The sequence below is a fragment of the Mesorhizobium sp. 8 genome (assembly GCF_006351905.1).
In the GTDB taxonomy this organism is placed as follows: Bacteria; Pseudomonadota; Alphaproteobacteria; order Rhizobiales; family Rhizobiaceae; genus Mesorhizobium; species Mesorhizobium composti.
The window spans coordinates 3,064,112-3,120,798 of sequence record NZ_CP040914.1; the positions used below are offsets into that span (position 1 = coordinate 3,064,112).

48 protein-coding genes and 2 pseudogenes (2 of these 50 running past the window's edge) are annotated in these 56,687 nt (G+C 64.6%); 24 read left to right on the top strand and 26 right to left on the bottom strand.

Annotation, left to right across the window (positions count from 1 at the left end; translation table 11 throughout):
- A protein-coding gene (locus FGU64_RS14950; RefSeq protein ID WP_139953918.1) for an indolepyruvate oxidoreductase subunit beta family protein crosses the window boundary here: on the top strand, nucleotides 1–231 show its 3' end. It extends 1,338 nt beyond the left edge of the window; the window shows 231 of its 1,569 coding nt (coding positions 1,339–1,569); the start codon falls outside the window, past its left edge; its stop codon occupies nucleotides 229–231.
- A gap of 73 nt (nucleotides 232–304) precedes the next feature.
- On the opposite strand, the gene FGU64_RS14955 is transcribed toward FGU64_RS14950, so the two are convergent.
- Together FGU64_RS14955 and deoC are read right to left on the bottom strand one after the other, a co-directional pair.
- Nucleotides 305–2,680, bottom strand: coding sequence for an aldehyde dehydrogenase family protein (locus FGU64_RS14955; protein WP_139953919.1), 2,376 nt, complete (start codon nucleotides 2,678–2,680; stop codon nucleotides 305–307).
- A gap of 73 nt (nucleotides 2,681–2,753) precedes the next feature.
- Nucleotides 2,754–3,707, bottom strand: a complete 954-nt coding sequence (gene deoC / locus FGU64_RS14960; protein WP_246671353.1) for a deoxyribose-phosphate aldolase — start codon at nucleotides 3,705–3,707, stop codon at nucleotides 2,754–2,756.
- Between the two features lie 105 nt (nucleotides 3,708–3,812).
- On the opposite strand from deoC, the pseudogene FGU64_RS14965 reads away from it, so the two are divergent.
- Nucleotides 3,813–4,280, top strand: a pseudogene (locus tag FGU64_RS14965) (UTRA domain-containing protein); the annotation flags it as partial.
- Nucleotides 4,281–4,477: 197 nt separating this feature from the next.
- Here FGU64_RS14965 and FGU64_RS14970 read toward each other — a convergent pair.
- Nucleotides 4,478–5,683, bottom strand: coding sequence for an NAD(P)/FAD-dependent oxidoreductase (locus FGU64_RS14970; RefSeq protein ID WP_139953922.1), 1,206 nt, complete (start codon nucleotides 5,681–5,683; stop codon nucleotides 4,478–4,480).
- A gap of 119 nt (nucleotides 5,684–5,802) precedes the next feature.
- Here FGU64_RS14970 and FGU64_RS14975 point away from each other — a divergent pair, with 119 nt between their 5' ends.
- Nucleotides 5,803–6,414 (top strand): TetR/AcrR family transcriptional regulator, encoded by a 612-nt coding sequence (locus FGU64_RS14975; protein WP_246671354.1) that lies wholly within the window; start codon nucleotides 5,803–5,805, stop codon nucleotides 6,412–6,414.
- An 85-nt stretch (nucleotides 6,415–6,499) separates the two neighbouring features.
- Here the strand turns inward: FGU64_RS14975 and FGU64_RS14980 are convergent, their stop codons facing one another.
- On the bottom strand, nucleotides 6,500–7,210 hold the full coding sequence (locus FGU64_RS14980) for a GntR family transcriptional regulator (protein ID WP_246671355.1): 711 nt from the start codon (nucleotides 7,208–7,210) through the stop codon (nucleotides 6,500–6,502).
- Nucleotides 7,211–7,519: 309 nt separating this feature from the next.
- Here FGU64_RS14980 and FGU64_RS14985 point away from each other — a divergent pair, with 309 nt between their 5' ends.
- From FGU64_RS14985 to FGU64_RS15015, 7 genes are all read left to right on the top strand, one after another.
- Nucleotides 7,520–8,251 (top strand): FadR/GntR family transcriptional regulator, encoded by a 732-nt coding sequence (locus FGU64_RS14985; RefSeq protein WP_136357320.1) that lies wholly within the window; start codon nucleotides 7,520–7,522, stop codon nucleotides 8,249–8,251.
- A gap of 55 nt (nucleotides 8,252–8,306) precedes the next feature.
- On the top strand, nucleotides 8,307–9,809 hold the full coding sequence (locus FGU64_RS14990; protein ID WP_136357318.1) for an ABC transporter substrate-binding protein: 1,503 nt from the start codon (nucleotides 8,307–8,309) through the stop codon (nucleotides 9,807–9,809).
- A 71-nt stretch (nucleotides 9,810–9,880) separates the two neighbouring features.
- Nucleotides 9,881–10,828, top strand: coding sequence for an ABC transporter permease (locus tag FGU64_RS14995; RefSeq protein WP_136357316.1), 948 nt, complete (start codon nucleotides 9,881–9,883; stop codon nucleotides 10,826–10,828).
- On the top strand, nucleotides 10,825–11,700 hold the full coding sequence (locus FGU64_RS15000) for an ABC transporter permease (protein ID WP_139953925.1): 876 nt from the start codon (nucleotides 10,825–10,827) through the stop codon (nucleotides 11,698–11,700). The genes FGU64_RS14995 and FGU64_RS15000 overlap by 4 nt, the downstream gene beginning before the upstream one ends.
- A 24-nt stretch (nucleotides 11,701–11,724) precedes the next feature.
- The gene (locus FGU64_RS15005) at nucleotides 11,725–13,509 is read left to right on the top strand and encodes a gamma-glutamyltransferase family protein (protein ID WP_139953926.1); all 1,785 of its coding nucleotides are present in this window, start codon (nucleotides 11,725–11,727) and stop codon (nucleotides 13,507–13,509) included.
- A gap of 2 nt (nucleotides 13,510–13,511) precedes the next feature.
- Nucleotides 13,512–14,267: a DUF1028 domain-containing protein gene (locus FGU64_RS15010; protein WP_139953927.1), complete on the top strand. Its 756-nt coding sequence runs from the start codon at nucleotides 13,512–13,514 to the stop codon at nucleotides 14,265–14,267.
- A gap of 37 nt (nucleotides 14,268–14,304) precedes the next feature.
- Nucleotides 14,305–16,170 (top strand): ABC transporter ATP-binding protein, encoded by a 1,866-nt coding sequence (locus tag FGU64_RS15015; protein WP_139953928.1) that lies wholly within the window; start codon nucleotides 14,305–14,307, stop codon nucleotides 16,168–16,170.
- A 23-nt stretch (nucleotides 16,171–16,193) separates the two neighbouring features.
- Here FGU64_RS15015 and FGU64_RS15020 read toward each other — a convergent pair whose 3' ends face one another.
- Together FGU64_RS15020 and FGU64_RS15025 are read right to left on the bottom strand one after the other, a co-directional pair.
- Complete coding sequence (locus FGU64_RS15020) at nucleotides 16,194–18,494, bottom strand: mannose-1-phosphate guanylyltransferase/mannose-6-phosphate isomerase (RefSeq protein ID WP_139953929.1); 2,301 nt, start codon at nucleotides 18,492–18,494, stop codon at nucleotides 16,194–16,196.
- A gap of 11 nt (nucleotides 18,495–18,505) precedes the next feature.
- On the bottom strand, nucleotides 18,506–20,026 hold the full coding sequence (locus tag FGU64_RS15025) for a phosphomannomutase/phosphoglucomutase (RefSeq protein WP_139953930.1): 1,521 nt from the start codon (nucleotides 20,024–20,026) through the stop codon (nucleotides 18,506–18,508).
- A 458-nt stretch (nucleotides 20,027–20,484) separates the two neighbouring features.
- Between FGU64_RS15025 and FGU64_RS15030 the strand changes: the two genes are divergently transcribed.
- Nucleotides 20,485–22,314: a GNVR domain-containing protein gene (locus FGU64_RS15030; RefSeq protein ID WP_136357303.1), complete on the top strand. Its 1,830-nt coding sequence runs from the start codon at nucleotides 20,485–20,487 to the stop codon at nucleotides 22,312–22,314.
- 99 nt (nucleotides 22,315–22,413) lie between these two features.
- Nucleotides 22,414–23,280 (top strand): sugar transferase, encoded by an 867-nt coding sequence (locus FGU64_RS15035; protein ID WP_281405278.1) that lies wholly within the window; start codon nucleotides 22,414–22,416, stop codon nucleotides 23,278–23,280.
- Between the two features lie 135 nt (nucleotides 23,281–23,415).
- Here the strand turns inward: FGU64_RS15035 and FGU64_RS15040 are convergent, their stop codons facing one another.
- The 3 genes from FGU64_RS15040 to FGU64_RS15050 all read right to left on the bottom strand — a co-directional run bounded on the left by FGU64_RS15040 (nucleotide 23,416) and on the right by FGU64_RS15050 (nucleotide 26,088).
- Nucleotides 23,416–23,646, bottom strand: a complete 231-nt coding sequence (locus FGU64_RS15040) for a hypothetical protein (protein WP_136357301.1) — start codon at nucleotides 23,644–23,646, stop codon at nucleotides 23,416–23,418.
- 249 nt (nucleotides 23,647–23,895) lie between these two features.
- Complete coding sequence (locus tag FGU64_RS15045) at nucleotides 23,896–25,203, bottom strand: polysaccharide biosynthesis/export family protein (protein WP_136357299.1); 1,308 nt, start codon at nucleotides 25,201–25,203, stop codon at nucleotides 23,896–23,898.
- Nucleotides 25,204–25,215: 12 nt separating this feature from the next.
- Nucleotides 25,216–26,088: a glycosyltransferase gene (locus FGU64_RS15050; protein WP_136357297.1), complete on the bottom strand. Its 873-nt coding sequence runs from the start codon at nucleotides 26,086–26,088 to the stop codon at nucleotides 25,216–25,218.
- Between the two features lie 294 nt (nucleotides 26,089–26,382).
- Here FGU64_RS15050 and FGU64_RS15055 point away from each other — a divergent pair, with 294 nt between their 5' ends.
- The gene (locus FGU64_RS15055; protein ID WP_246671357.1) at nucleotides 26,383–27,567 is read left to right on the top strand and encodes a glycosyltransferase; all 1,185 of its coding nucleotides are present in this window, start codon (nucleotides 26,383–26,385) and stop codon (nucleotides 27,565–27,567) included.
- On the opposite strand, the gene FGU64_RS15060 is transcribed toward FGU64_RS15055, so the two are convergent.
- Nucleotides 27,552–28,688, bottom strand: coding sequence for a glycosyltransferase family 1 protein (locus tag FGU64_RS15060; RefSeq protein ID WP_139953932.1), 1,137 nt, complete (start codon nucleotides 28,686–28,688; stop codon nucleotides 27,552–27,554). The genes FGU64_RS15055 and FGU64_RS15060 overlap by 16 nt on opposite strands.
- Before the next feature lie 193 nt (nucleotides 28,689–28,881).
- Between FGU64_RS15060 and FGU64_RS15065 the strand changes: the two genes are divergently transcribed.
- The gene (locus tag FGU64_RS15065; protein WP_246671126.1) at nucleotides 28,882–30,159 is read left to right on the top strand and encodes a glycosyltransferase family 1 protein; all 1,278 of its coding nucleotides are present in this window, start codon (nucleotides 28,882–28,884) and stop codon (nucleotides 30,157–30,159) included.
- A 37-nt stretch (nucleotides 30,160–30,196) separates the two neighbouring features.
- Nucleotides 30,197–31,645 (top strand): DUF4214 domain-containing protein, encoded by a 1,449-nt coding sequence (locus FGU64_RS15070; RefSeq protein WP_139953933.1) that lies wholly within the window; start codon nucleotides 30,197–30,199, stop codon nucleotides 31,643–31,645.
- On the opposite strand, the gene FGU64_RS15075 is transcribed toward FGU64_RS15070, so the two are convergent.
- From FGU64_RS15075 to FGU64_RS15085, 3 genes are all read right to left on the bottom strand, one after another.
- A complete protein-coding gene (locus FGU64_RS15075; RefSeq protein WP_139953934.1) occupies nucleotides 31,642–32,886 on the bottom strand; it encodes a glycosyltransferase family 4 protein in 1,245 nt (414 codons plus the stop codon). The genes FGU64_RS15070 and FGU64_RS15075 overlap by 4 nt on opposite strands.
- A gap of 66 nt (nucleotides 32,887–32,952) precedes the next feature.
- Nucleotides 32,953–34,446, bottom strand: a complete 1,494-nt coding sequence (locus FGU64_RS15080; protein ID WP_139953935.1) for a lipopolysaccharide biosynthesis protein — start codon at nucleotides 34,444–34,446, stop codon at nucleotides 32,953–32,955.
- Nucleotides 34,443–35,705 carry a hypothetical protein gene (locus tag FGU64_RS15085; RefSeq protein WP_180375537.1) on the bottom strand — a complete coding sequence of 421 codons (1,263 nt, stop codon included), beginning with the start codon at nucleotides 35,703–35,705 and terminating at the stop codon, nucleotides 34,443–34,445. The genes FGU64_RS15080 and FGU64_RS15085 overlap by 4 nt, the downstream gene beginning before the upstream one ends.
- A 57-nt stretch (nucleotides 35,706–35,762) precedes the next feature.
- Between FGU64_RS15085 and FGU64_RS15090 the strand changes: the two genes are divergently transcribed.
- Nucleotides 35,763–36,740, top strand: coding sequence for a glycosyltransferase family 2 protein (locus FGU64_RS15090; protein WP_180375538.1), 978 nt, complete (start codon nucleotides 35,763–35,765; stop codon nucleotides 36,738–36,740).
- Nucleotides 36,741–37,036: 296 nt separating this feature from the next.
- Here FGU64_RS15090 and FGU64_RS15095 read toward each other — a convergent pair whose 3' ends face one another.
- The 3 genes from FGU64_RS15095 to FGU64_RS15105 form a co-directional block, all read right to left on the bottom strand.
- On the bottom strand, nucleotides 37,037–39,130 hold the full coding sequence (locus FGU64_RS15095) for an ATP-binding cassette domain-containing protein (RefSeq protein ID WP_139953937.1): 2,094 nt from the start codon (nucleotides 39,128–39,130) through the stop codon (nucleotides 37,037–37,039).
- Between the two features lie 17 nt (nucleotides 39,131–39,147).
- Nucleotides 39,148–40,287, bottom strand: coding sequence for a substrate-binding domain-containing protein (locus tag FGU64_RS15100; RefSeq protein WP_246671358.1), 1,140 nt, complete (start codon nucleotides 40,285–40,287; stop codon nucleotides 39,148–39,150).
- A 260-nt stretch (nucleotides 40,288–40,547) separates the two neighbouring features.
- Nucleotides 40,548–40,895 (bottom strand): carboxymuconolactone decarboxylase family protein, encoded by a 348-nt coding sequence (locus tag FGU64_RS15105; RefSeq protein WP_139955398.1) that lies wholly within the window; start codon nucleotides 40,893–40,895, stop codon nucleotides 40,548–40,550.
- Between the two features lie 260 nt (nucleotides 40,896–41,155).
- On the opposite strand from FGU64_RS15105, the gene FGU64_RS15110 reads away from it, so the two are divergent.
- Nucleotides 41,156–41,605, top strand: coding sequence for a universal stress protein (locus FGU64_RS15110; protein ID WP_139953939.1), 450 nt, complete (start codon nucleotides 41,156–41,158; stop codon nucleotides 41,603–41,605).
- Nucleotides 41,606–41,902: 297 nt separating this feature from the next.
- Here the strand turns inward: FGU64_RS15110 and FGU64_RS15115 are convergent, their stop codons facing one another.
- Nucleotides 41,903–42,568: a GDSL-type esterase/lipase family protein gene (locus FGU64_RS15115; RefSeq protein ID WP_139953940.1), complete on the bottom strand. Its 666-nt coding sequence runs from the start codon at nucleotides 42,566–42,568 to the stop codon at nucleotides 41,903–41,905.
- Nucleotides 42,569–42,611: 43 nt separating this feature from the next.
- Nucleotides 42,612–43,355, bottom strand: a complete 744-nt coding sequence (locus FGU64_RS15120; RefSeq protein ID WP_139953941.1) for an IclR family transcriptional regulator — start codon at nucleotides 43,353–43,355, stop codon at nucleotides 42,612–42,614.
- A gap of 150 nt (nucleotides 43,356–43,505) precedes the next feature.
- Between FGU64_RS15120 and FGU64_RS15125 the strand changes: the two genes are divergently transcribed.
- From FGU64_RS15125 to FGU64_RS15140, 4 genes are all read left to right on the top strand, one after another.
- Complete coding sequence (locus FGU64_RS15125; RefSeq protein ID WP_139953942.1) at nucleotides 43,506–44,525, top strand: extracellular solute-binding protein; 1,020 nt, start codon at nucleotides 43,506–43,508, stop codon at nucleotides 44,523–44,525.
- A gap of 107 nt (nucleotides 44,526–44,632) precedes the next feature.
- Nucleotides 44,633–45,469, top strand: coding sequence for an ABC transporter permease (locus FGU64_RS15130; RefSeq protein WP_139953943.1), 837 nt, complete (start codon nucleotides 44,633–44,635; stop codon nucleotides 45,467–45,469).
- 23 nt (nucleotides 45,470–45,492) lie between these two features.
- Nucleotides 45,493–46,287 carry an ABC transporter permease gene (locus tag FGU64_RS15135; RefSeq protein WP_180375540.1) on the top strand — a complete coding sequence of 265 codons (795 nt, stop codon included), beginning with the start codon at nucleotides 45,493–45,495 and terminating at the stop codon, nucleotides 46,285–46,287.
- Between the two features lie 10 nt (nucleotides 46,288–46,297).
- Complete coding sequence (locus tag FGU64_RS15140) at nucleotides 46,298–47,398, top strand: ABC transporter ATP-binding protein (RefSeq protein WP_246671128.1); 1,101 nt, start codon at nucleotides 46,298–46,300, stop codon at nucleotides 47,396–47,398.
- Nucleotides 47,399–47,517: 119 nt separating this feature from the next.
- Here the strand turns inward: FGU64_RS15140 and FGU64_RS23430 are convergent, their stop codons facing one another.
- Nucleotides 47,518–47,706 (bottom strand): hypothetical protein, encoded by a 189-nt coding sequence (locus FGU64_RS23430; protein WP_139953946.1) that lies wholly within the window; start codon nucleotides 47,704–47,706, stop codon nucleotides 47,518–47,520.
- A 38-nt stretch (nucleotides 47,707–47,744) separates the two neighbouring features.
- Here FGU64_RS23430 and FGU64_RS23560 point away from each other — a divergent pair.
- A pseudogene (locus tag FGU64_RS23560) lies at nucleotides 47,745–47,855 on the top strand (ABC transporter ATP-binding protein); the annotation flags it as partial.
- 124 nt (nucleotides 47,856–47,979) lie between these two features.
- Here FGU64_RS23560 and FGU64_RS15155 read toward each other — a convergent pair.
- A complete protein-coding gene (locus FGU64_RS15155) occupies nucleotides 47,980–48,696 on the bottom strand; it encodes a type 1 glutamine amidotransferase domain-containing protein (protein WP_210239029.1) in 717 nt (238 codons plus the stop codon).
- A gap of 106 nt (nucleotides 48,697–48,802) precedes the next feature.
- Between FGU64_RS15155 and FGU64_RS15160 the strand changes: the two genes are divergently transcribed.
- A complete protein-coding gene (locus tag FGU64_RS15160) occupies nucleotides 48,803–49,726 on the top strand; it encodes a LysR family transcriptional regulator (protein ID WP_139953947.1) in 924 nt (307 codons plus the stop codon).
- Nucleotides 49,727–49,737: 11 nt separating this feature from the next.
- On the opposite strand, the gene FGU64_RS15165 is transcribed toward FGU64_RS15160, so the two are convergent.
- Both FGU64_RS15165 and FGU64_RS15170 read right to left on the bottom strand, forming a co-directional pair.
- The gene (locus FGU64_RS15165; RefSeq protein WP_139953948.1) at nucleotides 49,738–50,949 is read right to left on the bottom strand and encodes an MFS transporter; all 1,212 of its coding nucleotides are present in this window, start codon (nucleotides 50,947–50,949) and stop codon (nucleotides 49,738–49,740) included.
- Nucleotides 50,946–51,362 carry a carboxymuconolactone decarboxylase family protein gene (locus tag FGU64_RS15170; RefSeq protein WP_139953949.1) on the bottom strand — a complete coding sequence of 139 codons (417 nt, stop codon included), beginning with the start codon at nucleotides 51,360–51,362 and terminating at the stop codon, nucleotides 50,946–50,948. The genes FGU64_RS15165 and FGU64_RS15170 overlap by 4 nt, the downstream gene beginning before the upstream one ends.
- 83 nt (nucleotides 51,363–51,445) lie before the next feature.
- On the opposite strand from FGU64_RS15170, the gene FGU64_RS15175 reads away from it, so the two are divergent.
- Complete coding sequence (locus FGU64_RS15175) at nucleotides 51,446–52,108, top strand: TetR/AcrR family transcriptional regulator (RefSeq protein WP_246671129.1); 663 nt, start codon at nucleotides 51,446–51,448, stop codon at nucleotides 52,106–52,108.
- Between the two features lie 382 nt (nucleotides 52,109–52,490).
- Here FGU64_RS15175 and FGU64_RS15180 read toward each other — a convergent pair whose 3' ends face one another.
- The 4 genes from FGU64_RS15180 to FGU64_RS15195 form a co-directional block, all read right to left on the bottom strand.
- Entirely contained in the window at nucleotides 52,491–53,147 is a 657-nt protein-coding gene (locus FGU64_RS15180) for a methionine ABC transporter permease (protein WP_139953950.1), read from the bottom strand.
- Nucleotides 53,128–54,243 (bottom strand): methionine ABC transporter ATP-binding protein, encoded by a 1,116-nt coding sequence (locus FGU64_RS15185; RefSeq protein ID WP_139953951.1) that lies wholly within the window; start codon nucleotides 54,241–54,243, stop codon nucleotides 53,128–53,130. Before FGU64_RS15185 ends, FGU64_RS15180 begins: the two co-directional genes overlap by 20 nt.
- Before the next feature lie 121 nt (nucleotides 54,244–54,364).
- Nucleotides 54,365–55,213 (bottom strand): MetQ/NlpA family lipoprotein, encoded by an 849-nt coding sequence (locus tag FGU64_RS15190; protein ID WP_139953952.1) that lies wholly within the window; start codon nucleotides 55,211–55,213, stop codon nucleotides 54,365–54,367.
- 390 nt (nucleotides 55,214–55,603) lie between these two features.
- Nucleotides 55,604–56,687, bottom strand: the 3' portion of a protein-coding gene (locus tag FGU64_RS15195) for an efflux RND transporter periplasmic adaptor subunit (protein WP_139953953.1). It continues 77 nt past the right edge of the window; only the last 1,084 of its 1,161 coding nucleotides appear in the window; the start codon falls outside the window, past its right edge; its stop codon occupies nucleotides 55,604–55,606.

The following is a 56,687-nucleotide window of genomic DNA, read 5'->3' on the forward strand; positions in this document are numbered from 1 at the left end:
CTGAAGTGCCGCCGCCTCATCAAGGGTTATTCCGACACCCATGCGCGCGGCCAGTCGAAGTTCGATCATGTGCTGGCCTGCCTGCCGCTGCTCCGGGGCCGGCAGGATGCGGCCGACTGGCTGCGTCGGCTGCGGGAGGCCGCCCTTGCCGACGCCGAAGGCAAGATGCTCGACGGTGCTATCAAGACCGTCCATTCGTTTACCGACGGCCCGGCGCAGAACGCCGGCTGATCCGCCGGCACCGGGCAGGCGGCCAGTCCCCGATGTGTGGGGCCGCCCTTGCTCGGCCAGTCGTGCGGTTTGTTTATTCGCCGTAAGGCACCCAGATGTTTTTGACCTGGGTTGCTTTGGCGAGGAAGTCGGTGCCTTCGCCCTGGGCGGGCGAGAACCAGTCGCGCTGCACCGTTTCGGTCCAGACCTGCTTGAGGTTTCCGGCCGAAGCCTTTTCAAGGTTGCCGGCGGTGGCGGCGCTGCCGAACCACCACAGCCCGTCGACCTCCTCGTGTTTGGCCAGTTCCAGTGCCAGAGCGGCCCGGTCGCCGGTGACGATGTTGACGACGCCGGCCGGCACGTCGGAGGTCTCCAGCACCTGGTAGAAATCGGTGGCGGCCAGCGCCTGCGATGCGGACGGCACGACGACAACGCGGTTGCCCATGGCAATGGCCGGCGCGAAGGTGGAGACGAAGCCGAGCAGGCCGGGTTCCTCCGGGCAGGCGATGGCGAGGATGCCGAGCGGCTCGTTCATGGCCAGCGCCACGCCGCGCAGCGGCGGCTTGTGCACGGCGCCCTCGAACTTGTCGGCCCATGCACCATAGGAGAACAGGCGCGAGACGGAGGCCGCCACTTCCCTTGCGGTGTCGGCCTTGCGCCTGCCGGTCATGGCGGCCAGCCGCTCGGCGAACTCGGCCGCGCGTGCCTCCAGGTTCTCGGCGATGTAATAGAGGATCTGCGCGCGGTTGTGCTCGCTGGCCGTTGCCCAGCCGGCCGCCTTGCGCGCGGCTTCCACGGCGTTGCGGATATCCTTGCGGTTGCCCTCGCCGACCTCGCCGACCAGCGCGCCGGCGGGTGAAAGCACGGGCCGCGAATAGCCACCGTCCGGCCGCGCCTGCTTGCCGCCGATGTAGAGCTTCGCCGTGCGGTCGATGAAGGAGGTGGAGAGGATGTCGCCGCTCGCCTGCGTCGCCGGCTTGTCGGCGATGGGCTTGGCCTTGGCCAGCCATTTCGGCCTGGAATAGGCGGTCAGGCCTTCGCGCCCGCCCTCGCGGCCGAAGCCGGACTCCTTGTAGCCGCCGAAACCGACGCCGGCGTCGAACATATTGGTGCCGTTGACCCACACCACGCCGCATTTCAGCTTCGGCGCGATGTCTAGGGCTAGGCTCAGCGTCTCCGACCAGACGGAGGCGGCAAGGCCGTATTCGGTGTTGTTGGCAAGCTCGACCGCCTCGGCCGGCGTGCGGAAGGTGGTGGCGATCAGCACCGGCCCGAAGATCTCGACGCGCGAGACGGTCGAGGCCGGATGCACGTTGGTCAACAGCGTCGGCGGGTAAAAGCAGCCCTTGGCCGGCAGTCCGGCCTTGGGCTGATGCAGCTCGGCACCTTCCTTGACGCCGGCGTCGACCAACTCGCGGATGCGGGCAAGCTGCACCGGATGGACGATGGCGCCGATGTCGATGGCCTTGTCGAGCGGATCTCCGACGCGCAGCGTCTCCATGCGCGCCGTCAGCTTGGAGACGAAGCGGTTGTGGATGCTTTCCTGCACCAGGAGCCGCGAGCCGGCGCAGCACACCTGGCCCTGGTTGAACCAGATGGCGTCGACGACGCCTTCCACGGCCGCGTCCAAATCGGCGTCGTCGAAGACGATGAAGGGCGACTTGCCGCCGAGTTCCAGCGTCAGGCTCTTGCCGGTGCCGGCTGTTGCCTCGCGGATTTTGCGGCCCACGTCGGTCGAACCGGTGAAGGCGATCTTGGCGATGCCGGGATGGTTGACGATTTGCTCGCCGGTCGCGCCGTCGCCGGTGACGATGTTGACGACGCCCTCAGGAAGCCCCGCTTTCTGGCACATTTCGGCAAACAGCAGTGCTGTCAGCGAGGTGTATTCGGCCGGCTTCAGCACCACCGTGTTGCCGAGCGCAATCGCTGGCGCGATCTTCCACGACAGCATGAGCAGCGGGAAATTCCACGGGATGATCTGGCCGCAGACGCCGAGCGCCTCGCGCCCGGCGAGTTCGGTGTCCATCAGCTGCGCCCAGCCGGCGTGATGATAGAAGTGGCGGGCGACCAGCGGGATATCGATGTCGCGCGTCTCGCGGATCGGCTTGCCGTTGTCGAGCGCTTCCAGAACGGCGAACAGCCGGCTGTGGCGCTGGATGAGACGGGCCAGCGCGTAGAGATAGCGCGCCCGCTGGTGGCCGGAGAGCGCGGCCCAGCCCGGTTGCGCCTTTGCCGCCGCCTTGACCGCCGCGTCGACGTCGGCGGGACCGGCCTGCGCGATCCTCACCAACACTTCGCCGGTCGCCGGCGACGCCGTCTCGAAACTTTCGCCGGACTTCGCCTTTTTCCACTGGCCGCCGATGAACAGCTTCGTCTCGCCGCCGAGGGCGGCGATCCAGGCGCGCGCTTCCTTGTCGCTCTCGGGCGCCGGTCCGTATTCCATCGTATCCAGTATCTCAGCAATCGACATTTTTTCTCTCTATCTCAGCCGGCTCTCTGCTTTGGCATGATCTTGTCCGCAAACCAGTTCCCACTTTGCGGGATCATGCCATGGCATGATGGCTGAAGGCCGCGTAGCGGCCGGTGACGTGGTGCTCCAGCTGCCGCTCGATGTCGGCCAGCAGCGATGACGCGCCGAAGCGGAACAGGTTCGGCTGCAGCCAGTCGTTGCCCAGTTCCTCCTTGATCAGCGCCAGGTAGGCGAGCGCGTCCTTGGCCGTGGAGATGCCGCCGGCAGGCTTGTAGCCGACAACATGGCCGGTCATCTCCCGGTAGTCGCGGATGGCGCGGATCATCGTCAGCGTCACCGGCAGCGTCGCGTTGATGCCCTCCTTGCCGGTCGAGGTCTTGATGAAGTCGGAGCCGGCCATCATCGCCACCCACGAGGCGCGCGCGACGTTGCGCAGCGTCTGCAGGTCGCCGGTGGCGAGGATGGTCTTCATGTGCGCCGGCCCGCAGGCCGCCTTGCAGGTCTTCACCTCGTCGTAAAGGGCTTGCCAGTTGCCGGTCAGCACGTGCTCGCGGGTGATGACGATGTCGATCTCCCGCGCCCCGTCGGCAACCGAAGCCTCGATCTCCTTCAGCCGCGTCGAAAGCGGCGACAAGCCCGCCGGGAAGCCGGTGGAGACGGCGGCTACAGGGATGCCCGAGCCGTCCAGCGCCTCCACCGCCGTGGCGACGAAGCGGTGGTAGACGCAGACCGCACCGGTGGTGATGCTGCGTCCGCCTAAGCCCAGCGCCTCCTGCAGGTCCGGCCGCAAGGGTTGGCGCGCCTTGGCGCACAGCCGCCGCACGCGGCCGGCCGTATCGTCGCCGTTCAGGGTGGTGAGATCGATGCACTGGATGGCGCGCACCAGCCACGCCGCCTGCCAGTCCTTCTTCACGGTCCGTCGCCCGGCCAGCGCCGAAGTCCGCCGCTCCGCCGCAGACAGGTTCACACGGACCGAATCGACGGGATCAAGCGTGAGAGCAATGCCGGGATTCGACGGCTGGGGCAGGTTGGTCCCGATTCCGTGGCTGGACGCCGAGACACCCTCGATGACAGCTTCGCTCGCACCCACCTTGCCGCTCCCGATTTGATCTGAATCGCGCATTCCGATATCCGTAGCGTCGTGCGGCAGGCCCTGCAATCGTTTGCCCACGCCAGCCTGATCGAGACGGAGCGCGGCCGCCCGCCGGCACACGTCGCCAAGCAGATCGGCGAGCATGACGCGATCTTCCTCGAGCGGCTGTGCTACGCCGACGGCATCGTCTTCCCCTTGGTTCGCAACTACCTCCCCTATTCGCGCTTTCCCGATCTGTTGCAGTCGAACGAACTGGAGACTGTGTCACTCTACCAGTATCTTGCCAAGCGCTATGGCGCCGTGGCGACGACCGGCAAGCGACAGGTGGAGCTTGCCCGCATCGGCGACGAAGCCATAGCCTCCCAGCTGCAGGTCGAGATGAACAGCTACGTCCTGTTCAATCGAGAGGTGACCTACGACCAGAACAGGCAGGTGCTCGAATATTACGAGTCCTGGCATCGCCCCGACCGTACACGTCTGACCATCGACCTGCACCGGACCTATTGAGCGGACGGGACCGGCTCAGCCCTGCCTGTGGCCGCAATCAGAACGCCAACGCCTTCCTCGGCGGACTGAAACAGTTGAGGCCACCGCTGATCGGCGCAATGCTGCAGCCTCAACTGCCCTGTCCCATGAAGTGGAATGGCGCCGGGCCTCTTCCTTGAGTCCGGTTCATCCGTACGGGCGCACTGCCTGCCGTGGCGTCACGCCGAGATCGGCCGGTGGTCGAGAAGTTTGCGGATCGGTCCCAGCACCGTCGCTAGCGGCACCAGCCGCACGGCGAGGTCGCGGATAACCGCCAGCGCTCGGCTGTGGCGGAACATCAGCTTCGCCAGTTGGCGCGAATTGTCCTGCGCGGCCTCGGCCCGTGGCCGTTGTGCGTGCTCATAGGCTTGAAGCGCCTCGCCGACGTCTTCGGGGCCGGCGTCGAGCAGGTGGCGGGCGAGGACGGTCGCCGATTCCATCGCCATGCCTGCACCGATGCCGGCGGTCGGCAGGAAGCCGGCTGCGGCGTCGCCGACCAGCGCCACGCGACCCACAACCCATGTGTCTGCCCGGCAGTCGGTCAGCTTCCAGAAGTAGAGGTCTTTCCCGGCCTGGACCGTCGCCAGCGCCCGCTCGAACCACGGATCGACGGTGGTCAGCTGGCTGCGGATATGGGCGATGAAGGCGGCCGGTCCTTCACGCATGTCGGCGCGGTCGCCGCCGACGAACACGCCGGCCCGGCCCTTGACGGGATAGATGCCGACGAAGAAATCCGCCCCCCAGATTTCGTCGCCCTGATCGGCGTGGGCGGCATCGGTCTCGGTCCAGGCGACCCACCCGGCCCAATCCGTGTCATAGGTCGTCACCTGGCTGGCATCGAGAAGCATGGCTCGGCTTTCTGAATGCAGGCCATCGGCCAGCACGACGGCGTCGAAGGTTGCCTCGACGGTGCCGTTGCCATCCTGCAGCACCGTTTCCACGGCCTTGGCCGTCTGCTGAATTGACTTCAGCGTGGCGCCACGGCTGATCGGCGCGCCGTGCGTCGCCAGCACCTCCAGCAGTTCGCCGCGTGCGAGGCCCCGGTAGTCGCCATAGGCATCCAGCAGCGTGTCGATCTCGTACTCGCGCAGCAACGGTCCGTTGTGACCGTGCAGGCGATAGTGATGGAAGGGAACGCTTCCGGCGCGATACTCGTCCTTGACGCCGAGCGCCTGCATGGCCGGATCGACGAGCGGCATGAGCGCCAGCATGTAGCCTTCGTCTGCATTGTCCGAGGCGCGCTCGATCAGCACCGGGTTGAGCCCGCCCCGCCGCAGCAATTGCGCCAGCGTCAGCCCGGCAACGCCGGCGCCGACGACGAGCACGCGCAGCCGGTCGGCGCGCTGCTTCTCCACCTGTTCCTTCAACGAAACTTTCACGAACATGCCGCACTCCTATTCTTTGGACCGGTCAGTCCAAAACTCATAGTGCGTCTGGACCGGTCGGTCCAGTCTGCTATTCTACACAGATGAGTGAACGAACGACTGAGCGGGTTCCTGGCGTGATGGCGCCGCAGCGCTACCGGCGCCTGCTGGCGACGGCGGCCGGCGAATTCGCGGCCCACGGCTTCGAGCAGGCTTCGCTGAATGCGATCATCCGCGCCTGCGGGATGAGCAAGAGTTCCTTCTACCACTACTTCGGCTCCAAGGAGGCGCTGTTCGACCGCGTGGTCGAGGAAGCGTCCGCGGCGTTGGCGCGCGACCTGAACGCGCCCGACCCCGAAACGCTGGCCGGAGCGGATTTCTGGGCTCGCGTCGAGGCGTTCCTCGTGCAGGCGCTGGCGGCTTCGGCTAGGCAGGACTGGTATGCCGACCTGGGCAGGCTTTTCTACCTGCCCGACCTGTCGGCCGAACGAAGCGCCGCATTGCAACGGGTATTGGCAGGCGTTGCCGATTGGCTCGGCCGCGTGCTGGCCGTCGGCCGCGCCTGTGGGGCGGTGCGCGATGACCTGCCGGCCTCGCTGCAGGCCGAACTGGTGTTCGCCCTGCTGCAGGCGATGGATCGCTGGTCGCTGCGCCATATGAATGAATTCGACGAGGCCGCCATCGCTGGGCTGGCCCACCGTCAGTTCGTGGCGATGCAACGCCTGCTCGCCACCGATGCGGCCATGCCGTGAACAGGCCACTGGCTCCATCCGATGGGAAGCGCGATATCCGGCTTGAACGGTCTTTGCGAAGGCTCCGCCGCGGATCAGGCCGTTGTCAATCGGTTCGGGCCTGTTCGTCGCCGATGAGGCCGCGCAGCAGGTCGCGTGTCGCCTCGATGTCGGCGACGATGGCGGCACGCGCCGCCGCCACGTCCCTCCCCTTCAGCGCCGCGACGATCTCGCGGTGATGGATCGAATAGGCGCCGGCGCTGTCGGTCTTCAGCAGCGGCTCGATGTGATGCGTCAGCATGCGCATATAGGGGCCGAAGCGCAGCCACAGCGTCTCGATGAGCTGGATCAGCACCTCCGAGCGCGAGGCGCCGTAGAGATGGAAGTGGAACTCCTGGTTCTTGTCTAGCATGGCATAGACGCTGTCGGTCAGGCCGATCGTCTCGTGCTCGCGGATGGTGTCTTCCAGTTCGACGATGTCGCGGGCGGTGACGTTGGGCACGGCAAGCTCGGTCGCCAGGCTTTCGACGGCGATGCGCGCCCGGCACAGGTCGTCGAGCCTCGCCCGGCTGGTGGCGGGAATGCGGGCCGAGCCGTTTGCCGCCAGTTCGAGCGCGTTCTCTGCCACCAGCCGCCGCAGCGCCTCGCGCACCGGCATGTGGCTGGTGCCGAAGGATTCCGACAGCGATGCCATGGTCAGCGTCTGGCCAGGCTCGAAGCGGCCCGTCATCAGCGCATAGCGCAACTGGCGGTAGACGCCGTCCTGGATGGTGCTGCGCGACGCTATCGGGGCAAAGACGTCGACTGACACGGAGATATCCCTATCGTTCCAATGCGGCTGCATCCCGGTCAACCCGACCAGGCCAGCCGGCCGACTGGCCGACCTGTCCTAGTCATCTGTGCCCCGTCATACAAGGGGACGAGAAACGTCGGTTCCATCGAGGGCGGATTGACCGGAAGGCTATAGGTCTGGCCGAGAGAAGCAGGGGCGTGCCGCCTTCGCCCGCCCTTGTTGTCGTATGCCGATGCTGCCGAGAGCAAAATTTACGACAAATCCCTTGACGCTGGGTCAATTTCGGTTTGTGTTGAACCAATAGCGAATTGGTTCGAACCATTAAGCGCCTCGATGCCGTCTGACGAACCGACAGGGAATTCCAACTACGCGCTGGAGAGGCTGCGCAGCCTGCTGCGCTCGGGCACTCTGGAGGCCGACGGTCGGTTGCCGACCGAGCGTGAGCTTTCCACGACCCTCGGCGTCAGTCGCCGTGCCGTGCGCCGCGCGCTCGAGGTGCTGGAGGCGGAGGGTCGCGTCTGGCGTCGGCAAGGATCGGGAACCTATGCCGGTCCGCGCCCCGACATGTTGAGCGAGCATGTCGGCTCGCTTGTTGCCGGGACGAACCCGATGGAGGTCATGGAGGTGCGCCTGCGCATTGAGCCGCAGCTGGCGCAGCTGGCTGCCGTGCGGGCCGGGACCAAGGACGTCGAGCGCCTGTACGAGCTGGCCGGCAGGACGGAGCAGAGCACCGATGCCGACAGCCACGAGCTTTGGGACGGCGCCCTCCACCGCCAGATCGCGAGGTGCGCGGGCAACCAGTTCTTCCTCGCCATCTTCGACGTCATCAACCGGGTGCGACAGGATTCGACATGGCAGACGATCCGGCAGCGCGCCCGCACCGCTGCGGGGACCGCCCCACTCATCAACGCCCAGCACCTGGCCATCGTCGATGCGATCGCCGCCCACGACCCGGTGCGTGCCGGCGAGGCCATGCGCCGCCACCTGCTGACGCTGCAGGAAAGCCTCGTGCGCATCACTTCGCTGGATCGCCAGGAAGCCGACGCGGAAAAGGAACTAACCTGACGAAAACAAGGCGTCACGACAGGCGCCATTGCACAAACATAGGGAGGAGAAAGACATGAAGATCGCTAAATTCTTGCCTGCGTTGATGGCGGGGGCGCTGCTCGCGCTTCCGGCCACTGCCGCCGAACTGAAGATCGGCCTGCAGGACGACGCCGACATTCTCGATCCTGCACAGTCGCAGACCTTCGTCGGCCGCATCGTCTATACGGCGCTGTGCGACAAGCTGGTGGACCTGTCGCCGGACCTGAAGATCGTGCCGCAACTCGCCACCGAATGGGCGTGGTCGGACGACGGCAAGGTGCTGACCATGAAGCTGCGCGAAGGCGTCAAGTTCCACGACGGCACACCCTTCAATGCCGACGCCGTGGTTTATGACGTGACCCGCTCGATGACGCTGCCGGAATCCAAGCGCAAGAGCGAATTGAAGTCGGTCGAGAAGGTCGAGGCGAACGGCGAATACGAGGTCAAGTTCACGCTGAAAAGCCCGGACGTGACCCTGCTCGCCACGCTCTCCGACCGCGCCGGCATGATGATCTCGCCGACGGCGGCCAAGGCGGAGGGCACGAATTTCGGCAACAAGCCGGTCTGCTCCGGCCCGTTCAAGTTCGTCGAGCGCGTGCAGCAGGACCGCATCGTGCTGGAGAAGTTCCAGGACTACTGGAACAAGGACAACATCTTCATCGACAAGGTGACCTACCTGCCGATTCCCGACACCACCGTGCGGCTCGCCAACCTGCGCGCCGGCGATCTCGACATGATCGAGCGGCTGGCGGCGAGCGACGCGGCCGCCGTCAAGGCCGACGCCAATCTATCCTATCAGAGCGTCGTCAACCTCGGCTGGCTCGGCATCTATTTCAACGTCGGCGACAAGGCCACCACGCCGATCGGCAAGGACAAGCGCCTGCGCCAGGCCTTCTCGCTGGCGATCGACCGGGAGGCCGCCAACCAGATCGTCTATGAAGGCACCTCGGTCGCCGGCAACCAGCCCTTCAACCCGCAAAGCTCATGGTTCGACAAGGACTTCCCTGTTCCCGCCCGCGATATCGAGAAAGCCAAGGCGCTGGTCAAGGAGGCCGGCTTCGACCGGGTTCCGGTGGAGATGATCGTCACCAACAATCCCGTCGTCATGCAGATGATGCAGATCGTCCAGTCGATGGTGGCGGAGGCCGGCTTCGACGTCAGCCTCAAGGCGACGGAATTCACCACGCTGCTCGACGAGATGACCGCCGGTAACTATCAGGTCGGCCGCGCCGACTGGTCGGGCCGCGCCGATCCGGACGGCAACATCCACCAGTTCCTGACCTGCAAGGCGGCGCTGAACGATTCCAAATATTGCAATCCGGAGGTGGACAAGCTGCTGAACGCGGCGCGCGAGGCGCCCGACGAGGCCGTGCGCAAGCAGAAATACGATGCCGCCATGGCCATCATCCAGGACGACATGCCGATGACATGGATTGGTCATCAGTCGTGGATTTGGGCGATGAACAAGAAGGTCACCGGCTTCGTGCCCTATCCCGACGGCATGATCCGGCTCGCCGGCGTGAAGAAGGCCGACTGACCTTTCGTATCGGCGGCGCCGGGCATTTGCCGGCGCCGCTTCCCCGGAACCTCGCACTCGGGAAGACCATCATGTACAGCTACATCGGCAAGCGCGTGCTGGTCGCCATCCCGACGCTGCTGATCATCTCGATCTTCGTCTTCTCGTTGCAGAAGCTGCTTCCGGGCGACCCGGTGCTGGCGCTTGCCGGCGAGGATCGCGACCCGCAGACCATCGAATACCTGCGCGAAAAATACCACCTCAATGATCCGGTGCCGGTGCAGTACATCCGCTGGGTCGGTTCGGCGCTGCAGGGCGACCTCGGCATTTCGCTGAAGACCAACCAGCCGGTACTGAAGCTGATCGGCGACAAGCTGCCGGTCACCATCCAGCTTGCGGTGATGTCGATCATCTTCGCCTTCGTCATCGGCATCCCGATGGGGATTCTGGCGGCGGTGAAGAAGAACACCGCGCTCGACTACATCGCCAATGTGGTCGCGCTGTCCGGCCTGTCGATCCCCAACTTCTGGCTCGGCATCATGCTGATCCTGCTGGTTTCGGTGAAGCTCGGCTGGCTGCCCGCCTCCGGCTACCAGCCTTTCTTCGACGACCCGCTGCGCTCGATCCAGACGATGCTGATGCCGGCTTTCGTGCTCGGCAACGCGCTCGCCGCCACCTTGATGCGCCACACCCGCTCGGCCATGCTGTCGGTGCTGAGCGCCGACTATATCCGCACCGCCCGCGCCAAGGGCCTGTCGGAATGGGCGGTGGTGCTGGAACATTCTTTCCGCAACGCCGTGCTGCCGATCGTGACGCTGAGCGCGTTGCTCTTCGGCGAGTTACTCGCCGGCGCGGTGCTGACGGAACAGATCTTCACCATCCCCGGCTTCGGCAAGCTCATCGTCGATGCCGTCTTCACCCGCGATTATGCCGTGGTGCAGGGCGTGGTGCTGTGCACGGCGGTCGGCTTCATCGTCATGAACCTGATCGCCGACGTACTATACGTGCTGCTCAACCCGCGCATGAGGGCCGCCCTTTGACCGCGCTCGAACAGGTCGATCTGTCGGCCACCGGACAGCGTTCGCCGAGCCGCGCCTGGCGCAAGCTGAAGGCGAACAAGGGCGCGCTCGTCGGGCTTGTCATCATCGCCTTCTTCACGCTGCTCGCCGTTCTGGCGCCGCTGCTGCCGATCCCCGACCCGAATGCGACCAGCTGGTCGGCGATCCGCAAGGCACCGTCAGCGATGCACTGGCTGGGCACCGACGACATCGGCCGCGACATCCTCTCGCGCATGATCTGGGGCGCGCAGGCCTCGCTGCTGGCCGGCGTCGTCTCGGTCGGCATCGCGGTGGCCATCGGCGTTCCGTTCGGCCTGATCTCCGGCTATTTCGGCGGCTGGACCGACCAGATCATCTCGCGCGTCACCGAGGCGTTCCTGGCGATGCCCTTCCTGATCACGGCCATCGCGCTCGCCGCCTTTCTCGGCCCCAGCCTGATCAACGCCATGATCGCCATCGGCCTGTCGGCGATGCCCGTCTTCATCCGCCTCACCCGCGGGCAGGTGCTGTCGGTCAAGACAGAGGACTATGTCGAGGGCGCGCGCTCGATCGGCCTCAGGCATTCCTCGATCATCCTGCGCTACATCCTGCCCAACGTCTTCGCGCCGATCCTCGTGCAGGCGACGCTGACGATCGCCACTGCCATCATCGCCGAAGCGAGCCTTTCCTTCCTCGGTCTCGGCCAGCAGCCGCCGGCGCCAAGCTGGGGCTCGATGCTCAACGTTGCCAAGAACTACCTGTCGCAGGCGCCCTGGATGGCGATGTGGCCGGGGGTGGCGATCTTCCTCGTCGTCATCGGCTTCAACCTCCTTGGTGACGGCCTGCGCGACGCGCTCGATCCGCGCGAAGCGTGAATTTCTGAAAAGGACAATTTGAGAATGCCAGCCTTCACCACCCGCCCCGAAATCCTCGGAACCTTTGGCGTCGTCGCTTCCACCCACTGGATCGCCTCGGCGGTCGGCATGAGCATATTGGAGAAGGGCGGCAACGCGTTCGATGCGGCGGTGGCGACGGCTTTCGTCCTGCAGATCGTCGAGCCGCATCTGGTCGGGCCGGGCGGCGACATGCCGGCGCTGGTCTACTCGAAGAAGAAGGACAAGGTCGAGGTCATCTGCGCGCAGGGGCCGGCGCCCGCCGGCGCCACTATCGAGCACTATAAGGCGGAAGGCCTGTCGATGATCCCCGGCGACGGGCTGCTCGCCACCGTCATTCCCGGCTCCTTCGACGGCTGGATGCTGATGCTGCGCGACTACGGCACGATGAGCGTGCGCGATGTGCTGGAGCCGGCGATCTATTACGCCGAGCAAGGCCATCCGGTGCTGCCGCGCGTCGCCGCCACCATCGCCGGCATGGCCGAGTTCTTCCAAAAGGAATGGCCGACGTCCCACGCGACATGGCTGCCGGGCGGATCGGCGCCGGCGCCGCACTCCAACGTGAAGAACCCGGTTCTTGCAGAGACGTGGAAGCGCATCGTCGCCGAGGCGGAGGGGAAGAAGGGGAGGGAGGCCGGCATCAATGCGGCGCGCGACGCCTTCTATCGCGGCTTCGTCGCCGAGGCGATCCAGACCTATCTCGACAAGGCGGAAGTGATGGACGCCAGCGGCAGCCGTCACAAGGGCGTGTTGAGCGCCGAGGACATGGCGGGCTGGTCGGCGACGATCGAGGAGCCGCTGACCTACGATTACCACGACTGGACGGTGGCAAAGGTCGGGCCGTGGGGGCAGGCGCCGGTGCTTTTGCAATGCCTGTCACTGCTGAAAGGCTTCGACATCGGCGCGATGGACCCCGCCGGCGCCGACTTCGTCCACACTGTCACAGAGACGATGAAGCTCGCCTTCGCCGACCGCGACGTCTACTACGGCGACCCGAACTTTTGCGACGTCCCGATCAGCCACCTGCTCTCCGACGCCTATGCCGATGAGCGCCGCAAGCTGATTACGGGCACCGCTTCGCTCGACCTGCGCCCCGGCACGGTGCCCGGCTTCGAGAAACAGGTCGCGCTGACGATGAATCTGCTCAATGCGGATTCGGCCACCGGCGCGGTCTATGAGCCGACCATGGCGCATCTGTCGGAAAAGCGCGGCGATACCGTGCATATCGACGTCATCGACCGCGAAGGCAACATGGTGTCGGTGACGCCATCCGGCGGCTGGCTGCAATCCTCGCCGACCATTCCCGGCCTCGGTTTCTGCCTCAACACGCGCGCCCAGATGTTCTGGCTGACACCCGGCCTGCCGACCTCGCTGGAGCCCGGCAAGCGGCCGCGCACGACGCTCACCCCGTCGCTCGGGCTTTACCAAGGCCGGCCGACGCTCGCCTTCGGCACACCGGGCGGGGACCAGCAGGAACAGTGGCAATTGTCCTTCTTCCTGCGCCATGTCCATCACGGCCTGAACCTGCAGGAAGCCATCGACCTGCCACTGTTCCATACGGCCCACTTCCCGGCCTCCTTCTATCCGCGCACCCGTGAGCCCGGCAGCCTGATCGCCGAGGCGAATTTCGGCGAGCCGGTGCTGGATGCCCTCAAGGCCAAGGGCCACCGGCTGACCGTGTCCGACCCGTGGACGATCGGCCGGCTCACCGCCGCCAGGCGCGACGCCGACGGGCTGCTGCGCGCCGCGGCGACGCCGCGCCTGATGCAGGCCTATGCGGTGGGGCGGTAGCGATGACTTGGTCCATTGTCGCCCGCGACCCCGCCACCGGCCATCTCGGCATCGCCGTCGCCAGCCGCTTCTTCGCCGTCGGCGGCATCGTGCCCCACATTCGCGGCGGCGTCGGCGCGGTCGCGACGCAGGCCTTCGTCAATCCGCTCTACGGCGTCGACGGACTGGCGGCGCTGGTAATGGGCAAGGAGCCGAAGGCCATCGTGGCGGAACTGACAGCGCGCGACGAAGGCCGTGACCAGCGGCAGATGCACCTGATCGACGCGACCGGGCGCAACGCCGCCTTCACCGGCGCGCAGTGCATCGACTGGGCCGGTCATCTGGTCGAGGAGGACATATCGGTGGCCGGCAACATGCTGGCGGGGCCGCAGGTCATTGCGCAAACGCTGGCGACCTACCGCAAGGCAGCGTCGAAACCTTTCGCCGAGCGCCTGCTCGAAGCCATGCAGGCGGGCGAGGATGCCGGCGGCGACAAGCGCGGCCGGCAGTCGGCGGCCCTCGTCGTCTATCGCGACCAGGATTATGCCTGGCTTCGCCTCCACGCCGACGACCATGCAGACCCGCTGGCGGAACTGCGCCGGCTCTATGCGGTCGCGCAGGAACGCTATCTTCACGTCGCCGAGACGATGGCGACGCGGCGCAATCCGAGCGGCCTGATCGACCGGCGCGAGATCGACGAGAAGATCGCCGCGCTCGAAGCCGAACGCATCGCGACGGGGCGGCCTTCGGCCTCCTTCGCCACGCCGCCGAAAACATGAGGGCCCCTATGGCATCGGAGCCGGAACGGATGGTGCGATGAGCGACGTACTTACGAGCAGGGTTTCGGCCGCAGGTGCTTCATCCTCAGCCGCTGAGCCAGTCCTCTCGGTGCGTGGGCTGACCACTGCCTTCCGCATCGACGGCGACTGGAAGGCGGTAGTGAAGGACGTCTCCTTCGACGTCATGCCCGGAGAGACCGTCGCCATCGTCGGCGAAAGCGGTTCGGGCAAGAGCGTGACTTCGCTGTCGGTCATGCGGCTGCTCGCCAAGGGGTCGAGCCGCATCGAGGGCTCCATTTTGCTCAACGGCAGGGACTTGCTGGCGCTGTCCGACAAGGAGATGCGGCAGGTGCGCGGCAAGGACGCCGCCATGATCTTCCAGGAACCGATGACAAGCCTGAACCCGGTCTTCACCATCGGCCGGCAGATATCCGAGGCGCTGACCTGCCACGGCGACATCGCCAAGGCCGAGGCGCGGGCCGAGACGGTGCGGCTCTTGGAGAAGGTGCGCATCCCAAATGCGGCTTCGCGGTTCGACGACTATCCGCACCAGTTCTCTGGCGGCATGCGCCAGCGCGTCATGATCGCCATGGCGCTGGCGAGCCGCCCGCGCCTGCTGATCGCCGATGAGCCGACCACGGCGCTCGATGTCACCATCCAGGGCCAGATCCTCGACCTGATCAAGCTTCTTCAGGAAGAGGAGGGCATGTCGGTCTTGTTCATCACGCACGACATGGGCGTGGTCGCCGAGATCGCCGACCGCACCATCGTCATGTACAGGGGCGAGGCGATCGAGACGGGCGCGACGGAAGACATTTTCCGCAACGGCCGCCAGCCCTACACCCGCGCGCTGTTGTCGGCCGTGCCGCGACTCGGCTCGATGGCGGGCCATTCATGGCCGCTGCGTTTCCCCATCGTCGATGTCGAGACGGGTCGGCGCAGCGAACCGTCGGAAGTGGCCGATACGGTCGAGCGCGGCGCCCCGGTTCTGGACGTGAAGAACCTGACCACCCGCTTCGACGTGCTGGGCGGGGTGCTGGGGCGCAAGGTCGGCGCCGTCCATGCAGTGGAGAACGTCTCCTTCGATCTCGCGCAGGGTGAGACGCTGTCGCTCGTCGGCGAATCCGGTTGCGGCAAGTCGACGACCGGCCGTTCCATCACCCGGCTTGTCCAGCCGAACGCCGGCACCGTCCGGCTGGACGGGCAGGATGTGCTGACCCTCGATACGGCCGCCATGCGGCGGACCCGTCGCTCGATCCAGATGATCTTCCAGGATCCCTTCGCCAGTCTCAATCCACGCATGAGCGTCGGCGCGACGGTGGCCGAGCCGATCGTCGAGCACGGGTTGGCGAGGGGGCCAGAGGCGCGCGAGAAGGCGGCGGACCTTCTGAAGCGCGTGGGCCTCAGCCCCGACATGATGAAGCGCTACCCGCACGAATTCTCCGGCGGCCAGCGGCAGCGCATCTGCATCGCCCGGGCGCTTGCGCTCGATCCCAAGGTGATCGTCGCCGATGAAAGCGTGTCGGCGCTCGACGTGTCGATCAAGGCGCAGGTCTGCAACCTTCTGATGGACCTGCAACAGAGCCTGAAGCTCGCCTTCTTGTTCATCTCGCACGACATGGCGGTGGTCGAGCGCGTCAGCCACCGCGTGGCGGTGATGTATCTCGGCGAAATCGTCGAGATCGGCCCGCGCGAGGCGGTGTTTTCCAACCCCCGGCATTCCTATACGAAGAAGCTGATGGCAGCCGTGCCGGTGCCTGACCCCGCACGGCGCGGCATCAGGCGAAACCTCAGCGTGGACGAACTGAAAAGCCCCGTGCGGCCGCTCGGCTATGTTACGCCGACGCGTCGCTACGACGAGGTGGCGCCCGGCCATCTCGTTCGCGTCGACGACGGCATGTAGCGCAGGCAGGTGATCGTTTCGGGTCAGGCGTAGGCCCGGTTGGCCTGCGCGGCGTCCTTTTCCGGAATCCGCGTGGGGAACGGCTCGACCTGCCCTGCCGTCTTGTCCAGATACTGCATCAGCGCGGTCACCAGGTGATAGAAGATGCTCGCCGGCACCTCGGTCGCCGCCGGCCTACCGCGCTCGTCGATCCTGTCCATCCACAGGCCGATGGGAGCGGGATCGATATGCCACCTGAACAGCCGCGCGACGCGCGCTTCGATCTCCGGCTTCAGGTCCGGTCCGCCGATGCCGTCGAGCGCCGCGGCGGCCTTGACGGCTTCGCATTGCGGCCAGCTCCGGGAGATGCGGTCGAGCGGGGTGCCGTTGCGCGTCACCGCGCCGTAAGCCAGGCCGGTGGCGCGGTTCAGCCCGCTGGCGATGGCGGAGGAATAGAGTTTCCTCGCATAGGGCACCAGGTCCTTCTGGCCGCTCGCCAGCGAAAAGGCGACGAGCAGGGAGGCCCATTCGAAATGGTGCCCCGGCTCGGTCCATTGCCCGTCCTCTCCCGGCAGGGGCTGCCACTCGCCGTTGAAACGCTCGCTGAGCGTCCAGCTTTCCTGGTCGAAGAAATGGCAGCGGAAGAGATCGATGATGCGTGCCGCTCGGCGCAGATAGGCGCGCTCGCCGGTGATCGCGTGCCAGGCGAGGAAGGCTTCCAGCATGTGCATATGCGGATTGGAGAAGTGCATGTCCTCGCCGCCGGGGACTTCGAGGAAGCCGTTCAGGCTGTTGTCCTCCAGATGGGTGTCGATGAACTGGAAAGTCTCGCCGGCCAGCCGCAGGGCATCCGGGTGGCCGCAGCGATGCGCGTGGGCAAGCGCGAGCAGCACGCAGGAATGGTCGTAGGCGTCCTCCGCGGGGTCGGCCACGCGGCCGTCGGTGTGGAGGGTGCGAACCCAGCCGCCGCGGCCGCTGCGGCCATGTCGGGCGATGAAGCCGATGCCGTGGTCGAGCAGACTGTCGGCCGGCCCGCTCCAGCCGCGCTCTTTAGCCACCGCGAACGCATAGATCTGGCGCGCCATGGTGCGCATGCGCTTCGGCTTGCCGAGCGGTCGTGCATCGAACCCGAGCGCCTCGTGGAAGCCGCCATGGACGTGGTCGACGCCCGCCGTCGACCATAGCGGCAGTGTTTCGTCGAACAGCCAGTGCTCGACGCGCTTGCGCCATGAGCCGCTGACGACGACGCGGTCTTCGGATGCCGTGAACTTCGTTTCGAGGCGCCCGCTTTTCTCAAGCTGCTCGACGACCTTCTTGACGTTCTGGCTGTGACTGACGGGTGCGACGAACACCGCGTCCGGCGTCGCCACCACCGCCGCGTCCTTCATGCCGATGACGGTGAGCAGCCTGCCCTGGCTACGGAGGTAACAGCTGTCGCAATCCATCGCCACGATGTCGCCCATCATGACGTTGCCGGCGTCGTCGGCCGGGCTCGCCTCGAGCAGCGATTGCCACGATCCGAGATCGTTCCAGCGGAAGGAAGCCGTGACCATGGCGATATCGCGCGCCTGTTCCATCACCGCGTAGTCGATCGAGGTCGAGGGGATGGCGGCATAGAAGCTTTGCGGCAGGTAGATTCCGGAGACATCGGTTCGCGCGGCGGCGAAAGCCCGCTCCGCAGCCTCCCAGATGTCCGGCCGGAACTCGACGAGCGCGTTGCGCATCGTCCCGGCACGGAACAGGAAGATGCCGGCATTCCAGTAGAACCGTCCCGAGGACACGTAGCGTTGCGCCGTTTCGATATCGGGCTTTTCGACGAAGCGCGACACGGCCGCCACGCCGCCGCCTTCTGCCGTTACCTCGATATAGCCGTATCCGGTTTCGGGATGCGTCGGCCTGATGCCGAACACGACGATATTTCCGCGCTCGGCGGTGGCCTTGCCCGCCTCGACGGTTTCCCAGAATTGAAGCTCGGTCGATATCTCGTGGTCCGAAGGGACGACGAGCACGAGCGCGTCGCTGCCGTGTTCATGGATCGCCTGGAGCGTCGCCACGGCGACTGCCGCAGCGGTATTGCGCCCGACCGGTTCGAAGATCGGCCGGCCGCCGTTCAGGCCGAGGGGGGCGATGTCGGAGATGACACGGTCGGCATGGCGTTCCGATGCGATGAGGTAGATCGGCGTCTCGCCGCCCGGCCACGCCTTCAGCCGCCGCACGGTCCTGGCCAGCATCGAACCGTTGCCCGAAAGGTCGTGGAACTGCTTGGGATTGTCTTCGCGCGAGAGAGGCCACAACCGCGAGCCCACGCCCCCGCTCATGATGAAACTGACGATCCGGTCCGGCATGGGTCACCCTCTCAGAATGTCTGGTTGTAGGCTCCGACTTCCGGATTGCGGCGCAGCACCGCGTCCAGCGCCTCGAACACTTCCCGGCGCCGTTCCGGCGAAACCGGGCTCTCCACCACGACGACGATTTCAGGCTTGTTCGACGAAGCGCGGACGAGGCCCCAGGTGCCGTCCGGCGTCGTGACGCGCACGCCGTTGACGGTGACCAGGTCGGCCAGCGGCTGGCCGGCGAAGGCGATCCCGTCTCCCTTCATCTTCGTGAAGGCGCCGACGACCTTGTCGACCACGTCGTATTTCTCTTCGTCGGGACAGTACGGCGACATCGTCGGTGTACCGAAGGTCGGCGGCAGGTCGCGATAGAGATCCGCCATCGTCTTTTTCGGGCTGCGGTCCAGCATTGCGCATATGGCGATGGCGGTTATGAGCGCGTCGTCGTAGCCGCGCCCGATCGGCGCGTTGAAGAAGAAGTGCCCGGATTTCTCGAAGCCGGCGATGGCATCGAGTTCGGCGACGCGCCGCTTGATGTAGGAGTGCCCCGTCTTCCAGTAATCCGTGACCGCACCGTTCTTCATCAGCACGGGGTCGGTCATGAAAAGGCCGGTCGACTTCACGTCGGCGACGAAGACGGATTTCGGGTGCAGGGCGGAGATGTCGCGGGCCAGCATGACGCCGATCTTGTCGGCGAATATCTCGTTGCCTTCGTTGTCGACCACGCCGCAACGGTCGCCGTCGCCATCGAAGCCGAGCCCGATGTCGGCGCCCGTTTCCAAGACCTTCTGCCGGATTGCATGCAGCATATGCATGTCCTCCGGATTGGGGTTGTAGCGCGGGAAGGTATGGTCGAGCTCGGTGTCCAGCGGGATCACCTCGCAGCCGATGCGCTCGAGTACTTCGGGGGTGAACGCGCCGGCGGTGCCGTTGCCGCAGGCGGCCACCACCCTCAGCGTCCTGCCGATCTTCTTTCCGGCGGTCAGGTCCTCGATATACCTGTCGCGGAATCCCGGCACGAATTCGTAGCTTCCGCCGCCCACCAGGTCGAAATCGCCGGCAAGCACAAGTGTCTTCAGGGCCGTCATCTCCTCCGGGCCGAAGGTCAGCGGCCTTTGCGTCCCCATCTTCACGCCGGTCCAGCCGTTTTCGTTGTGTGAGGCCGTGACCATTGCCACCGACGGCGCGTCGAGCGCGAACTGGGCGAAATAGGCCATGGGGGAGAGCGCCAGGCCGATATCCTTGACGCGCGCGCCCGCTGCCATCAGCCCCGAAACGAGCGCCATCTTGATGCCCATGGAATAGCTGCGGAAGTCGTGGCCGGTGACGATTTCCGGGGGCAGGGCCTTTCGGTGGATGAAGGTGCCGAGCCCCATCCCGAGCGCCTGGGCGCCCATCAGGTTCAGCTCGGGTTCCTTCTCGGACCCCGGATGTCCGAACCACCAGCGCGCGTCGTACTCGCGAAAGCCGGTGGCCTTGACGAGGGCGCTGGTCTCGAAGGCCAATGTGTTCGGCCTGGCCTGGCCGACGATGTTCAGGCTCACGGTGTCTGCTCCCCGTTGTCGAACCAGTCCTAGCACGCGGTCGGACACCGGCCTCTTCATGAATTCGGATAACTCCGCTCCGCGGCACGTGCTCCCTCATCCGATAGAGGCATGTCGGCCGCCCGCCGAATGGCCATCTCGTCCGGGCATCGGAGGGTTCTATGTTCTATCCTGAAAGACCGGCATCCCGTTCCGGTCGAAGGTGGCCTGCACTATGCCGAATACTGTATTTCGCGAGACTGTCGACGCACGACGACTCGGGTGGCTCCGGACGGAGCGAAGGCGGGACTGTCCCGCTTTTCCCGTCCCCTAAGGTGTAGACCCTTACGCCGATTGGCTGCGTTTACCTCCCCGAGGCCGGGCGTAGTCTCCTCCCCCGGGCGGTCCGGGATAGGGTTTCGGTCAACGGCATCCTGCCTGTGCGCCCGCAATCGTGGGATACGCCCGCAGGAGGAAGAATGGACCGCGCGTTTCCGCACAGATGGCCCTCCGCGATCGAGCAGCTGCCTGCCGCCGACCAGGAGTTCATCGGTCTTTCCGACATAATAGGGTTTCTCGGGCGCTATGTCGGAACGATTGCCGTCTCGCTGGCGGCAGCCCTGCTGATAGCGCTGTTTTACGTATCGACGACCGATTCGACCTACACCGCCAGCACGCAGATCCTGATAGAACCCAGAGTGTCGCAGCACCTCCAGGACGCAGGCGAGGTGAACCTGTCGTTGGACACTGCCCAGATGGAGAGCCAGATCGCAGTGATGCAATCTGAAAAGATCGCCACGATGGTCATCGACCAGCTCAAGCTCCTTGACGATCCCGATTTCAATCGCCCGCAGAAACTGCCCTTGCTGCAGAGGGTCAGGAGGTTCGGGGCGACCTTCGTCGAGGCTTTGGGACTGCGGGACAAGATGTGGTTCGCCTGGCTTCGGCGGCATCTTGGCTTCGTCCTGCAAGCCGCGCCGGCAAATCCCAGCGAATACGAGAAGAGCCGGCTCGCGATGCTGACCTTTCGTGGTGGCCTCGACGTCCGCCGGGTGGGCGTTTCCTACGCCATCGACATCTCCTTCACCTCGCTCAATGCAGAGGCCGCGGCCCGGATTGCCAACGCCACGGCCGATGCCTTCGTGCGCGAGCAGCTTGAAACCAAGGCGGACGCCGCCAAGCAGGGCGGCGCGTGGCTTGAGACCCGTCTCGAGCAGCTGCGCGACCAGATGAACAAGGCCATGGCGAAGGCGCAGGAGTTCCGGTCGCGGCACGACTACAGCGTCGGCGACGAGGCTGGGGCCAAGGGCGGGGGGAGCGGCGTTCCGACCCTGGAAGAGCTGGAGACGACGGCCGAAACCTACCAGAAGATGTATGAGAGCTTCCTGCAGGCCTACACCAATTCGGTGAGCCAGCAATCGTATCCGGTTGCCGACGCGCGTGTGATCACCGAGGCGACGGCGCCGCTCTCCCCGAGTGCGCCGAAGCCGAAGCTGGTATTGGCCTTCGCGGCGGTCGCCGGACTGGCTTTCGGGATCGGCCTGTCCTTCGTTAGGCATATGTTCGATCGGACAGTCGGGTCGGCGCGGCAGATCCGTGAAAACCTGGGGGTCGAATGTGTCGGCGAACTGCCGCGCATTGGCAGGCGGCGAGAGACCGGCCGCATCGACGAAGTGCTCAGGAAACCCCATGCTCCATACACCGGCAGCCTTCGGAAAGCGCGCACCGAAATCAGTCTCGCGGAGACGGACCACCCCATCAGGTTCCTCGGCATGACCGCAGCGTCCGATGGCGGCTCGAAAAGTTCGGTCGTCGGCAATCTCGCCGCTCTCTATTCGATGTCCGGCCTGAAGACGCTGGTGATCGATGCCGACGTTCAGCACACGATCACGGCCAGGCTTCTTGGCCCCTCAGGCACCCATGGTGGACCGTGTCAGGATCCCGCCTGGCTGAATATCACGAGTTGTCCGGGTCGGTCGTTCGACCTGCTTCCAGGGCCGGTGATCGACGCAAGAAAACTGTTGATGCCGAAAAACATGGAGGCCTTCCTGTCGGAGCTGACGGCCTGCGACCTTCCCTCCTGCGCCTACGATATCGTCATCCTCGACATGCCGACGCTCGCCTCCGGTGCCGACCTGCTGAAAATCGGATCGATCCTGGACGGCGTCGTCATGGTCGCCGAATGCGGCGAGACGCACCTGGACACCTTGCGGGACCTGACGAGAACGCTGCAAACCAGCCGGAGCCCCATCCTCGGCGTGCTGCTGACGAGAGCCCGTGCGGCGACGTTCCTGCAGCGCCGGACCTGAACACATCGCTCCGGCCTTCCTGCCGGAACCCCCAAAATCGCCAAGAGGATCATTCCTTGGGATTAGGGAGGATAGAGTTGGAGATTTCCGCTACCTCCTTTGCTGTTCTTGCTCCAATGCCGTGGCCTTGGAAAAGTGGGGAGACCGAATTCGAACGGGCCTCGTCCCATGACAAACGCCTTCGAAAAACATCTGCATCCACATGCCCCGATCTGGGTGCACTCCTTTTCTCTCGACGATGCAGAAAATCGGACGGCGGCAGTGAACGCCATATCCTCGTCCGATTTCGGCAATGCCGGCGTCATACTGGACGATCTGACGCCCGCGCCCGGGCCAGGCATGGTCAATCCGGTTGTCGGCGGCCTCTCGAAGCGCTTCATGGATCTTGTCATCGCCACCACCGCGCTGGCGCTGGCGGCTCCCGTGATGATCCTCGTCGCCCTTCTGATCCGGTTCACGATGGGTGGCCCGACCGTGTTTTCCCATACCCGCGTGGGGCGCGGCGGAAAGCCGTTTCGGTGCTACAAATTCCGGTCGATGGTCTGCAATGCGGACGAGGTGCTGAAGACCTGTATCGAAACCGACGCGGAAATCCGCCTGGAGTGGGAAAACACCCACAAGATCAGGAACGATCCCCGCGTCACGCGGCTCGGGCGGATGTTGCGCAAGTCCAGCCTCGACGAGCTCCCCCAGCTCTTCAACGTCATTCGCGGCGATATGAGCTGCGTCGGCCCTAGGCCGGTCGTGAAGGACGAGCTGCCGCAATACGGCGATCATCTCAGCGAATACCTGCAAGGCAGGCCGGGATTGACCGGCCTTTGGCAGGTGAGCGGGCGAAGCAGCGTCGATTATGCCAGCCGCGTCGCGCTGGACAGCCAATACGTCCGGAACTGGTCGATCTGGCTGGACGTCTCGATCCTGTTCAGGACCATCTTCGCCGTGATGCGCTTCGACAGGACGTCCTGACGTTCCCTCGCTGTCCGGGTTCGATTTTCACCCTTAGGGCATTTTGCAGCCAGACGGAATCGTCTGGCGTCGCACAAATGTGGCTAAAACAAAGAGATAGATCGTTGCGCCGTTTCCGTGAAACGGTGAAACGATCTAGGGTCGCCGCCCGCGTGTCGACAAAAGCAGGCCGACGACATAGGCGCAGGCCAGGGCGAAAACCAGTATCAGGAATCTTGAAATCGTCACGTGGCCCGGAAAGCCGAGGCCGTTCCAAACAAGGCTTCCAGCCAGGAGCACCGCCGTCGTGGCGATCAGGGCGGGCGCCTTGAACCGCAATCCCACAAGAACGCCCGCCGCCGCTACGGCGATCACACTCAGGAGCACGGATACCTCCAGTTTGTGACACGACAAGGATCGCTGCAATTCGGCGGGACGCGGCCGACGGTTTCTGGGGCCGGGCGAATCGCCGTTGAGCGGATGCGCAAGCGATCGGATCGCACTGATATGCGGCCCTAAAATTCAAGGCAAGGGCCAAGCCCGAACGATCCCCTGTGCATTGGGCGCGGGCCAGTGCTTTTCCAGTGGCACGGGCGATAGCAGTTCGTCACCGCTGCCGCTCTCGGACGTGCTCGATCAGTTGGTATCCTGAGCCGCCGGCATCTCCGCATGCATGCCGCTGGCCGCCGGCAGGACGGCCATACCCGATTGCGGCTCGGGAATTTCGATCTTGATCGTATCGCCCGGCTCGACCGGCGTCGTCTCGTCGGCATCGATCTCTTCGGAGCCGGTGGCCGTCGCCCTGACGATCTTGAAGACCGGCCTGGCCCTTTCGGAGCGTTCCTGCATGGCAAGCAGCGCGGGGGCTGTCACTTCGGTCTCGTGAAGCAGTTGCACGGCCGTGTCGGTCTTGCTGGCCATCTCGTTCAGCTGCTGCTGCGTCTCACGCAATGCCTCCGCGATCTCGTTGGCGTTGCGGTTGTTGAGATTGAGGATCTCGATGTCGGTCTTGCTGATCTCCTGGCGGACCCGCAGCAGCGACGTCTCGGCCGCCAGCCTGTCGCCCTGCATCCGGGCGACCGTGCCTTCGAGGGAAAGCTCCCGCGGCGCAGCCGCCAATCCCTTCCCGACAAGGGTCGACACACCTGCCAGTTCCTTCTGGACGAGTTCAATCTGCTTGTCGTGGAAAGTCAGCTGCTGCTCCAGCGAGTCCAGTTCCTTTTGAAGGAAATCCTTGAGCTCGTTGAGTGAGCGGAGCTGCGTGGTCATCGCGTCCCTGCGGACCGTGAAGATCTTGCGCTCCTGCTCCATCGCCACCGCGACCGTCCGATTGGAGGCCCTCTGCGTCAGTTCCGCAGGAAAGGAGATATCGTCGCTGCCGGCCTGCTCGGACTCCAGCCGCGCCTTGCGGGCGAGCAGGCTGAAGCTGGACTGCGACAGCAGGTCGATATCACCCTGGCCGGTGATCATTTCACGTTCCAGCCTCGGGAGGTCCTCGTCGCGCGTCCTCAGGCCGCCGGCAATTCCCATCGCCTGCAGGATCGTCAGTCCGGGCCTGAAGGGGAATTCGCCCGGCTGCGCGACGTTGCCGACAATGTAGAACGGCCGGTACTGGGCGATCTCGACGGCGACGTCCGGCGGCCGGCTGAGCCCCATCTGCTGCATCAGGCGGTCGCCGATCGCCCGGGCGAGCTCGCCGGGAGCGGTTCCCTGTGCCCGGATCTGGCCGACGAACGGAACGAACAGCGTCCCGTCTGCGCTGACGGTGAAATCATCGTTGAGCGCCGTCCACTCGAAAATGACGTCGCGCGATGCCCGCCACTCGTAGACCTTGAGCCTGACCTTGTCCTGTGGGCCCAGGAGATACTCGGCGGCGGTCGTCGGCAGGCTGCAGGCGGTCGTTGCCGCCAGCGCAGCCGCCATCGTCACAAGCCACTTCCGCATGGTCTTTCCACCTCAGATTTTCAGGATGTATTCGGGTTCGATTCGTCCCGTCGCGACATGGTAGATCGCGAGCAGGTTGCCCATCAACCTGCCTCGCCTGTCGACATACGATTCCGGCTTCAGGCTTTTCGCCAGATTGGCGGCGATATTCCTGAACATGAGGGGAAGTGCGAAGGAGGCGGGAACTGTGCCCTTGCGGACCAGGTAGATCGCGTTCGCGACCTGTGAATAGCCGAACTGCTTGCCGCTGACGCGCCCCGACTTGATGCCGAGGTGGACGCCCCTGATCGAGGTCACGCACACGACCCGCCCCCTGGAGCGCATCTGGCTGGTGAAGTCGATGTCCTCCTGCCAGCCGTAAAGGACGAGGCGTTCGTCGAAGCGCAGGTCGCCGATGAGGGGGGAACGGAAGGACATGTTGCAGCCGTAGGCGCCGACATGGTCGACCACCGGCGGGCCGTCATACCTTTCGGTGCCGGATTCCCGCAGGGCGGCCTCCGCCTCCTCCCAGCCGAGGCCGGCATTCGTCGCGCCGTCCCTGACGACCCTGCCCATCACCACCGCCCAGTCCGCGTTTTCCGTGAAGGCCGTCTCGACCTGTTCCAGGTATTGGCCCGACGGCACGAAATCGTCGTCGAAGAACGTGATGATGTCGAAGCGCCTCATCGCGGGTGCCAACGCGGTGTTCCGCTGCGCGGCAAGCCCCTTTGGCCCGGAAACGAGGGAGACGGGAAAGGGAAGGTCCGCAGGCAGGTCGACATGCGTTGCCTCGGGCACCGTCAGTATGACCTCGTCGGGAAGCCGCGTCTGGTCGCCCAGATAGTCGACGAGGCGCGCCGCCTGGCCGTTGCGGCCGAGGGTCGGGATGATCACTGCAAGCCTCATGGCCGGTCCCTGTTGGATCCCGCCAAACCCTAGACCTGCGAGAGGGGGCGAAGCAGCCTGCATAAAGGGAGACGGCGCAGCCCCGTCCTACCTCCCGGCACCGGCTTTCGGGGTATCTCCGGCAGCCGGCTGCATCCATAAGGATGAGACGGCTTGCCGCCTTCGGCACCGTCTAGCCGATCGGACGACTTGCCGGCATGCCGGCATGGCATGGAGAGTGCAGGCTTCCAGGGCCGGGCGACAACCATGCTCCACGAACACTCTTCCGATCTGGCGCTCGCGTCCAGGGTCGACATGCCTGCCGGGGCGCTGTCGCCCGTTACGGAGCCAAGTGGCGGCAGCGACGCCAGGATAGCGGTCGTCCACGACTGGTGTCCCAATTTCCGCGGTGGCGAGCGGGTGCTGGCGCAGATTTGCAAGCAGTTTCCAAACGCCGAGGTTTTCACGCTTTTCGATTTCCTTCCGGCCGAGGTGAAGGAGCAGTATTTCCGCGACGTGGAATTCCACACGTCCGCCGCCAACCGCCTGCCCATGGTGCGGAAATTCTATCGATCCCTCTTTTTCTTCTGCCCCTTCCTGATCGAGCAGTTCGACGTGACGGGATTCGACGCGGTGATCTCGTCTTCGGCCGCCTTCTCGCGCGGCGTGATAACCCGGCCGGACCAGCCGCACCTCTGCTATGTGCACAGCCCCGTCCGCTACGCCTGGGACGAGCAGTTCTCCTATCTCCAGCAGGGCGGACTCGGCTTCGGGCCGAAGGGCATGCTCTACCGCTACATGCTGCATCGCCTCAGGACATGGGACACGCGCACGGCGCACGGTCCGGACCTGATGCTGGCGAATTCCAACTATGTCCGCTCCCGCATCCGCCACATCTACGGGCGCGACGCGCGCGTCGTCTTTCCTCCGGTCGCGCTGGAGGAACTGCCCTGTGTCGAAGACAAGGACGGCTACTACGTCTGCGCCTCCTTTCTCGCTCCATACAAGCGCACGGATCTCGTCATCCGCGCTTTCAACGAGATGCCGTCGCGACGGCTGGTCATCGTCGGCGAAGGCCAGCAATCGGCCAGCCTGCGCGGGCTCGCCGGCCCCAACATCAGCTTTTCGGGCTACCTGCCCCGGCGGGACTATATCGACGTCGTCGCGCGGGCGAAGGCCATGGTCTTCGCCGGTTGCGAGGACTTCGGCATCGCGCTGGCCGAGGCACAGGCCTGCGGCACGCCGCTGATCGCCTTCGGCCGCGGCGGAGCGGTCGACATCGTGCAGCGCCTTGGCGCGGCGCCTGAGCCGACGGGTGTGCTTTTCAAGGCCCAGACGGTCGGCCAGCTCAAGGAGGCGGTCGAATGGTTCGAGCTGAACAGCGACAAGATCGCGCCATGCGCCTGCTCCAGGAACGCCGAACGCTTTTCCGAGCGGAATTTCGACTGTGCCATTCTGGAATCGCTCGCGGCCGTCCGCGAGCTTCACGACATGGCGTGAGGTTCGCGAACCCTGACGATAGTCGCTTCCACATCGATGCCGTCTGCGATGCTCATGGCCTGGAGATAGCGCATGGCTGTGGTTCTCCAGCTATAGGCGGAAGCTCTCGCCCTCCCCTTCGCCGTCATCCGCAGCCGTAGAGGCTCGGAAGCGGCGAGCTGCATGAAGCGGTCGAACCAGGCCTCCGGATCGTCAGGAGGCGCGAACAAAGCGGCGTCTTCGCAGACTTCCGGCAGGCAGGCCCGGTCGGAAACCACCACCGGGCAGCCGATCGCCATGGCTTCGAGGGCGGGAAGGCCGAACCCTTCCGTCAGGGAGGGGAAGGCCAGGCAGAGCGAGTCCCTGAGCAGCGCCGCCAGCTCGTCATCGGAAACGCGGCCCAGCCAGTGGATGTTCCGTGCTTCGGCCTTAGTCGGCGCCGATCGGAAAATACGAGAGTCCGGGATGCCTACGACCGCGATCCTGAAGCCGTTCTCGGCGAGACGGCCCGCCATTTCGAGGACGAGTTGCACATTCTTGTGCGGGGCGGCGCTGCCGATCATCACGATGGTCTTGCGCGTGGCCGCCAGTCGTGTCGCCTCAGAATGTCCGGGCGTCCATCGCTGGACATGCTCGTGCCCGTTCGGGGCGACGAACGCCCGCCGCGCGAGAACGACGCCACGGCCGACCAACTCGCCTAGTGAATAGTTCGATACGGTCGAAACGCCCCATGCGGTCCTGCCGAGGCATGGCAGCAGGGCCTTGTAGAAACTCCTGAAGGCAAGCGAATAGCTTTGTGGGGCGTTCCAGACGTTCGCGTCGTGGATGCAGACGATCTGCTTGCGGCAGGCAAGCGGTCCGGTGTTGCAGAACGAGAGCAGCCCGCCGTCGACGGACAGGGGAAGCTGCACCTGCTCCCAGACGTGGCCGCCTGCTCTGCCGACCTCGCGGCGTACGATGCGGGAAAGCGGCAGGTCGCTGGCGCCGGGCGGACAGCACAGGTCGAGTTCGAGGCCGCGCGCCAGCGGCACGCCTTCGGCGACCAGCATATCGAGCGCAAGCGCGACCTCGCGGGCATAGCGCTGCACGCCTGTCGTCGGCTGGCAAAGAAACCGTCCGTTGATCGTCCAGCGCCGCGCCATCGCGCACTCCTTCGCGCCGGCAGTGTGGGGCTATGGGCGAGCCGCGTCACCATGGCCATCGTGCTGTCCCGCGGGTGGTCCGTCATCCGGAAAGGCGAGATCGAATCGCGGATTTACCCCAAACGTCTGAGGATCGTCGTGCCTGCCGCGATGCTAGTGTGCCCCGGAATGCCGAGAGACCGGGAAGATAGACATGGGCAAGCCCGAGGTCAGGGCAAAGTCGATGCCGCTGGGAATGCCCTCGGAACTGAACGGGCATCACGGCGACACCCCGCTGGTGGATTCGTTCGTGGCAAAAGCCAAGGTGTTGATCGGCCATCCCCGACCGGCGCGGACGGAGCGGGAAGTGCAGCGGCGGCGCTGGACCATAAACGGCGACTTCACGACGCTCAGGCCGACCGGCGTGGCGCGCTATGCCCGCGAAGTCACGATGGCGCTCGACACCCTCATCCTGGAAGGCCATCCGCTCGCCCGCGACCTCGATATAGATATCGTCGTGCCGCGGCCGCTTTCCGAACCTCTGCCTCTCGACACCATTCCCGTGCGGCTCGTTCCCGAGTTCAGCAGGCCGCGGCTGCCGCAGTTCTGGGTGCAGGCGCAACTGCCCCGGCATGTGCCGGGCGGGCTGCTGAGCTTCTGCAACCTCGCGCCCGTGGCGGTCAGACACCAGATCGCCTGCATCCACGACATGCACACGAGGCTGATGCCGGCAAGTTACGGCTGGGGGTTCCGATGGGCGCATCGCCTGATCCTGCCAGCGCTCGGTAGACGCGCGGCCCGCATCACCACCGTCTCGCAGTTCTCGCGCAGCCATCTGGTGGCGTTCGGCATCGCGCCCGAGGACAACATCGTCGTCACCTATAACGGAAGCGAGCACGCGCAGCGCTGGAACGCGGAAGGATCGTCGTTGAACGTCGCCGGTGGCAGGCCCTATGTCCTATGCCTCGGCAGGCGGGACCAGGACTACAAGAACACCGAGTTGCTCGTCAGGCTGGCTCCGTTCCTCGACGAGATCGGCCTCGACCTGTGGATGATGGGTGATGTCGACGAGGCCACGATTCGCCGCTACGTGCCGAACGTGCCGGACAACATCGTCCTTCTCGGCCGCATCGGTGATGACGACTTCAAGAAAGCGCTCGAGGGCGCGCTTTGCTTTCTCTTTCCGTCCCGCATCGAGGGTTTCGGCCTCCCCGCCGTCGAGGCGATGGCCTCGGGCTGCCCGGTGATCGCCTCGACCTCTCCGTGCCTTCCCGAAATCTGCGGCGACTGCGCGCTCTACGCCGACCCCGACGACCTTCCTTCGTGGGCCGAGAAGGTTCGCCTGCTCATGCTCGCCCCGACCTTGCGCGAATGGTTGATATCCAAGGGGGAAATCCGCGCGAGCCGTTATTCCTGGCGATGGATCGCCTGGAAATACCTCGAACTCATGGTGGAGGTCGACGCCGATTTCGGTGTGTTCGATCTGCGATGAGGCCGGATATCGATCGCTGAGAACCAAAGGTGCCGCCATGTTGAAACCCGTGTTGACCATAGCCGCCTGCTTCCTGGCTTTGGCTTCGCCCGCCACCGCCGACCTTTTGTGGGGGGCAAACGGCCACCCCATCACGGCCTATCCGGGCATCTCGATCGAGCGTCAGTTCGATTACCTCGAAGACCTCGGCATGAAGTCCTATCGCGTCAACGTCTCCGACGCTTCGTCGGCGGATAGCCTTGCCACAGTCCTGGCGCAGGGCAGGGAGCGAGGGATAGAGGTTCTGCCCGTCATCACGCCCGGTGACATCGACCTCGACAAGGACAGCGTCGAGGACCTCTACGGCAAGGCGCGTACGCTCGCCGTCGCGCTGGGCTCCCGGTTCAAGGGCGAGATCCGGACCTGGGAGCTGGGCAACGAGATGGAGAACTACGCCATCATCAAGCCCTGCGAGAAGCGCGACGACGGCACCACATATCCCTGTGCATGGGGCCTGGCCGGCGGAGCCGACGCACTGGATTACTTCGGTCCGCGCTGGGCCAAGGTCAGCGCCGTCCTGAAGGGACTTTCCGACGGCATGACGGAAGTCGACCCCGGCATCCGCAAGGCGATCGGCACCGCAGGATGGGGCCATACCGGCGCCTTCGAGCGGATGAAGCGCGACGGCATCGCGTGGGACATCTCGGTATGGCATATGTACGGAGAGGACCCCGAGCCCGCCTTCAAGGTGCTCGCCGGCTACGGCAAGCCGATCTGGGTCACGGAATTCAACAATCCATACGGCAGCCGCTCGGGCGAGCAGCAGCAGGCCGAGGGGCTGGCGCAGTCGATGATGCGGCTGCGCGCGCTGCAACGCAGGTACAAGGTGGAAGCCGCCTATGTCTACGAACTCCTGGACGAAACCTACTGGGCGCCGGACTTCGAGGCGTCGATGGGGCTGGTACGCCTCGTCGGCTCGGCCGAACACGGGTGGCGTGCGGCGGGACCCAAAGCCGCCTACGTCGCCGCCCGCGACCTGATCCGCGGACCGCAGCCCATGCGTGAGCCGCGGCGCGACTGTGACCTCGCCGACAGCGACGGGATCGTCACCTTCACAATCCGCAAGGTGAGTTTCTCCCATTGCCTGATCCTCGGGCGCAAGGCGAGTGCCGAGGACATCGAACGCTGGTCGGCGGCGCTGGACGAGGGTAAGGTCAACGTTCCCAACATGATGGTCCAGCTCATGCAGACGCGGGAGTTCATGGAGAAATACGCCATCGTCGGCCTCGCCGACCGCGCCTACGTCCGTTTCGTCTACCATCTGCTTCTGGGCCGCGAGGCCGATGGAGCGGGGCTCGATGTCTACTCCGATCAGCTGAGAACCGGAGTGATGACGCGCGAGTCCGTCGCCCTCGGCCTCGTGACGTCCAGCGAGTTCGCGACGAAATATTCCACCTATCTGGCCGAGAACACGAAGGCGGTCCCCGAAGCCCAGGCGGCGAACTAGGCCAATGCCGGCGACGGCCTGTCTGCCGCCGCCCGGCTATCCTTGCCGAGCCAGGACAGGAACGGGCCGTAGCATGCGTCGCAGGAAAAGAGCTCGGCAAAGACACGCGCTGTTCCTTCGGATTTCCGGCGCCGGAGGTTCGCATCGCTCAGCAGCGCGATGACCGCTCGCGCGAAGTCGGCGGCGCCGTCCGCCACGATCGCTCCTTCGTCGAGTTGATTGGCATCGCCCGCATCGACCCCGATCGAGGTCGTCACCAGCGGGCGGCCGTAGGACATCGCCTCGGCCACCTTGACCTTGACGCCGGCCGAGCCGGAGACGAGCGGAGCCACGACAAGCCGGGCGCGCCGGTATTCGGGAGCGAGGTCTGGGAGCGGCCCCACGCGCTCGAAACCGTCCACCGACGCGATCTCGGGCGCGAGGGCTGCGGTTCCGACTGCCCGGAACCTTGCCGGCGGGCATGCGGTCCGGACGGACGGCCAGACCTCCGACAGGAACCACGACAGCGCGGCATGATTGGGCATCGTCGCGTTTCCAACGAAGAGGACGACGGGTTCGTCGCTGTCGGACTGCTTCCTGTAGGCGCCGTAACCCATGCCGAGCGAGATCACGCGCTTTATGCCGAGTCGGTCGTGGGCATACGATACATCGTCCATGCTGTTGAGGCCGACACAATCGGCCGCCTTCAGCGAGCGGACCAATCCCGTTTCCCCTGCCGCGGTCTCGTCTGCCCTGCGCTGCGGCTTTCGATGCGAGGTGCCGTGGCGTTGCTTGAGGTGGCCGACGAGCGAGAAGATCCGGTGGCCGTTGCGCGCGAGGGAAGGAGCGAAATGCACGGCGTCGTGAAACAGGATCACCGCGTCCGGCCCGAGCGCCTCGATGCGTTCCTCCACCCACCGGATTTCCGCTGCCGGGAAATCCTGCTCGGTCATCCCGGCGGCCGGCGCGGCGCGCTTTCCAAGAAGCAATCCGGCCAGATTTGCCGGACCAAGCTGCTCCGCCGCGAGGAACGTCCTTCGGTTCAATCGGAGGCTGTTGCGGACCTGCCACGAAGAATATTTCTCTATTTCGTAGACGCTCCTGCCGATCGGATTTCTTCTCCCGCGCGTCATGTCGGATACCAACCCGTGGACCTCGTGGCCCGTTCGCAGGAGATACTGTCCGAATGCCTGGACGTAGGCTCCGTCGCCGCCGAAGAAAGCGTCGTAGGGATAGCTGTGGACGATTGCCAGGACTGCCATTTCTCCCCCGGAGAGTTCTGATTTCCCAACACCGGGCGATGCCTGGCCGCGGTGACCTGGGCGGCTTCAGGCGCCCGCCCGCGCCTCCCGCCGAAAGCTCAGCAGCACGTCCCGGAACAGGGTCAACTGTCCCAGCACGAAGAGCAGGACGAAACCGTATATGCCGGCCAGCACCGTGCCTCCCGCAATGAGCCGCAGAAGCGTGGGAGATTCCGGACCGAGATAGTGCTGGACGGCCAGCGCGCCGGCCGAGGCCGCCATTCCCGCTATCCACGGCTTGACGATCGTTCCGAGCAGGTCCCCCACCGAGACCGGCGTGTTATGCAGGCTCCAGACCAGGTGCGGATAAAGCCACAGCACCAGGGCCGTTGAGTAGCTCAGGGCCACCCCTTCCGGGCCGAAGGATATCCCGATGCAGTAGGACGTGATGACGAGCGGGGCGATGACGAAGGCCATGTAGAGGCTGCGCTTCTGCTTGCCGGTCGCGATCAGCAGCCAATAGGTGAGGTTGATGATCCCGAACACCAGGATGGTCGGGGCGAGCAGGCGAAAGATGGTCGCCGCCTCCGTCCATTTCGGGCCCAGCACGATGGTGACGATCTCGTGCGCGAACACGAAGGAGAACATCGTGATCGGCACGGTGAACGCGATGACGATCGAGTAGCCTTTGAGGTAGAAGCTCCGCAGGCGTGCGGGATCGTTCTGAATGCGCGACAAGGCGGAGAACAGGACAGCGCCGACGGCGCTGTTGATCGTGGCCGTCGGAATGCCGATGAGCTGGAAGGCGCGAGTATACAGGCCGAGCGGGCCGGCGCCCCAGAATCGCCCGAGCAGGACCTTCTCGGCGTTGTAGCCGACATAGACGACAAGATTGTTCAGCGTGACGACCCCGCCGAAATGCAGGAGCGAGCGGATATCGGCATCGCGCCGGGGCAGGCCGGGGATCCATCCCGTTGCGATCCAGCAGCCAAGGCTGCTGACAGCCGGGGAGACGAGGGTCGGGGCGATCAGCGCCCAGTAGCCGTAGCCGCTCAATGCCAGCAGGACGGCCGTCACCACGCCCGCGCACAGCGCGCCGGTTTCGATCCCGCTCAAGGTTATGTAGCGCAGATTGCGCTCCAGCAGGGCGGCATGCTGCACGCCTGCCGCGTTGAGCAGGAAACCCGGAGCGATCGCGACGGTGATCCAGATCAGGCGCGGGTCATGGTAGAAGCCGGAGATGAAGTAGGCGCTTGCAGCGCACAAAAGCATCAGCAGGGTTCCGACGAGTATGTTGACCCAGAACAGCGCCGAGACCTCGGCATGTGAGATCTCGTCCTTCTGGATGGTCGCTGAGGAAAGCCCGGCCGTCGTGAAGACGTCGAAGATGCCGGTGAGCGCAACCACCATCGCGACCAGGCCGAAATCGCTGGGGCTGAGCAGCCGCGCCAGTATGGCGATATAGCCCACCCGCAGCATCAGGTTCACCCCCTGGCTCACCATACGGGCGAGGCCGCTTTGAACGGCTTCGCCCTTGAGGCTGTGGTGGCCGCGTTTGGCGGACAGGATGTCGTCCTTCATGAGGCGCTCGCAACAGGCGTGCGAGTCTCTTCCCGGTCCGCCCGCGCCTGACTTGCTGTGTTGGATGTGTCGCCGGTCACCCTTTCAAGCCATATCTCGCGCCACCAGGGGAAAATTGCCCTCGGGCACTGCATGCGGCAGTCGCTGTAGCGTGAATTGCACCAGACGTTGTCCAGTATGACGGCCGGTCCCCGGAGCCTGTTGATCAGCCCGGTCTTCTCGTTGACGAAGGTGGTCACGCGCGAGCGGACCCGGAAGGTCCGGCCGCAATAGGGAACCATCTCCGCATCGAAGGAGAGGCCGCGGTTCCTGTTGTTCACGTCGATCGTGCTGAGGATGTCCGCATAGGATTTGACCCTGACCAGTTCGCCGGGCTGGAGATCCAGCGTGGCGCTCGGGGCCGGCTGGTCCGCCGGGATGGTCCCCCGATAGCGCGGAAAGGGAATGCCGCCGTAAAGGCGTTGGGCTGCGTCATAGGCGCGGGTGAAGCGCTTCGCCTGGCCGCCGAGGCCGAAACTGGGCAGGTAGCAATACAGGGTAAATACCGCGGCGTAGATGGACCCTGTCAGCAGGCGCCACGCGCTGGCGTTTCCGGATGTGAGATCCTCCGCGTATTGGCGCACGTCCCACCAGGGAAGGCGGGTCGTCGCCTCCAGGACCTCGGTGGCCTGGCATGAATATCGCGGGCCGCCGACCGACGGCTGGTCCGCGGCAAGCGTGCCTGCAAGCAGGTCGGCTTCCGTACAGCCCGTCGCCGCCGGCATGACGGCTGCGTCGTCCGGCTGGTCGGCCGGCTTCAGCCATGCCTCCTTCCAGAAGATCAGACACGCCGCCTGGCAGCCGCCGAAGGCGGCGCCGTCGCAGCGCAGGTTTTCCAGGTGGATACCGCCCGGCAATCTGCGCCCGCCGGCGAAGTTTATCGTATCGCAGGTCTTGTGCGCGCGCTTGTAGACGCGAAAGCGCTTGCCGCAATATTGAAGCATCTGCGGCATGAAAGGAAGGTTTTCAAGCCGGCCGTTCCTGTCGAGGGTGCTGAGGATTTCTTCTCTGGATCTTACTTCCACCCAGTCGCCGGCTCTCAGTGACATGCATTCCCCCGTTTTCCAGCACGTTCGGGAACTCATCGCGATTTCATATGCCGGACGATACCACCCCTGGATTCGGCTGACCGATCCCGAAATTAGCGGTAACCCCCATCCACCTTTGACGGAGTGGACGGACGGTCTCGGCGTCTCTACGACAGAGGTCAGTCGGCGCATCGACGTCCGCACGCCAGCGCCACCGGCAGACGATCCGCGACAGGGAGGAGCGTGCCAGTGTCCAGCATCGACGTCATCATTCCGAACTATCAATACGGGCGCTACCTGCCCGCCTGTATCGGGAGCGTGCTGTCGCAGGATGTCGAAAACATGCGGGTGCTTGTCATAGACAACGCATCGACCGACGACAGTCTCGCCGTGGCCAATGAACTGGCGGCGAGGGATGGTCGGATCCGGGTCATCGCCCATCCGGTCAATGTCGGAGTTATCGCCTCTTTTAACGAAGGTATCGATGAGGCGCAGGCCGACTATTTCACGATACTGTGCGCCGACGACATGCTCACGCCCGGCAGCCTCAAGCGCGCCATCGCCATCCTGGAAGAAAATCCCGCCGTGTCCGTCGCGCAGGGCAGAGGGCATATCGTCAGCGCTGGAAATGCGGTGCCGGATGAACTGTCCGCCGCGAAGCCTGCAGTCTGGACGGTCGTTTCCGGTCCGGCATTCATCGAGAATATCTGCCGCCACCCCCGGCAAGGTTTTGTCGACTTTACGGTGGTCCGCACCACCATCCAGAAACGCGCCGGCCACTACAGGAAAGATCTGCCGTTCACCTGCGATCGCGAGATGCTGATGCGGCTGGCCGCGCTTGGAGATGTCGCCAGGACGGACGCCGTCCAGGGAATCCAGCAGGAGCACAGCAACAATATTTCCAGCGCTTACTGGCAGGATTTCAGGCTCTTTCTGGAATCCCTTTACGGTGCGATCGACAAGTTCCTGTCGACCGGGGCCATGGACGGGCGCCAATCCGACAGGCTGCGTGCGCTCGCGCGGGCGAGCCTCGCGCGCGACGCCTATTGGTCCGCCATGTCGCACCTCGTTCGAGCCAAGTATCGCGAGGCTGCGGGCCTGTTCCGGCTTGCTTTCGGTCTCCTGCCGCGTCTGGCGATCCTGCCTCCGATCGGCCACCTGTTCCGGACGAAGGGCGTTCTTTCCCGGGCGCGAGAGATTTTCGTCGAAGCATCCTGGCGGAGCTGACGCGCGATTCCAGCGCCGCTCACGGTGCCTGCCGTGTCGGGATTGTGGTTCCCTATGGAATGGGGATCGGCAAGTTCCTCTGCCTTGAACCTGTTCATCTCATCGCTGTGTCACGTCCGGCAATTTCTCCACTTCCGAAATGCCATCGACGCTCAGGCTGTGAATCCGTCCGGCCGGATCAGCACGGCGCCGTTCTTGCCGGCAAGAATTACGGCGATAGGCTGAAACCATTGCCGAAGTGCTCGGCAGCGTGAGACTTGTCCGTCGCGGCAGAGGTTAGCGAGGCATTCAGTTCGTCAACGGGCGGTCTCGCCCCGCTGGCGCACGACGACATCGACGGTGATGGCCGCGATCAGCACAAGCGCTGTTGCGATCAGTTGCACCGCCGCGCTCAGGCCGAGCAGCGCCATGCCATTGACGATTGCGGCGATGACGATGCCGCCGAGCACGGCGTGCAGCGGGTGGCCGCGACCGCCGAACAGGCTGGTGCCGCCGATGACGGCCGTCGCCACGACATAGAGAACGATCGTGCCGCCATCGAAACTCGTCGACATCGAGCGCAGGCGCGAGGCATAAACGATGCCGCCGATGCCTGCCGTCAGCCCGGCCAGCGTAAAACCGGCCGTCCTGCTCCAGCCAAGGCCGATGCCGGCGCGGCGAGCGGCTTCCGCGTTGCCGCCGATGGCGTAGATATAGCGGCCGAAGCGGGTGCGGGTCAGAAGAACCGACCAGACGAACAGCACGCCCAGGACGATCGGCACCACCCACGGCATGCCGCTGAAGGGGAAGGCGGGGACGCCGCGCTGGGTATTGCAGATCAGGACGATGACGACCCCGGCCACGGTGGCGGCGGCTATCTTGACGACGGTCAGCCCGGCCGGTGGCGTGATCAGCCCGCTTTTCTGCCGCTGCCGGTGGCGGATGGTCGTGATCGCGGCAAAGATCGCCACGACGGCAATCGTCAATGTCCAGCCGGCGGCGTTCGACAGCGTGCCGTTGGCGAGGTTGTTGATCGTGTCGTCGGGGATCGGGATCGTCCCGCCTGTTCCCAGCAGCAGGATCATCAATCCCTGGAAGCCGAGAAGGCCGCCCAGCGTCACGACGAAAGAGGGGAGCCTGAGCCGGGTGATCAGAGTGCCCTGGACGAAACCGATGAAGGCGGTGACGAGAAGGGCGGCGGCGATGGCGACCCACCACGGCCAGCCGGCGTCCGGCTGGACCAGTTCCGTCACCACCACGCCGCCGATGCCGGCGACGAAGCCGAGCGACAGGTCGATCTCGGCCAGCAGCAGCACGAAGACCTCGCCCATGCCGATCAGCATGAAGACCGAGCCCTGCACCAGCAGGTTGACGAGATTACCCGGCGACAGGAAGTTGGCGTTCTGCGACTGGAAGATGGCCGAGATCAGGATCAGGCCAAGCACGACCGGCAGAATGCCGCTCTGACCGGCACGGATTTTCGACCATGCTGCGTGCATGTAGTCGCCGAAGCTCTGTGTGCCGGTCGGAATCAGGGTCTCGACCCGCTCCGAGGCGTCCTCTCCGTTGACCGGCGGCATCGCATCTCTCTCAAGGGGCGTTTCCGCGCTGATCGCCTCTGGCGTCGCGCCCGCTTCCCTCTTCCCGAGCGCCGCGCGCCGCTCCGAGCGACCCATCGTCATCAGATCGACGACGGTCGAGGAATCGAATTGAGAAACCGGGCCGGCGCCGACCATCCGGCCCAGCCTGAGGACCGCGATGCGGTCGGCGACGGCGAAGACGTCGTTGAGATTGTGCGAGATCATGACAACGGCAAGGCCTTGGTCGGCCAGCCGCCTGACCAGCGCCAGCACCTGCCGTGTCTGGGCGACGCCGAGCGCCGCCGTCGGCTCATCGAGTATGACGAGCCTGGAGTTCCACATCACCGCCTTGGCGACGGCGATCGACTGGCGCTGTCCGCCTGACAGCGACACCACCTTTTGGCGGACGGACCGCACCGTGCGCACATGAAGCCCGGCCAGTGTGTCGGCGGCAGCCTTCTCCATGCTGTCCTCGTCGAGAAGGCCGTTGCGCACCCTCTCGCGGCCGAGGAACATGTTCTGGACGACGTCGAGATTGTCGCAAAGCGCCAGGTCCTGATAGACCACCTCGATGCCGAGCGCGGCGGAATCGCGCGGGCTCCTGACGTGGACCGGCTTGCCTTCCCAGAAGATTTCGCCGCCGTCCGCTTCGTGGATGCCGGCGATGGTCTTGACGAGGACCGATTTGCCGGCCCCGTTATCGCCGACCAGCGCCGTCACCTGGCCGGCTGGCACGTCGAAATCGACGCCGGCGAGCGCTTCTACCGCTCCGAAGTGTTTCTCGATGTTTCTAAGCCGAAGGAGCGGCTCGCCCGTGCCGGTTTCGCTCATGGTTCATGCCTGTCCGGCTATTCGACCGAGATCCCGGCGGTCTTGCACTTGTCGCTGTAGTCTCCGGCGCAAAGCTTGGAGGCGTCGACGAATTTATCCTTGACGACAGTGCCGGCCATGTTCTTCGCCGATACCCAGACCGGCGTCAGCAGCACCGAGGGCACGTCCTTCTTCTGCTGGCTGTCGGCGGTCTTGCCGTTGACCAGCGCCTCAGGCGGCGTCTCGCCGGCCCTCAGGTAGATGGCCAGTGCAGCGGCCGCCTGCGCCTCCAGGTAGATCGGCTTGTAGACCGTTCCGCACTGATAGCCGGCAAGCACGTTCTGCAGGCCAGTCAGCGTCGCGTCCTGACCCGTTGTCGGGAATTTCTGCGGCGGCACATGCAGCGTCTTGAGGTAGGAGATCACCGCGTTGGCGTTGTCGTCGTTGGGCGTCACGACGGCGTTGATGGTGTTGTGCGCGGTATACTGCTCCTCGAAGATCGTCCGCGCCTTGGCCGGGTCCCAGGTGCCGGCCGGCTCGCCGACCTTCGTATAGTCTTTCGATTTGAAATGCGGCTCCAGCACGCCGTCATAGCCTTCGGCGAAGAGCGTGGCGTTGTTGTCGGTCGGCGCGCCGCGCATGATCAGCACCTGCGGCTTCTCGATCTTCCAGTCGGCAATGCACGAAACCATGCCCTCGCCGATCTTCTTGCCGACCTCAACATTGTCGAAGCTGACGTAGTAGCTGCGGGCGCCGCCGAGCGTGAGCCGGTCATAGTCGATCACGGCAACGCCGTGATCCTTGGCGTAGGATTCCACCGAAGCGCCGACGCCTGACGAGATCGGGTCGATCAAGAGTACAGACGCGCCTTGTGAAATATCCGATTGCGCCTGCGTCAACTGGGTCGATTCCGACCCCTGCGCGTTGGTGATGATGAACTGATCGGATGAAAGCCCCGCCTTGGCGAAGGCCTCCTTGAGATAGGGAGCGTCGAAGGAGGTGTAGCGCGCCGAGGTCGTCGTTTCCGGCAGGAGAATGCCGATCTTGCCTTTGCCCTTCGAGGCGAGGTCCTTGAGGGCTTCCATCGCCGAGAAATCGGCGGTGAAGGAACTGGCTGTCAGCGAAGAAGAAGTGTTGGCCAGCGCGCCGCCGGTCGATGCGGCCAGCGCCATGCTCATGCACGCCAACAGGCCAGTCCCTTTTATCGATCCTGATTTACCGAACGCATCCATTGATAGCTCCCTGATTCCAGGCTCGCTCTGTAAGCGAGATCACGAAACATAACGTTCTGTAATAGAAGTTGTTCCGTCGGATTCCTGAATTCAGCGATGAAAATTTCACCGCGTTCCGCCCTGACTTGAGCGGCCATGACCGGCCGCTCGGTATCCGATTCCAAAGGGGACGGGGAGCGCGCCCTGATGTTGCCGGGCTCGGCGGTTCAGCTAGCGGCGGGTGTCGCGACCTTCTCCATTTGCTCGAGGGTGAGCGCGGAGTGCGCGTAGGCGCCGCCAGCCCGCATTTCGGCCGCCACCCAGATCGCTTCCATCAGTTCCTGCTGTGTGGCTCCGTGGCGGAGCGCGGCTTTGGTATGCCCCTTTATGCAGTACGGACACTGCGTGACATGCGCGACCGCGACGGCAATGAGTTGCTTTGTCTTTACCGGCAAAGCGCCCTCCGCGAAAACCTTCTGGCTGAACGCCTGGAAAGCCGCTTCCGTTTCGGGCGCGAGTTCCCGACGCTTCCTTGCAAGCTCTGTGGTGGAGGTCGGATACATTCCTTCGGACATCGTCATTTCCTTTTCCGGCGCCGGCAGCCCGCATGGCTCCGCGCCGAACGGGATGGTAGACCCTGAGGCACCGCTGTCAAAATGACAGCCCGTCGCACGGGGCATTCATTACGGAAATGACGGGCGTGTTGAAATTTGGATGGGTCCAGCAAGCGGCTGCTTGCTTGAGTATCGCCACATCCTGCAAACCCGCTTGTCGGATAGGCGGCGGATGCCTACCTCTTGCCGTAGTGGGAGATCGGTACGGAAGGAGACGAGCCTTGTACAACCATATCCTGATCACCACCGATGGCTCAGACTTGGCACAGCGCGGCGTCGGGCAGGGCCTGTCTCTGGCAAAGGCCCTCGGCAGCAAAGTGACGGTCGTGATCGCCACCGAACGGCTTCCCATACAAGGTGCGACAACAAGCTCCGGATGGGTCGGAAGCCCTGTCGACTACGAGCGATACGACGAGGGCCAGAAGCGGTTCGCGGCTGAAATCCTGTCGGCGGTCAAGGCCGAGGCAGGCAAGTTGGGGCTCGACGCGAATACGGTTCACGTAGCAAACGCCCATCCTGCCACGGCGATCCTCGAAACCGCCGCGGGCTATGACTGCGACCTGATCGTGATGGCTTCCCACGGGCGGCGGGGCGTCAGCCGAATGCTGATGGGAAGCCAGACCGCGGAGGTGCTGGCGCACAGCCATACACCCGTGCTGGTCGTGCGCTGAGCCGAAGGCTCCTCGCGATTGAAGGTGCGGGCGCGTGCCGTGAGCGGCGGCATCTTCCAGGTTCGACTTCGCGCCTCCCGGCCGGTGCAGCTGTCTCCCTCGGATGCGGTCGTCAGCACCGTCCGCGCGTTGTCCGACACCGTTCCCTCGTCGAGCCCGTCGACGTCGGCCGGCGTGAACTTGCCCATCGGCGACGCCGTTGGTTATGCGGGAACACAGGCCTCGGCTGCTTTCTCCAAAAGACGGTGGATTTATGATCCCCCGAGGTGCCTCGGCCAAGGCGGATCTTCAGTTCATTCAATCGAACCAGGCTCGCCACGCATGCCATTTGGAAATGATCGCTGAGACGAGGGCATAGCCCTCGCTGGTGGGGTTGCTGCCATCTCCCTCTTGCGTCAGCGCCATCCAGGCCGGATCGTCGATCAATCTGGTGTGCAAATCGAGGAAAGGGATACCCAGTTCGGCGGCGATATTCTGATAGCAGGCATTGTACTCGGCCTGGCGCGCATTGGAAAAACGGTATTGCGGCCCGCCGCTCAGCAACTGCGGATAGGGCTTCGCTTCATTCATCGGCATAAGGCCGATCCACAGGGTAGGCCGCCACGCCGCCGCCTCGGCCATGAAGCACCGTGCGTTGGCGGCGGCCTCCTCCAGCGGAACCTCGAAGCCATGCCCGACGACTTCCTTGGCGTCGTTGCCACCGAACATGAAAACCAGACGCCCGTTTGCATTCGCCGGCAGGCGCGCTTCGCATTCCTGGCGCCAGCGCTTGGCGATCTCGCGCGAGGAGTTGCCACGGATGCCGAGATTGTAGGTCGATATATCGTGGCCACGCTCCCATTCCCCGGCGCAGAGCCGCCCGACCCAGCCGAGAGAGGTTTCGTCGCCGGCACCGACCGTGAAGGCGTCGCCTATGAAGCAGATACGGGAGAAGGACCTTCTGGCAGGTGGAAATATGGACATGTTGGCCTCCGGGTCAGTGATGAAAGGCAAGGCGGGCGCCGCGTCAGATCGAGGCCAGGCGTGTCGCGGCCCGCGTCAGATGCTGTGCTGTCGTCAGGACTTCGCGTGCGATTTCCGTGCGCTTCTGGTTGTCGACGGCGGCGTCCGGAAAGGACATCGAAAAACCGATAGCCGGCTCTCGATCGTTCGGAGGCAGAACCGCCGATCCGATGGCGGTTATCCCGGGAACGGCGAGACACGGGACCTCGACCCAACCCTCTCGCTTGAAATGCGAGATCGCCTCGCGCGTGGCCGGAATGACATTGTCACCGGCGTTGCGGCCCGCTCGAAGGGCTTCTTCCAGTTTGGTTTCGTCGAGTTGAGACAAGAGACCTATGCCCATGGCGGCTTCCGCCGCCGGCTGGCGCGTTCCGATGTCGAGTACGAATTTCAGCGGGTAGCCGCCCTGCCGGCACCGCAGGACGACCGCGTCCGCCCCATCGAGCACGGCGACGTAGCCGGTAAACGGGAACCGCTCGACAAGTCTGGAAACCGCCTCGTCGACTAGGTCGAGAAGGCTGTGCTTGGCCATGTAGAGAGCGCCGAGCTGAAGCGCGACAGGGCCGGCGTCGTACTGCCGCGTCGCTTCGTCCCTGTCGAGCATACCGCCGTCGCTCAGCGTCTTGAGCAGCCGGGAAACCGTACTCTTCGGCAGGTCGAGCCGCTCGGCGAGTTCCGTGACCCTCAAACGAGGTGTCCCGGGGGTGAAGCACTGCAGAATTCGAATGGCACTCTCTAAGGAACTCATCCGTCAAATTCTCCTACTTGTTCCATATAGAGCATCCAGTTGACATATGTGGTACAAGTTGACTAACATTAAGTCAACCACACGGCATCGGCCGACGAGGTCGGCGCTTCTCGTCGCGGCCCGATCGCACTCAAGAAGAGGGGAATTGAGATGAATCTAACCATCATGGCAAAGGTGATCGCCGCAACTGCGGCGCTCGGCATGATGCTATCGTCCGCGAGAGCGGACGATCCTCTGGTGGTGATTGCTTCCGGCGGCGTCTGGCTCGAATCCGCGAAGGCCAATTTCGCTTCCTGCTACAAGGAACGCACCGGGGAGGAGCCGGAAATCCTGACGCTGGCTTCGACCGAGGTTCTGAACCGACTGCGCGCCAACAAGGACAATCCGTCCATCCATGTCGCGATGCTCAGCGAAATCGATGCCATCCGCGCTGGCGAAGAAGGGCTGCTCGACAAATTGACGGTCGAAAAAGTTCCGAATCTAGCCGACGTTCCTGAGATTTATCGCAAACAATGGAACGATTACGCAACGATCTCGAACTTCGGCGCGATGATCGTGATGTACAACAAGAAGAATATCCCCAATCCGCCCGCCGACTGGAAGACGCTTATCGACAGGACGATTGCCGGCGATTATGGCGACCGCGTCTCGTTCCCGGCCGTGACCATGGCCTGGGGGCCGATGTTCACCTGGTTCCTGACGTCGCTCTATGACGGCGACGAGAACGTCGTTTTTGAAAAATACAAGGCGATGCTGCCGCATATTGCCAAATACTGGACCTCGCCGGTTGATGCGCTCAACATGTTCGCGGCCGGAGAACTGGACATCCTGGTCTATTGGGACGGTCGTGCGTACGCCTTCGCGCAGCAGAACGACTGGGCCGGCGCTTACATTCCGGAGCCGGGCGCATTTCAGTCGGCTGCGATGATCGGCAAGGTCAAGAACGCGCCGGAAAAGGCCTGGACCTATATCGATTGCGTGCTGTCACCGAAGGCGCAACTCGGTCATGCCGAAATGATCAAGTACCCGGTCGTCAACTCGAAAGTGGTCTATCCCGATGACCTGAAGAAGGTTTTGACTCCGGTCGAGAAGGTCAAGCAGCCGGACTTCCGATCCTTCATGGACAAGATCCCGGCGTGGGTTGAGCGCTGGAACAAGGAAATTCGCTGACGTCTTCTCATGACGGCGATCATGCGGGCTCGATTTGGAGTCCGCATGACCGGCGAATTTTCAGGCGTATCCAGGGCCCGCACCGATGGGAAGGTGAGAACACGCGTATGTCCGTCCAGCGGCCAAGGTCTTTAAACAGGGGCCTGCTCCTGTGCCTGCCGGCATTCCTGTTTCTGGCAGTGTTCCTTGTCGGTCCACTGATCGTCAATCTCATACAGAGCTTTACCGGCCCGGACGGCCATCCGGGCGCGGGCCAATATCTGCGCATCTTCGGCGACGTTTATTATCTTGGCGTGCTTGCCAACACCGTCGTCCTGTCTGTTGCAGTCACGCTCGCGTCGCTCATGCTCGGCTACCCGCTGGCGATTACCATCGCGCGCACTGGCGGGGCATTCAAAAGCCTTCTCATCTTTCTCGTGGTCACGCCTCTGCTCATCAACGTGGTGGTGCGCAGCTTCGGCTGGATGGTCATTCTCGGCCGCAGCGGGTTCCTCAACGCCATTTTGAAAGCGCTCCAGCTGGACACGATCAACCTGATAGGCAGCTGGACCGCGGTCGCCATCACGCTCGTGCATGTCCTGTTGCCTTTCATGGTGCTATCGATCGCAAGTGCACTGGAAGGGATCGACGGATCACTCGAGGATGCGGCCATGACTCTCGGGGCCAACCCGCGGCGTACTTTCGCGCATGTGGTCCTGCCGCTCAGCATGCCAGGCATCATCACCGGCACGCTTCTGGTGTTCTCGCTGTCGATGGGGAGCTTCGTCTCCGTCATGGTGATAGGGTCGAACGCGACGATGGTCTTGCCGCTTCTTGTCTATGAACAGCTCAACGTGGCTTCCGACTGGCCCTTCGCCGCCGCTCTCGGCACCGTCCTCGTCGTCGTGGTCACGGCGGCGACCGTCATGCAACTGGCGCTCACGGGTCGCGGGAGGCAGGCATGAGATCGCGGCGCCCGGACGGAGCGATGAAGGCCTATCTGCTGGCCATCGCCGCATTCCTCGTCTTGCCTCAGCTGATCGTCATCGTCGTGGCGTTTTCGTCGGCTGAATTCGTCAGCTTTCCGCCTCCGGGTTATTCGCTCCGCTGGTTCGCCAAGGTCGTCGGCGATTCGAGCTTCATGCGGCCGATGCTGAACAGCCTCGTTCTCGGCCTTCTTGCGGCTGCCGTATCGGCAATTCTGGCCATTCCCGCCGCTATCGCCGTCGTCCGGCACAGGTTCATCGGCGCCGAGGCGATGCAGGCGTTCCTGCTTTCCCCACTCAGTATGCCGACGCTCATCCTTTCCATCGCGCTTTTGTTTTTCCTGAGCGACGTCGGGCTCGGCAACACGTTCGCCGGACTGTTGATCGGCCATGTGGTTATTACGCTTCCCTATATGGTGCGCACCATCGTCGCGGTTTATTCGAGTACGGATGCGCGAATAGAAGAGGCTGCCTACACGCTCGGCGCGCCCCCACTCGCCACGCTCTGGCACATCACTTTGCCGATGTTGCGTCCCGCACTCTTCGCGGGCGGCCTGTTCGCCTTCCTGATTTCCTTCGACGACGTCGCGATCTCGCTGATGCTTTCAAACGCCAGGTCCATGACGCTTCCGGTGTCTATTCTGAACTACCTCGTAAACAACCCGGACCCGGCGGTCGCCGCCATATCGGTCGTCCAGATGGTGATCGTGGTGGCTGCTCTCCTGCTTCTGGACCGGGTCCACGGCCTGCAGAATCTCACCCTTCCTTCCAGCCGGGAAGGCGGCAAAAATGTCTAGGAACAGCAGTATGGCCAATGCCGGAAGCTTGTCGATATCGGGTGTTTCCAAGGCCTACGGAGCGGCGCGCGCCTTGGTCGATATCAATCTCGATGTAAAGGAAGGCGAGTTCGTCGCGCTGCTCGGTCCGTCCGGCTGCGGCAAGACCACGCTTTTGCGATGCATCGCCGGCCTCATCAGCGCCGACGGCGGCGAGATCACCGTCGATTCCAGATCGATCGCCGCCGTCCCTCCGTGGAAAAGGGATATCAGCGTGGTGTTCCAGAGCTACGCGCTTTTTCCCCACATGACGGTGGCCGAGAACGTGGCGTTCGGCCTGCGTATGCGTGGCGTGGATCGCGCGGCGGCGGACAGGCAGATCGCCGAAGCGCTCGGCCTGGTTCGTATGCTGGAATTCCGCGACCGCCTGCCGGCACACCTTTCCGGAGGCCAGCAACAGCGCGTTGCGCTGGCGCGGGCCGTCGTTGTGCGGCCCAAAGTCCTCCTGCTCGACGAACCGCTGGCCGCTCTCGATGCGAAACTCAGGACGTCGGTGCAGCGGGAAATCAAGCAGCTTCAGCAGCGTTTGGGCATAACGACCATTCTGGTGACGCACGATCAGTCGGAAGCTATGTCGATGTCCGATCGGATTGCCGTGATGAATGGCGGGCGCATTGAGCAGATCGCCGATCCTGAAACTCTCTATAGCCGCCCGTCGACGCCGTTCGTCGCCGAATTCGTTGGTGAAATCAATCGGCTCCACGGTCGCCTTGAAGGTTCCGACAATGCGATCGTTTTTCGCCTGGCCGATGTAGCCGATGCGTCCTGGCCGGTCCGGGAAGGTACGCGGCCCGCGCCCGCCGGCAAGGAGGTCACGCTGGCCCTCCGGCCCGAGGCGGTTCATGTCGTTGCCTCGACCAGTGGAACACGTGATGGCGGCCTCCTCGGAACCGTCGAAGATCGTATGCTGATCGGCGATCGCGTCACGCTGTATGTTCGAACGCCCGGTGATAATATGCTGCGCGCAACCCTCCTCAATCGCCGCAGCGATGGCTTTGAGGCAAGCGTTGGCGATACGGTGAGGATGAGCTGGAACAGCGGTGACGCCATGATTTTTGCCGGCCATGTATAGCGCGCGGCATGACGGAAGGCGGGCCGGTTTTGCTGCAAACTTTTTGATGGCCGCATGATGACGGGGCTCTGGCCGGGGTTGGAGGCGACAGGTGAATAGCCCAAGTTTCCTGGACGCCCTCAGGTTACATTCCTGAAGCCGTTCGAATAGTTGCACACACTGAACAGCCTGGCAGCCGCGTTGACCTTGTCGGCGAGCGGCTTCGCTTTGACGGCGGCCGGATCATGGTTGGCGACGTCGATGTCGGCTCTCTCAGGCGCCTTGAGCGGGCGCGAAAGATCCAGATTATTTTCAGGATCCGAACGCATCGCTCAATCCGCGCAAGACGATCGCCTCGATCCTGACATTGCCTTTGCGCGTCCATGGCGTCGGTTCGGCGGCCGAACAGAAGGGCGAGGCGCCGGAGATGCTCGATCTTGTCGGATTGCCGTCGCGCGTCTTCGACAGGATGCCTCGCGAACTTTCCGGCGGGCAGCGGCAGCGCGTCGCCATCGGGCGGGCGCTCATCATGCAAACCCGATCCGAGGAGAGGCGGCATTCTCCGTCGACGAGAGATCGCCGGGGGAAATGCCGGCGCATCGCTAACGCCGTCCTTCGATTGCCAACGCCCCTAGCGTCAGCTTCGCCGTCAACGCGGACGAAGCCGGATTCTGGCCCGTCACAAGCCGTCCGTCAGCAATCGCGAATGACTCGAAATCGGCGCCGCATTCGTAGCGGCCACGCAGTTCACGCAACTTCGATTCGAGAAGGAACGGCACGGTGGCTTCCAGTCCGACCGCTCGTTCCTCGCTATTCGAAAACCCGGTAACACGGCGCCCGCTCACCAGCGGCGCGCCGGTTTCGTCTTCGGCGTTCACCAGTCCCGCCGGTCCATGGCAGACGGCCGAAATCACCTTGCTTTCGGTCCATGCGCGGGTCAGCAACGCCGCTAACTCCTCACTTTCGGGCAGGTCCCACATCGTGCCGTGGCCACCGGGGAGGAACACCGCATCGTAGGGGCCAACGTCGATGGTTGAGACGGGAACGGTATCATCCAACGCCGCCGACGCGGCTTCGTCATCGAGGAAACGGTCAACGCTTGCCTCGTTCTCGCCTTTGGCCTTGACCGAACGCGGATCAATCGGAGTTGGGCCGCCTTTGATCGAGGCGAGTGTGATGGATGCGCCGGCGTCGATGAAGGCGAAGTAAGGCGTCGCCAGTTCCTCGAACCACAAACCGGTCGTCTCGCCGTTCTCGCCCATGGTTCTGGCGGAGGTCAGGATCATCAGGATTTCAGGTTTTCTGCTGGTGTCGGTCATGTGCTCGCTCCTTGTGAGGCGTGGAACATGACGCGTCGCAACTCATGACAGAAATCACCCCTTGTGCTATCAGCCATAGGTATTTTTATACCTGTGGCGACGTGCAATGAATCACCTGATCTATCTGCGCACATTCCTTGACACCTATCGGGCGGGTTCGCTGACGCGTGCCGCTCAGCGGCTCGGGATCACCCAACCGGCCGCCTCGGCGCATATAGCATCGCTGGAAACGATGCTGGCCAAACCGCTGTTCATCCGAAAGGCGCGCGGCGTCGCGCCGACGCCCGCGGCCGACGACCTCGCCCGGGCTATCGCCGAGAACCTCGACGGGATCGAAGCGACCATGGTGGCCGCTCAGGCCCGCTCCGCCCATCTCACCGGCACGCTGCATCTGGCCGGGCCGGCCGAGTATCTCTCGCTTCGTGTGGCACCGGCGCTGGCGCCGTTAGTCGCGGAAGGTTTGCGGTTACGCATCCAGGCCGGAAACCGCGAGCATATATATGCCGCTCTGGATGAAGGGCACGCTGACCTTGCGGTTACGGCTTCGCTTCCCGGGCATAAGGCATACGGTTTTGCCGAACTTGGTCGGGAGCGGCTGTTGCTGGTGGCGGTCCCCGCCATTGCGGAACGAGTCAAGGCCCGGACCGTGACCGACCTCCTGCTGCGCGACCTGCCTTGCGTCGCCTATGACGAGCACCTGCCCCTCATCCGCGAGTTCTTCCGGCATGTATTCGGTATAACCCCGGACATGAGGGCCGCCGCGACCGCTCCCGATCTGCGTCTCCTTCTTGAGATGGCCAAGGCCGGTGCTGGATGGACGGTGTTGCCGGACTACCTTTGCGAAGACACGCTGTCGTCCAGGCAACTTGTGGAGCTGCCGACCTCGCAAGAGCCTCCGGTCAATACCCTGTACCTCGCCTGGAACAAGGGGGCACTGCGCCATCCGCGCGTCGTTTACGTCAGGGACTTTCTGCTGCGCGCCAGTGAGCGCCTCTCCTGGCATCCTGGCCAATCAACATATTGCAAATAGCAGCTGGCCGCTCACGCTTCGCCGTTGGCGCCGCGCGTTCGAAGAGTGGTGATCCCCGCTCCCGCAAGGGAGGCGGCGGCCACCGCCACGCAGGTGAGAGCGAAGCCGCAAACGCCGGTCCAGCCGTGCGAGGCCCATACAATGCCCGCTCCGGCACTGCCGATGGCGCCGCCCGCGAAGGTCGAGGCCATGTAGATGGTATTGAGGCGGCTGCGGATTTCCGCGCCGAGGCAGAAGATGCGTGCCTGATTGGCGATCTGGCCGGCAGACAGCGCGAAACTGAGCAGGTTTCCGCTGGCGACCAACGCTATGTAGCTGCTTGGCCAGATGGCGCCGAGGACGATGCTCGCTGCCGCGAGCACGACGGCGGCCACACTTACTCGATCCTGCCCGAAACGATCGATCAGCCCGCCGGCGAACAGCGAGGCCAACCCGCCGATGCCGCCCCACAGGGCGAAATAGCCGACGCCCGCGAGATCGAAGTTGAATGGGGGTTGTTGCAGCCGGAACGGAATCGTCGTCCAGAAGGCCGAGAAGGCAGCGAAGATCGCGGCGCCGAGCAGACAAGACAGGCGAAGCTTCGCTTCACGGCAAACAAGACCCCATAGCGAGCCCAGCAGCGTGAGATAGGGCACCGTTGCCGAAAGAGCGCCTCGCCGGGGCAGCACCATCGGCAGGACGATCGCCGACGAGAGCATGAGGCCGGCCGCGATGATGTAGACCGGGCGCCACCCAAAGCTGTTGGCACCTATGCCTGCCAGTGTGCGCGAGAGCAGAATGCCGAGTACGAGGCCCGTCTGCACCGACGCGATGACGCGCCCGCGCCGTTCGGGACGGGTCAAGCCGGCCGCCAGCGGCAAAACGATCTGCGGAACGCAGGTGCCCATGCAAATGACGATGCTCAGCCCCGCCAGGATGCTCAGCTTCGGGGCAGAGGCAGCCGCCGCCAACGCGGCGGCAACGCCGATGAGCAGAATGCGAACGAGAGATCGCGGTTCGTTTCGATCACCAAGGGGCACGACGAGAACGATGCCGAGAGCGTAGCCGAGTTGCGACAACGTCGCGATAAGCCCGACCTCGCGCGGGCTGATGCCGAAATCCGTCGCGATGGCCGGAAGCAGCGCCTGATTGAAATAGACGTTGGCCACGGTAAGCGCCGAAGCGACCGCCATGAGGACGATCACCGGCGTCCCCAGATTGTGATTGGATGGCGCCGCGGTCACTCGACGGCTCCGTTAACATCGGACAGGATTTGTCCTGCCGCTGTGATTGCCGCCAGCGCGGCCGGAATTCCGGCAACGATGGAAACCTGGATAAGGGCGCCGAAAACCTGCTCGCGGGTTGCACCGACGCGGATCGCATTGGGAATATGGAATTTAAGGACGTCGATGCCGGTCGCCCCAAGGGCCGCGCCGGCTGCGATGATCACGAGTTCACGGGTTTTGAGATCGAGGTCGTCGCGGCCATAGACATCGCCGAAGACCCATTCGATGAGGTAGCGCCCGAAATCGGGAGAACTGTCCTTGAGGTTGTCGAGAAAGGCCTGCGCCGGAAATCCGGTGACGGCCATAAACCGCTCGCAACCCTGCTTGAAGCGTTCATCTGAGCGGGGCGTGGTGGCAATTTCGTCTAACATCGTGTATCTCCTATGCACTGCACAGTGCAGTGTTGGAGTAATTACACTGCACAGTGCAGTGCAGTCAACAGGAGAAGATTGCCTTGGTCGTTTCGCGCGCCCGTTCGGTGAAGACCGCTTCCTCAAGCAAGGCCGCCGCTCGCGCGGAGATGCCTAAGCGGGATGCCATTCTGGAAGCAGCGACGCGTGTCTTCCTCGCCCACGGTTATGAGGGCGCGAGCATGGACCTTGTCGCGAAAGAGTCGGGCGCCGCACGGCGAACGGTCTACAATCAGTTTGAGAGTAAGGAGGCGCTGTTTTCGGCTGCCGTCGAGCGTGTCTGGCGGGATTTCCCCGTGGTTGGGATCGCGGCCGACAAGGAGGCGCTAGGCGATCCCGCCGTCGGTCTCAGCCGGCTCGGCAAGGCTGTGGTCGAATTCTGGGAGCCGCCCGTGGCGGTCGCCTTCCTTCGCATGGTCATCAGCGAGGGCATGCGCTTTCCCGACCTGCCGCGCAATTTCTTCGAGGCCGGGAAGGCGCCAGCGATGCGTGCCCTGATCGACTATCTGCAACAGATCGATGAGAACGGGTCTCTCGACATTCCCGATGCTGAACTTGCTGCGCGCCAATTTCTCGGCCTGCTGAACGAGCCCTTGCTGTGGCTGCGTGTGGTCGGCGTTGGAAAACCGCCTTCTTCGGCCGAACGCCAGAGGGTCGTCGAGGAAGCTGTCATGATGATGATGGCACGGTATGGCTCAAGCGGCTGAGCATCGTCAGATATGCCCGAAGCAGCATGACAACGGTCATGCCTTCAATATCTCGATGACTGCACGCAGCCCGGCAGACACGTGGCGTCGGATCGGATAGCTGCGGCAGCGGCGTGAGTGCCGCAATCTTGACGCTCGGCATGTGCCTGGCCGGGCTGCCGCAGGGTGCGCTTTACGACGGATCCTGGAGCGAATGGGGCGGTCGCCTCGATACTCCCGTGGATCGAGACTGGCTACCGTCTCCTCTTTGAGGTCGATGCCATGAGAAATTCAGGATCTGCTTGAAAAATGCAGATAACAGAACAATGGCCGCCCTGATCTTGCTTGGTCAAAGTTCAAGTTGATTTTCTTCTTCGAAGCGAACGCCGCGCCATCCTCGCGTTCAGCCGCGGTGGTCCAGTCTGGCGACCAGCCTGTCGCCCAGCCACTGGAGGGCGCAGACGAGGACGATCAGGACCACCACCACCCAGGCCATGACCGCGGTTTCGAAGCGCTGGTAGCCGTAGCGGATGGCGAGGTCACCGAGGCCGCCGGCGCCTATCGCACCGGCCATGGCGGAGGCGCCGACCAGCGTGACCAGCGTGACGGTGAAGCCGGCGACCAGCCCCGGCAGCGCCTCCGGCACCAGCACTTCGCGCACGATCGTCCAGCGGTTGCCGCCCATGGCGCGCGCGGCCTCGATCAACCCATGGTCGACCTCGCGCAGCGACACTTCGGCGATGCGCGCATAGTAGGGCGTGGCGGCGATCGACAGCGGCACGATCGCCGCCCCTGTGCCGATGGAAGTGCCGACGATCAGTCGCGTCAGCGGGATCAGCGCGACAAGCAGAATGATGAAGGGTACCGAGCGGAAGCCGTTGACGATGGCGGCCAGCAGGCGGTTGAGCCAGACGTTCTCGGCGATGCCGCCGCGCTCCGTCGCGATCAGCGCCAGCCCCAACGGCAGGCCGGCGACGAGCGAGATGAAGCCGGAGGCGCCGGTCATCAGGATCGTCTCCCACAGAGAGCGCAGGAAGAGGTCAATCATCGTCTTGGACATGGCCGATCAGCTCCACCTTGACGGCGTGGGCTTGCAGGAAGGCGGCGGCTTGCGACGCATGCGCGGCCGCCACGCCGAGGAAGAGGCTCGCCATCGGGCGGTCCTGGATGTGGTCGACGCCGCCGTGGATCAGCCGGAAGCCGCCCGGCACCGCCGCCGCCAGTTGCGCCAGGAACGGCGCCTCCGCCGCTTCGCCGGCCGCATCGATGCGCAGGATCGCCTCGCCGGTCGGCACGTCGGAAAGCCGCCCGGCGATGGCCGGCGGCAGGCGCGGCCGCGATGCCTCGAGCAGGCTTTGCGTGATGTGCGAGCGCGGCTCGGCGAACACTTTCCACACCGGCCCTTCCTCGACGATGCGGCCGGCGTCGATGACGACGAGGCGGTCGGCGATCGCGCGCACCACCTCCATCTCGTGGGTGATAAGCACAATGGTCAGGCCGAGCCGGCGGTTGATGTCCTTGAGCAGCACCAGGATCGACCGCGTCGTTTCCGGATCGAGCGCCGAGGTCGCCTCGTCCGACAACAGCAGGGCCGGCCGCGCCGCCAGCGCCCGCGCTATGCCGACGCGCTGCTTCTGGCCGCCCGACAGCGCGGAGGGGTAGCTTCCCGCTTTTTCCGCCAGGCCGACCAGATCGAGGAGTTCCGCCGCCCGCTGCAGCCGCTCGCGCCGCGATTGGCCGGCAATCTTCAGCGGCAGCGCGACGTTGTCCGCCACGGTCTTGGCCGAAAGCAGGTTGAAATGCTGGAAGATCATGCCGATGCGCCGGCGCAGCGGCTGCAACTCGCGTTCCGACAGCCTGGTGGTGTCGCGCCCTTCGATGAGAACCTGCCCCGAATCCGGCCGCTCCAGCCCGTTCAGACAGCGGATGAGGGTGGACTTGCCGGCGCCGCTGCGGCCGATGATGCCGAGGATCTCGCCCTTGCGCACGCTGAGCGAGACGCCGTTCAGCGCCGCCGTGGCGCCGAAGCTGCGGCGGATGTCGGTGAGGCGCACCACATCGCCCGCCGGGCTGGACGGGGCGGGTGCAACCGCCTCGGCCGCCAGCCGCTCGGCGACGGGAGCGGGCGGCAGAAGTCCTGCGTCGGCAACCGGCATGGCGTTCCTTTCGAGGCGACCGCCGGATGGCGGGCGGCCGTTGCGTTCATCGAATGCGCACGCTCCGGCCCGCGGAAGGACCGCGGGCCGGAGCAGTCGGTCTATCGGCGGATGGGCGCGCTCAGTAGGCGCTGACGCCGGTGCCCTTGTAGACGCGGTCGAACTCGGCCTTGACGGTGTCGTTCTGGTAGGACTCGACCAGCGTGCGGACCCACGGCTCGTCCTTCGCCTCGGTCTTGACGGCGATGAAGTTGCGGTAGGGGTTGTCGGCGATCTTCTCCTGGGCGATGCGGTTCTCCGGCGACAGCCCGCTCTTCAGCGCCCAGTCGGTGTTGACGACGGCGGCGTCGAGATCCTCCACCGAACGGCCGACGATGCCGGCGTCGAGTTCCTTGATCTCCAGGTTCTTCGCGTTCTCGGCGATGTCGGTGACGGTTGCGAGGATGCCGGCGCCGTCCTCGAGCCTGATCAGCCCCTCGTCCTGCAGCACACGCAGCGCGCGCCCTTCGTTGGACGGGTCGTTGGGGACGCCGACGACGGCGCCGTCCGGCAGGTCGGCCGCCTTGGCGTATTTCTTCGAGTAGAGTCCGATCGGCCAGACGCCCGTATAGCCCACCGGCACGATGTGGTAGCCGTGCGCCTCGATCTGGTTGTCGAGATAGGGCCTGTGCTGGAAGGCGTTGGCGTCGATCTCGCCGCGCTCCAGCGCTTCGTTCGGCTGCGTGTAGTCGTTGAAGAGGACCGTCTCGATGGTCAGGCCGCGCTTGGCGCCTTCGGCGACGACGACGCGCCAGACGTCCTCGTCCTCGCCGCTCATGATGCCGACCTTCACCGTCGTCTTGTCTTCGGCGAAGGTGGGGACCGGTGCAGCGATGCTGGCCAGCACGGCCGCAGCGAGCGCGGCGAGGCCGGCCCGTCTGGTGATTGCGCCCCGCAGCCACCGCTCGAGCGTCGTGGAAAGTTCAGTCATGATGTTTGCCTGCCTGTTCGGATGAACGGCCGCGGACAGCGCGGACCTTCTGCCCCTAAAATCGGGAATGCCGCGCCCGCTGACAAAGAACGGCATTTCCCACTTCCGGCAGGATCGGGAAAATCTTCTCAAACTGCGTGGACAGCGCGGCAATCAAATCCGGCGCAGGCGAGGGGCCTATTTGCCGAGACACCAGGCTAGCGAAGGCACCGAACGTAGCCTGATCGATAGCCGCGCCTCGTGGAGGCTGATGGCGCGGCGGGTGCCGCCGTTGAGGTCGGCATCGAACAGGGCGGCGGGCTCGTCCAGCGTGGGGGCGTTGACAAAAGTCAGCTTCGCCTCGTCCTCTCATGTGAAAACGAGGCGGATCGGGTGTACGCCGCCGCCCTGTCAGGACTGCGGCTTGACCTCGGCGATCGGCTGCACCGGCGCACCGGGGAAGATTTTCTGCAGGTTGCCGGCGATGACGCGGTCGCTCTCCGAAACGCCGGAGGAAAGGGCGACGAGATCGCCGTCGACGGGGCCGAGCGACACCAGTCTCTGCTCGACCACGTTGCCCTTGCCAACGACATAGACGTATTTGCCGAGCTGGCTGGAGCCCAGCGCCGTCTGCGGCACCATCAGCGCGTCCGGCTGCTCGCTGATGTGCAGGCGCACGTGCACGTACTGGCCGGGCAGCAGCGCCAGCGCCGCATTGTCGATGGTGGCGCGTGCGACGACGGTGCCGGTGCCGCTTTCCACCGCGTTGTCGATGAAGGTCAGCGCGCCCGTCAGGCGCGGCTTGGCGTCGCCCGGCAGGAACACGTCGGCCTCCACCTTACCGCCGGCCAGCGCCTTGCGGATCTCGGCCAGTTCCCGCTCGCTCGGGTTGAATGTCACGTAGATCGGCGACAATTGCACCAGGTCGTTCAGCGGCGTGCCGGCGGCGCTGGAGACGAGCGTGCCTTCCGTCGCCTGGCTGCGGCCCAGCCGGCCGGCGAAGGGGGCGCGGATTTCGGTGTTGCCGAGATTGAGCTCGGCGGTGCGCTGGGCCGCCCGCGACATGGCGAGCGCCGCCTCGGCCTGGTGCACGTCGCTGGCGCGCTGGTCGAAACCGTCCTTGGCGAGATAGCCGCTCGTTGCCAGCGCGTTGCCGCGGTCGAGCTTGCCGCGCAGGTAGTCGAGCGCGGCCGCGTCGCGCTGCACCTGCGCCTTCGCCTGGTCGAGCGCGGCCTGGTAGTCGCTGGCGTCGATCCGGTAGAGCGGGGCGCCGGCCTTGACGTCCGTACCATCGGCGGCGAGCTGTTCCTTCAGGTAGCCGGAAGCCCTGGCCTTCAGGGTGACGTTGCGGATCGCCTCTGTGCGGGCGGAATACTCCAGATAGATCGGAATGGTTTTCTTGACGATGCCGACGACCGGCACCGGCATCGCCTGCGGCGCCTGCACCGGGGCGGTGGCGGCGCCGGCCCTGGTGCTGCCGAAGATGTCGAAATTG

Excerpts from the sequence above, each read along its gene's own strand:
- FGU64_RS15155 (WP_210239029.1), bottom strand. The coding sequence starts at position 48,696 with ATGACCGACACCAGCAGAAAACCTGAAATCCTGATGATCCTGACCTCC.
- FGU64_RS15190 (WP_139953952.1), bottom strand. The coding sequence starts at position 55,213 with ATGACTGAACTTTCCACGACGCTCGAGCGGTGGCTGCGGGGCGCAATC.
- FGU64_RS14990 (WP_136357318.1), top strand. The coding sequence starts at position 8,307 with ATGAAGATCGCTAAATTCTTGCCTGCGTTGATGGCGGGGGCGCTGCTC.
- FGU64_RS15170 (WP_139953949.1), bottom strand. The coding sequence starts at position 51,362 with ATGTTAGACGAAATTGCCACCACGCCCCGCTCAGATGAACGCTTCAAG.
- FGU64_RS15045 (WP_136357299.1), bottom strand. The coding sequence starts at position 25,203 with ATGCGGAAGTGGCTTGTGACGATGGCGGCTGCGCTGGCGGCAACGACC.
- FGU64_RS14955 (WP_139953919.1), bottom strand. The coding sequence starts at position 2,680 with ATGTCGATTGCTGAGATACTGGATACGATGGAATACGGACCGGCGCCC.
- FGU64_RS14975 (WP_246671354.1), top strand. The coding sequence starts at position 5,803 with ATGGCGCCGCAGCGCTACCGGCGCCTGCTGGCGACGGCGGCCGGCGAA.
- FGU64_RS15005 (WP_139953926.1), top strand. The coding sequence starts at position 11,725 with ATGCCAGCCTTCACCACCCGCCCCGAAATCCTCGGAACCTTTGGCGTC.
- FGU64_RS15050 (WP_136357297.1), bottom strand. The coding sequence starts at position 26,088 with ATGAGGCTTGCAGTGATCATCCCGACCCTCGGCCGCAACGGCCAGGCG.
- FGU64_RS15105 (WP_139955398.1), bottom strand. The coding sequence starts at position 40,895 with ATGTCCGAAGGAATGTATCCGACCTCCACCACAGAGCTTGCAAGGAAG.
- FGU64_RS15055 (WP_246671357.1), top strand. The coding sequence starts at position 26,383 with ATGCCTGCCGGGGCGCTGTCGCCCGTTACGGAGCCAAGTGGCGGCAGC.
- FGU64_RS15130 (WP_139953943.1), top strand. The coding sequence starts at position 44,633 with ATGTCCGTCCAGCGGCCAAGGTCTTTAAACAGGGGCCTGCTCCTGTGC.
- FGU64_RS14985 (WP_136357320.1), top strand. The coding sequence starts at position 7,520 with ATGCCGTCTGACGAACCGACAGGGAATTCCAACTACGCGCTGGAGAGG.
- FGU64_RS15060 (WP_139953932.1), bottom strand. The coding sequence starts at position 28,688 with ATGGCGCGGCGCTGGACGATCAACGGACGGTTTCTTTGCCAGCCGACG.
- FGU64_RS15180 (WP_139953950.1), bottom strand. The coding sequence starts at position 53,147 with ATGTCCAAGACGATGATTGACCTCTTCCTGCGCTCTCTGTGGGAGACG.
- FGU64_RS15115 (WP_139953940.1), bottom strand. The coding sequence starts at position 42,568 with ATGTCCATATTTCCACCTGCCAGAAGGTCCTTCTCCCGTATCTGCTTC.
- FGU64_RS15015 (WP_139953928.1), top strand. The coding sequence starts at position 14,305 with ATGAGCGACGTACTTACGAGCAGGGTTTCGGCCGCAGGTGCTTCATCC.
- FGU64_RS15010 (WP_139953927.1), top strand. The coding sequence starts at position 13,512 with ATGACTTGGTCCATTGTCGCCCGCGACCCCGCCACCGGCCATCTCGGC.
- FGU64_RS15100 (WP_246671358.1), bottom strand. The coding sequence starts at position 40,287 with ATGAGCATGGCGCTGGCCGCATCGACCGGCGGCGCGCTGGCCAACACT.
- FGU64_RS15070 (WP_139953933.1), top strand. The coding sequence starts at position 30,197 with ATGTTGAAACCCGTGTTGACCATAGCCGCCTGCTTCCTGGCTTTGGCT.
- FGU64_RS15080 (WP_139953935.1), bottom strand. The coding sequence starts at position 34,446 with ATGAAGGACGACATCCTGTCCGCCAAACGCGGCCACCACAGCCTCAAG.
- FGU64_RS14995 (WP_136357316.1), top strand. The coding sequence starts at position 9,881 with ATGTACAGCTACATCGGCAAGCGCGTGCTGGTCGCCATCCCGACGCTG.
- FGU64_RS15160 (WP_139953947.1), top strand. The coding sequence starts at position 48,803 with ATGAATCACCTGATCTATCTGCGCACATTCCTTGACACCTATCGGGCG.
- FGU64_RS15125 (WP_139953942.1), top strand. The coding sequence starts at position 43,506 with ATGAATCTAACCATCATGGCAAAGGTGATCGCCGCAACTGCGGCGCTC.
- FGU64_RS15075 (WP_139953934.1), bottom strand. The coding sequence starts at position 32,886 with ATGGCAGTCCTGGCAATCGTCCACAGCTATCCCTACGACGCTTTCTTC.
- FGU64_RS23430 (WP_139953946.1), bottom strand. The coding sequence starts at position 47,706 with ATGCGTTCGGATCCTGAAAATAATCTGGATCTTTCGCGCCCGCTCAAG.
- FGU64_RS15120 (WP_139953941.1), bottom strand. The coding sequence starts at position 43,355 with ATGAGTTCCTTAGAGAGTGCCATTCGAATTCTGCAGTGCTTCACCCCC.
- FGU64_RS15185 (WP_139953951.1), bottom strand. The coding sequence starts at position 54,243 with ATGCCGGTTGCCGACGCAGGACTTCTGCCGCCCGCTCCCGTCGCCGAG.
- FGU64_RS14970 (WP_139953922.1), bottom strand. The coding sequence starts at position 5,683 with ATGTTCGTGAAAGTTTCGTTGAAGGAACAGGTGGAGAAGCAGCGCGCC.
- FGU64_RS15030 (WP_136357303.1), top strand. The coding sequence starts at position 20,485 with ATGGACCGCGCGTTTCCGCACAGATGGCCCTCCGCGATCGAGCAGCTG.
- FGU64_RS15140 (WP_246671128.1), top strand. The coding sequence starts at position 46,298 with ATGGCCAATGCCGGAAGCTTGTCGATATCGGGTGTTTCCAAGGCCTAC.
- FGU64_RS15135 (WP_180375540.1), top strand. The coding sequence starts at position 45,493 with ATGAAGGCCTATCTGCTGGCCATCGCCGCATTCCTCGTCTTGCCTCAG.
- FGU64_RS15020 (WP_139953929.1), bottom strand. The coding sequence starts at position 18,494 with ATGCCGGACCGGATCGTCAGTTTCATCATGAGCGGGGGCGTGGGCTCG.
- FGU64_RS15065 (WP_246671126.1), top strand. The coding sequence starts at position 28,882 with ATGGGCAAGCCCGAGGTCAGGGCAAAGTCGATGCCGCTGGGAATGCCC.
- FGU64_RS15085 (WP_180375537.1), bottom strand. The coding sequence starts at position 35,705 with ATGCGCCGACTGACCTCTGTCGTAGAGACGCCGAGACCGTCCGTCCAC.
- FGU64_RS15095 (WP_139953937.1), bottom strand. The coding sequence starts at position 39,130 with ATGAGCGAAACCGGCACGGGCGAGCCGCTCCTTCGGCTTAGAAACATC.